This is a genomic window from Sphaerospermopsis sp. FACHB-1094 (genome assembly GCF_014696195.1).
Lineage (GTDB): Bacteria > Cyanobacteriota > Cyanobacteriia > Cyanobacteriales > Nostocaceae > Sphaerospermopsis > Sphaerospermopsis kisseleviana.
In genome coordinates this window covers 57,672-115,342 of the sequence record NZ_JACJPT010000001.1, presented here as the reverse complement: position 1 = coordinate 115,342, position 57,671 = coordinate 57,672, and the positions used below count along the sequence as shown (strand labels likewise).

Here is a 57,671-nt window from a genome sequence, read left to right as displayed (position 1 = left end):
TGTGGCTTTACCTCCTATTTCACCCCAGTCAGAAAATGAACCAAAAACTCTGTCTTTTGCCCAATCAAGACTTTGGTTTATCGCTCAACTGGAAGGAAAAGGAACTTCTTCCACCTATAATATGCCGATCGCACTCCAACTAGACGGTAAATTAAATGTAGAGGCTCTCCGGCAAAGTTTAACTTATTTGCTAGAACGGCATACAAGTTTACGCTCTTATTTCCCAGCCTTAGAGGGAGAACCCCAAGTAGTAGTTCAAAATATTGAAGATATAGAAGTATTAGAAATTGCGGACTTACAAACACTCGATCCTCAGACACAAGCGGAAACTGTACAACGGTTAGCAGATAGCCATGCACAAGCACCCTTGAACTTAAACACTGGACCCCTGTTCAAAGCCAAACTACTGCAACTAAGCCGGCAAAAAAATGTCCTACTGATTAATATGCACCACATTATCAGTGATGGCTGGTCAATGGGTGTCTTTAAACGGGAATGGGAACAAGCTTATGCTGCTTATGCTGTGGGTTCTACTCCCAACCTATCACCATTACCGATTCAATATAGTGATTATGCAGCTTGGCAGCGCAATTGGTTACAGGGGGAAATTTTAGCCAGTCAAGAAAATTATTGGCAACAACAACTAGGTGATGCACCTCGTGTACTGGAGTTACCAACTGATTATCCTCGCCCAGCACAACAAAGTTATCAGGGTGAACATGAGGAATATTGTTTAAGCAGGGAACTAACACAGCAACTCAAAGTCCTGAGTCAAAAACACGGGGTGAGTTTGTTTATGACCCTGTTAACGGCTTTTAGTATTTTACTATCGCGTTACAGCCGCCAAGAAGATTTATGTATTGGTAGTGCGATCGCTAACCGCACCCATAGCTATACAGAAGGGTTAATCGGCTTTTTTGTCAACACCTTAGTATTGCGAAGCAAAATCAAGCCAGAGCAAAGTTTTAGTGAATTACTCCAACAAACTCGCCAAACTTGCTTATATGCTTATGCTCATCAAGACATTCCCTTTGAGTATCTGGTAGAAAAACTACAACCAGAACGCAGCCTCAGCCGTAATCCCCTATGCCAAGTGATGATAGCTTTACAAAACACCGAAGGCGTAGGGAAAAATGTTAGTTTACCTGGGTTAGATATTAAAACATTCGAGCAAAGTTTCCCTTTTGCTAAATTTGACCTGGGACTTGATCTGCGGGAACATAACCAACAACTCAACTGTGTCTGGGAATATGCCACCGATTTATTTGCGACGGACACAATTAAGCAGATGGCGAGACACTTTGAAGTTTTGCTAACAGCAATTATAGCAAATCCCCAGCAGCCTATCAGTAAGCTACCACTCATTACCACAGCAGAAATTCAACAATTGCAAGCGTGGAATCAAACAGATAGCGATTACCCGCAAGACCAAACACTGGTAACTTTGTTTGAACAACAAGCCGCAAAAAACCCTGATCAAACTGCAATAGTTTTTGCAGATAGCAGCCTTACCTATCATCAGTTAAATCAAAAAGCCAATCAAGTGGCTCATTACCTAATTCAAAATCACCAAATTCAGCCAGACACCTTAATTGGTATTAGTGTTGAACGCTCTTTGGACATGATTATTGGTGTACTCGGTATACTCAAAGCAGGTGGCGCATACCTACCGATTGATCCCAATTATCCCCAAGAACGAATTAAGTTCATGTTAGAAGATTCTGGGACATCGGTATTATTCACCCAAAGTTTCCTCAAACACCAATTACCAACTAATCAACTAGAAAACCCACCTCAAGTAATTTGTTTAGATCAGGAAACGTTTGCTCAGGAGTCAAAAGAAAATCCCCTGTCTCAAAGTACACCCAATGATTTAGCTTATGTCATTTACACCTCTGGTTCTACAGGACAGCCCAAAGGGGTAATGATTGAGCATCGCGCAATTGTCAATTTAAGTTTGGTTTGGGCGCAAACTTTTCAAATTCAACCCCAAAATCGCTTGTTGCAATTTGGTTCTTTTAGTTTTGATTTGTCTATTGGTGAAATTGCCACTAATTTAGTCAGTGGTGCTTGCTTGTATTTGAGTGATAAAGAAACTCTGTTACCTGGCCAAAGCTTAGTTGACTTTTTAAGTGAAAACAAAATTACTCACAGTTTTCTTTCTCCTTCAGCCTTATCTGTCTTACCAAAGGTGAGCTTCCCTGATTTACAATGTGTGACTGTTGGTGGAGAGGCTTGTACTGCTGAATTAGTTAGTCAATGGGGAACAGAACAACGTTTATATAATTGCTACGGACCGACAGAAACCACTGTGACTGCGGCATTAGCTCCTTGTCAACCTAATGGCAAAAAACCACCTATCGGTCAACCAATATCTAATCTCCGCATCTATATATTAGATCCACACAACCAACCATTACCCCCAGGAATACCAGGGGAATTGTGCATTGCTGGTGTGGGTTTAGCCAGAGGTTATCTCAACCGCCCGGAATTAACTGCCGAAAAATTTATTGAAGTTGAATTATTCGGTAAAACTGAGAGGATTTATAAAACTGGTGATCTAGCCCGTTGGCTAACTGACGGCAATTTAGAATACTTAGGCCGCATTGACCATCAGGTAAAAATACGTGGTTTTCGGATTGAATTAAGTGAAATTGAAGCGACATTAGTTCAACATCCCAAAATTCAGGAAGCAGTTGTCACTGTTCGAGAAGAAACTGATCTCGATAAACGCTTGGTAGCTTATGTTGTACCAACAGCAACAGAAGACAACACAAACCCAGATGAATTGGTGGAATTGTGGGAAGACATTTTTAATACTAACTATGCTCACCAAACAACGCCCACTGACGACCCCACCCTAAATATAGTTGGTTGGAATGATAGCTACACAGGCCAACCCATTCCCCCAGGCGCGATGCAAGAATGGCGAGATACAACCGTTGAGCAAATTCTTGAACTTCAACCCGAAAGAGTTTGGGAAATCGGGTGCGGTTCAGGGATGTTATTGTTTAAAGTCGCACCCCATTGTCAGCATTATTTTGGTACAGATTTTGCGCCAGAGGCATTGCAGTACATATCACAATATCTAGAACAGCAGTCACTCCAAGAAAAAGTTACCTTAAAAACTGGTGCTGCTCATCAGTTTGATGGTATTGAAACCAATGCTTTTGACTTAGTAATCATCAATTCTGTAATTCAATATTTCCCCTCTTTAAATTACCTGTTGTCAGTTATTGAAGGGGCAATTAAAACTGTCAAGAATCAAGGCAAAATCTTGATTGGAGATGTGCGAAATCTCCACTTATTAGAGGCTTTCCACACCGCAGCCGATTTTTATCGCGCCCCTGATGATTTATCAATTCAGGACTTGCGCCAACAAATTCAAAACAGCATTCGCACCGAAGAAGAATTATTAATTGACCCTGATTTCTTTATCGCCCTCAAGCAAAGATTTCCTCGGATTAGTCATGTCCAAATTGAATTAAAATGGGGTTACAGTCATACGGAAATGAGCCGTTTTCGTTATGACGTTGTTTTGTACTTAGATCGGGCAGATATTACCCTGAAGCAACCGGAATGGTTAAATTGGCAAGAGCAACAGTTGAATCTGGAAACAATCGAGAGAATTTTAACCACCCAGCAACCAGACTTACTAGGGATTAAAAATATTCCTAATGCTCGTCTAATTCCAGAAATGGCGTTGTTAGAAAAAATTCCTCAATTAGATGGTACTGTCACCGACTTAAAAGCAGTAATTTCCCAAGCCCAATCAGGTATAGAACCAGAAACTTTCCGAAATTTAACGCGAGATTTGCCCTATAAGGCGTTTATTCAATATAGCTCCACAGGATTTGCTGATTATGATGTTGTGTTTCAACGCCACATTCCTGGAGAGGTGACAACACCAAAATTTGCGACAAAAGGCAATTGGCGACTGAAACCTTGGCAAAATTACGCCAACCAACCTTTACAATATCGCAACAGTCAATTAGATCCAGCTTTATTAGCAGAATGGCGGGATTTTCTGGGCAAAACTCTGCCTGATTATATGATTCCTAGCCATTTTGTGGTGTTGGAAAAACTGCCACTGACACCAAATGGCAAAATAAACCGTAAAGCCTTACCTGCACCAGATCAAATTGTCACCACAAAAAATATTGAATTACCTGTTACAGAAACAGAAAAATCCCTGGCGCAGATATGGGCAAGGTTACTCAAATATGAAGCCATAGCCCGACAAGATAATTTCTTTAACTTGGGAGGACATTCATTACTCGCTACCCAACTGTGTTATCGCATTCGTGACACTTTCAATATAGAACTGCCACTGCGTCAAGTATTTGAGACTCCCACCCTCATAGACTTGGCAAATTATATAGATAGTTGCCTTTGGGTTAATTCGACAACCACAGATATACAACCTTTAAACTCAGACGAAGAGGAAATTGAACTATGACCATAACACACAATCAGCAAATAGTTTCTTTAATGCTTCGTTTGCAGAACATGGGCTGCCGAATTTGGGCTGAAGATGATAAGTTACGGATTCGGACTAGCAAAAATGCCCTGACTGCGGAACTGAAGCAGGAAATTCAAAACCACAAAGCAGAGATTCTCACCTTCTTGAAAGCTGCTAAAACACAAGCTGTGATCACCGCAGAAATTCCTGCTTTAAGTGCTGACTCTCCCAAGCTTCCGTCCTTTGCTCAACAACGTCTCTGGCTATTAGCACAACTCCAAGGGTCATCAGCTACTTACAATATGCCGATCGCTTTACAACTGAACGGCAACCTGAATATTGATGCCCTACATTCTAGTTTGGCTTATCTGCTGAATCGGCACGAGAGTCTGAGGATGTATTTTCCTACAGTTGCCGGACAACCACAAGTTGCCATCCGCAGTTTAGACGAGATCACAGTTTTAACAGTACAAGATTGCCGGGAATTAGGGACTGGGAACAAGGGAGAGCTTGATTTAGATACCCAATGCCCAAATATCCAAGATTTAATTGACGCTCATGCACAAGAACACTTTGACTTAAATACTGGCCCTTTGTTTAAAGCTAAACTGCTGCAATTGGAGGTTTATCCTGAGCGAAGCCGAAGGGAGCAAAAATCTGTCTTGTCCATCAATATGCACCACATTATCAGTGATGGCTGGTCAATGGGAGTATTTTTGCGGGAGTTATGGCAGGCTTATATTGCTTATTCTCAAGGTCAAACCCCAACTTTTGCTCCTTTACCGATTCAATACAGTGACTATGCAACTTGGCAACGCCACTGGTTACAAGGAGAAGTATTAGAAAAGCAAATTGATTACTGGAAACATCAACTAGGTGATGCTTCCCCATTACTGGAATTACCTACTGATTATCCCCGTCCAGCGCAACAAAGTTACAGAGGCGATCGCTATATTTATTCTCTTACACCGGAATTAACTGCTGCTGTTAATGCTTTTAGCCAACAGCAAGGCGTAAGTTTATATATGACCTTGTTGGCTACTTTGAGCATTTTACTATCTCGTTACAGTCGGCAAGAAGACTTATGTATTGGTTCTCCCATTGCTAACCGCACCCATAGCCAGACTCAAGGGTTAATTGGCTTTTTTGTCAATACTTTGGTTATGCGTCAGCAAATCAAACTAGATCTAAGTTTTATTGAGTTTTTACAACAAACTCGCCAAACCTGTTTAGATGCTTATGCTCATCAAGACGTTCCCTTTGATGTGCTGGTAGAAAAGTTACGACCAGAACGCAGTATGAGCTATAACCCTTTATTCCAGGTCATGTTTACCCTGGAAAATAATGAAAGTCCAGATTTGGATTTATCAGGGTTAGACATTGAATGGTTGGGAGTTAAGGGTGCGATCGCTAAGTTTGACTTAACCCTGATGGTGATCGAAGATGATCATCAGTTAAATTGCTCTTGGGAATACGCCACCGATCTATTTGCAAGGGTTACTATCCAACGGATGGCGGAACAGTTTGCAGTTCTGCTTCAAGGAATTATTGATCATCCCCACCAATCAATCAATACTTTACCTTTGATGACAGGAGAAGAACTGCTAAAACTACAACGCTGGAATCAAACTCAAACCGATTATCCTGAAGATAAAACTTTAGCTCAACTATTTGAACAACAAGCAGCAAAAACCCCCGATCAGGTTGCAGTAGTTTTTGACGACTACAGCCTAAACTATCAACAATTGAATCAAAAAGCTAATCAATTAGCTCATTATTTACGGCAAAATTACCAAATTCAGCCGGACACTTTAATTGGTATCTGCGTTGAACGGTCTACAGAGATGGTGATTGGTTTACTTGCCATCCTCAAAGCTGGTGGTGCTTATGTGCCAATTGACCCTAATTATCCCCTAGAGCGGATAGGGTTGATGTTAGCAGATTCTGGGACATTGGTGTTACTGACTCAAAGTTTCCTCTTAGACCGATTACCTTTATCTCAACTGCAAAACCCACCTCAAGTAATTTGTTTAGATGAGGAAATTTTTGCTGGGGAGTCCACAGCAAATCCGCGTCCTCACAGTCAGCCGAATGATTTGGCTTATGTAATTTATACCTCTGGGTCTACAGGAACACCAAAAGGAGTAACAGTTCCTCAAAAAGCTGTTAATCGCTTGGTGTTGAACACTGACTATGTGCAGATCCAACCTACAGACAGAGTTGCTCAAGCTGCGAACATTGCTTTTGATGCTGCTACCTTTGAAATTTGGGGAGCGATCCTGAATGGAGCAACGCTGGTGGGAGTTAATCAAGATGTACTGCTTTCACCTCAGAAATTTGCTACGTACATCCGAGACACAGAAATTAGCATCCTATTCTTGACCACAGCTTTATTTAATCAGTTAGTTAGTGCTGTCCCTCAGATATTTAATTCTCTGCGATGTTTGTTGTTTGGTGGGGAGGCCGTTGATCCCAAAACAGTCGAGCAGGTACTTACTCAAGGTTCTCCCCAAAGATTCCTTCATGTATATGGGCCGACAGAAAACACCACATTTTCCTCTTGGTACTTGATAGAGGATGTACCAGCAAAAGCGATTACCATTCCCATCGGTAGGGCGATCGCTAACACCCAACTCTACATCTTAGACAAATATCTGCAACCTGTACCCATTGGTTTACCAGGAGAATTACACATCAGTGGTGCAGGGTTGGCGCGGGGTTATCTCAACCGTCCCGATTTGACTGCCGAAAAATTTATGGAAATTGAATTATTCGGCAAAACTGAGCGCATTTACAAAACTGGGGACTTAGTAAGATTGAAACCTGATGGCAATATCGAGTTTATTGGTCGTATTGATAACCAAATCAAACTCCGTGGTTTCCGCATAGAATTGGGTGAAATTGAATCAGTCTTGTTGCAATACCCTACTGTCAAAGAAGCAATTGTTACTGTACATAAAACTGAAAATAATCAGAGTTTAATTGCATATCTAACAGGAATTACCCCTGATTTATCGCCCCAATTGAAAAATTACCTGAAAACTCGTCTACCTGATTACATGATTCCTGCTCAGATCATGGTTCTAGACGAGTTACCCTTAACCCCCAATGGCAAAATTAACCGGCAAGCTTTACCTACTCCTAATATTGGGGTTCAAGGTTCATACACACCACCACGCAACAAAGTCGAAGCACAATTAGCGCACATTTGGTCTGCTATTCTGGAACGTCAAGAAATTGGCATTCATGATAACTTTTTCGATTTGGGCGGCCATTCTTTATTAGCAGTCAAATTACTCAATCTTGTACAACAAGAGTTTGGACAACAACTGGCTTTGAGCAGTTTATTTCAGAATCCTACTATTGCTCAACTAGCACAAACATTAGGTAATAGGGAGATGGAACAATCAAATTCTGATTTAGTACCGATTCAGCCTCTAGGAGATGCAACCCCCCTATTTTGTGTATCTGGCTCTAACGGACACAGCTTCTATTTTCGAGATTTGGCAATCAATTTAGGTATTGAACATCCTGTCTATGGACTCGATGCGCCAGGAAGAGATGGACTGAGCATACTTCCTCACTCAGTAGCCGACCACGCAAGTCAACTGATTTCCCAATTACGTCAACAGCAACCTCAAGGACCTTATATATTGCTGGGGTACTCTTCCGGTTGTAGTGTCGCTTTTGAAATAGCCTCCCAACTGGAGCAGCAAGGTGAAAAGGTGGGTTTGCTAGCTATCTTGGATGCGGGATTGGTTTCTAATCCGGAACATTTCAAAAATAGAGCAGATATTGATTGGATTTGGCAAATAATCCAACGCATCGAAGCTTTAAAAGGAGTTTCTCTCGGTTTAGAATACGCTAATTTAGCGGCTCAAAGCGATGACGAATCCCGTTGGGATTTGGCGGCAAGTTATCTATACCGTCATAATGCCCTACCGGAACACTCCAGCCTTGCTTTACTCAAAACTAATATGCAAGTGATGAGAGTGCAGACGCTCAATTACGTAAATTATCAGCCTGTTCATCGAATTTCTGCCCCGATTGTTTTATTCCGTGCTGAAGACGTGCCGGAAATAGTAGTGCGAGAACTCCAAGCACTGACCAATTACGATTTACCGGACTGGGGATGGCAAGCTTACACACCAAACCCTGTGAAGGTAATATCTGTACCTGGAAATCACGGACGGATGCTTTATGAACCCCATGTCAAAACCTTAGCTTCACACTTACGGCTGATGATGATTTAATCAATAAATCACTCATAATCATCAACCTGACTTTTTTAATTTTGCATTTTAAATTGGGATAAAAAAATGAAAACTCTGCCAATCAAAATTTCTGATGAAACCTTGCGGGATGGAGAACAACAAGTTGGTATTTTTTTCTCTCTACCAACCAAACACAAACTTGCCCATCTCATTGCACAGACAGGAGTCAGTGGATTTGCCATCATGCCGAGTGTTTGTGAGCAAGAATCAGAGCTTGCCAAAACATTAATATCAGATGGATTAACTCATCTGATTACTGCTTCTACGATGATGGGAAAAGAGTACATTGATCAGGCAAAAAAATATGGAGTTAAGCGGATCATTCTCTTCCATGCTGTTTCTGATCGCTTGCTGTTTTTACGCAATCCCCATGTGCGTTTGATGAGCGAATACCAAGACAAAACCATTGATGACGATATCCCATCTCACATCATCAATAAAATTCGTCAAGATGCTCTTGATGTGATTGTGGAAAATCTGCGCTATGCCACACAAGTTGCAGGACTAAGAGTAGAATTTGCGGCTGAGGATGCTTCTAGAGCAGATTTTGACTTTTTAGTACAGTGTATCTGTTCATGCGGTCCTTATATTGAACATTTCCTACTGTGTGATACGGTGGGGGTTCTGAGTCCAGAAAAGAGCTATATCTGGATCAATGATTTATTGCAATCCACTACAGGGGTAGAATTAGGGGTACACTACCACAATGACATAGGGTTAGCTTTAGAAAATACTCTCCAGTCCGTGATAGCGGGAGCGACTACAATATCAGGAACATTTTGTGGTATAGGAGAGCGAGCCGGCAATGTTGCTCTAGAGCAAGTATTAAATGGGTTGCGTGTCCGTTTTGGTATTGAAGTGGAGGGTATAAACTATGATGCTGTTGAGGTAGTCACCAATTATATTGAGCAAATGGGGATTCGTCCTGCACACCCCTATTCTCAAACTGCACAAAGTCACCAATCAGGTATTCATGTCAACTCTCTGTTTCGTGATCCCCTGAGCTATGCTATATTTCCCCACAACGATGTAAATATTGTCTTTGGTAAGTGGAGCGGAGTCAGTAATTTTCAATATCTCTTTGAAAAACAACTGCAAAACCCTCAAACCAGACAAAAGTATGAGAAAATGCGTGCCGTCATCAAATCTATGGCGACAGAACAAGAACGCTATTTTACAGCCAGCGAAGTCTTAAAACTCTGGAAGGATGGTATCTTTGAATAGTCTATTTTGTAAATTGACCATTAACACTTACCATTAGACACATCCGAAAAAGAATGTAGAGACGTTTCATGGAACGTCTCTAGAAGGGTTTAAAATCACCCATATTTAATTTATCGGACAGGTCTAATCATTAAAGACTCAGGATAATTTCGACTTCATCCTGATCATTAACATAGGAATGTAATGTTATTTTATTTGTGTTAGTCATAAGCCTGGCTTTTACTAACAAATAAATTATACGTTTATTAGCCCTTTTGTTCTCTGTTATCTGCTCCATAAGACTCAAATAATTTTTTACAGATGCAAGCTACAACTTTTATTAATAAATCCGCCAACGATAATTCTGCTTCAGGTACTAATCAATTTTGGAAAAATTTCCAAGCGGTTGTCGGTCCATATTGGTATCCTACAGATGCAAATGGTAGAGCATTTTCAGAGGTGATTCGCACTTATGGAATGTTGGCTCTTCTAGTATTATTAATTGTTGTTATGGTAGGTGCAACAGTTTTTAACAGCTTTGTTAACCGCTATTTAATAGATGTTATTACACAAGAAAAGGATTTAGAAAAATTTAGTGATTTATTATTGCTTTATGGTTTTGCGCTGGTTTTGGTAACAATTTTAGTAGGAATTTCTAAATTTGTTAGAAAAAAAATAGCTCTTGAATGGTATGAATGGCTGAATAGTCAAATTTTATCAAAATATTTCAATAATCGGGCATATTATAAAATCAATTTTCAGTCCGATGTTACCAATCCAGATCAACAAATATCACAAGAAATTGAGCCTTTAACTAAAGATTTTCTCAGCTTTTCAGCTACATTGCTAGAAAAAGTCCTAGAAATGACAGCTTTTTTAATACTGCTCTGGACGCTCTCTAAATTTGTAGCAGTTGCTTTAGTTTGTTATACAGTAGTTGGTAATTTAATTGCTATTTACTTGGCACAAGAATTAAACAAAATTAAGCAAGAAGAAGTTGAATCAAATGCAGACTATACTTACAGTTTAACTCATGTGCGTAATCATGCAGAATCAATAGCTTTTTTCCAGGGAGAATCACAGGAATTAAACATTGTTAATCGGAGATTTAATAGGATTGTTCAAAGTGTTAAACGCAAGATTGATTGGGAAAGAAGTCAGGATATTTTTAATCGAGGATATCAGGCGGTTATTCAAATATTTCCATTTATAGTATTTGGACCAATGCAAATTAGAGGAGAAATTGATTTTGGAGAAATTTCCCAAGCTGCTTTAGCTTGTAATTTGTTCGCCACAGCAATGGCTGAATTAATCAAAGAATTTGCCACTTCAGGAAAATTTTCTAGTTACATTGACCGTTTATTTGAACTTTCGGAAGCGTTAAAATCTGTCACTAAAGAACCGGAAAATGTCAGTATAATTAAGACGAAAGAGGAAAAGCGACTAGCTTTTGAGAATGTTACTTTACAAACTCCCAATTATGAACAGGTAATTGTTGAAGAGTTGTCGCTGAGTGTTCAACCTGGTGAGGGTTTATTAATTGTCGGTCCAAGTGGTAGGGGTAAAAGTTCTTTGTTGAGGGCGATCGCTGGTTTGTGGAACTCAGGGACTGGTCGTGTGATTAGACCACCCCTAGAAGATGTATTATTTTTACCTCAACGTCCTTATATTATTTTAGGAACTTTGCGAGAACAGTTACTCTATCCCCATACAACACGGGGAATGAGCGATCGCGCACTGGAAGCAATTTTAAAACAAGTTAATTTGCAAAACTTATTAAGTCGAATAGATAATTTTGATACAGAACTTCCTTGGGAAAATATCCTTTCTTTGGGAGAACAACAACGTTTAGCATTTGCACGTTTATTAGTTACTCGTCCTAGCTTTACTATTTTAGATGAAGCTACAAGTGCTTTAGATTTGAATAATGAAGGTAATTTATATCAACAATTACAAGAAACAAACACAACCTATATCAGTGTAGGACATCGAGAAAGTCTATTTAGTTATCATCAATGGGTTTTAGAACTTTCACAAGATTCTAGTTGGCGACTGCTATCTGTTGAGGATTATAGACAGCAAAAAGCACAAGAACTTACTACTGATAATTATGCTGAAAATTCTGGTATCACCATAGAAATTGTACCCAATAGTAAACCCGCAACTCAACCAGAAACATTAACAGTTTCTCCTGAAAATAGAGAAATTACCATAGATTTTGTATCTGATGATGAACCTGAAAATCAACCAGAAACATTAACAGTTTCTCCTGAAAATAGAGAAATTACCATAGATTTTGTATCTGATGATGAACCTGAAAATCAATCAGAAATATTAACAGATGCTTATGAAAATACAGAAATTCTCATAGATTTTGTATCTGATGATGAACCGATAAATCAATCAGAAATATTAACAGATGCTTATGAAAATACAGAAATTCTCATAGATTCTGTATCTGATGATGAACCGATAAATCAATCAGAAATATTAACAGATGCTTATGAAAATACAGAAATTCTCATAGATTCTGTATCTGATGATGAACCGATAAATCAATCAGAAATATTAACAGATGCTTATGAAAATACAGAAATTCTCATAGATTCTGTATCTGATGATGAACCGATAAATCAATCAGAAAGATCAACAGCAGATACAGGTGAAATTGTAGGGCTTTCTCATCGAGAAATGCAGGAACTAACTGACTATTCACTGGGTACTGTCAGAAGCAAGGCCAGCAAAGGTCAAACCATTACTACGAAGGATGGTTCTACCTACCGCTATAATAAAGACTCAAAAGTTTTGAAATGGGTAAGAGTTGAACGGCTTGAAAATTAAGTAAATCAACATTAAAAAACTTAATATCCAGATCCCCTACTTCTTGAAGAAGTTGGGGATAGACCAGATTTAGATTTTACGTTGCTTTACTAATAACGACATTTACTTAAATATCTTAAATATCTTAAATGTCCTTGCTTTAACACTCATTTACTGATATATCTTTCTTTGATAGCTAACATAAAGTTCCTCTGAGGAAAACAGGAATATATTATGACAACAGCAACATTAACGAATATTGAAGCCTTGCCATTTTTCGCTCGCTTCTTGGCCGCAGAAGAAGAACCACCAGAAACACCAACACCACAACCAGAAGAACAGCCATTACCTCCTCCAATATTTACTTTCAAGTGGCCTTCTGATTGCGAAGATTGCTAAATATAGTGAATCTGAAATTGCAGAAATAGCAGCATCAAAAAATTGAAAACTTCTGTTTGTTTCTGAATAAATAGCCAGATATCAAAAATATTTAAGCGATCGCTGCTGGTTGAATATCCCCGAATTCTACCCGTTGGACAGCTACCATACAGGTGTCTACAAGAAATCGGGGATTTATAGCAGGTGACAGGTGACAGGTGACAGGTGACAGTAGAGATGGGGAGATGGGAAGATGGGGAGAAATATTTACCTTCTACCTCTTACAGCAGTTTCGAGGTAAATGAGGTACAAGGTTAACAGGCAGGATGTCTGTTCCACAAGGGTTTTATGATTTGAGTTTGTACCTCACTGGTATGAAATATGCTGTAAATCCTGACTCCTAAGCCCTAATGGAAAGAATTTTTTAGCAAACCATAGTTAATCAAACTTCAATTCAAAAAGTTTTTATGCACCTGTCTCGTGACATTGTTTTATTAATTACTCACAGTGGTGATTTTTTCACAATAGATAGAGTGGCTGAAGCATTGTTAAAAAAAGGGGTGCAACCATTTCGTTTAGATACTGATAGGTTTCCGCTTGAAGTACAATTAACAGCACATTTTGATAACAACAAAATCTATCACACTATAGAATATGGCGGCTATTCTATCAGTACAGAACAAGTACAAGCGGTGTGGTTGCGGCGAATATGGAAACCAAAACTAAGTGCAGACTTAGCTCCTAAGTTTCGAGAAGCTTGTATAAGAGAATCACAAGCCACCTTAAATGGTTTCTGGGATAGTTTGCGGAAAGCGCATTGGGTAGATAATTTAGAATGTATAAATGCTGCCAATGATAAGTTGCACCAACTGCGGGTTGCTACTGAGGTAGGTTTTGTCATTCCTCAGACTCTCGTTACTAACAAAGCTGAAGCTGCAAGAGAGTTTTTCCATCAAGTCAAAGGTAAGATGGTGAGTAAGTTATTAACTCCTTTATCCCAGACTATGGAATCTACTTCTTTCTTTCTTTATACCAGCGTGGTTAAAGAGTCAGACTTAGAAAATGCGGAGTCACTGCGTTACTGTCCGATGGTGTTTCAAGAGCAAATTCCTAAACAGTGGGAATTGCGGGTGGTGTATGTCAATGGTAAAGTATTTGTTGGTGCGTTAGATGCCAGTGTTTATGACACATCTAAAGTAGATTGGCGTAAACCTGGTGTTGATGTTGGTGTATGGCAACACTATGATCTTCCTGAACAAGTGCTGCGTCATTTGCAAATCTTTATGGATAAATTGGGGCTGTTGTTTGGAGCGTTAGATTTGATTGTTACACCATCAGGAGAATATATATTTTTAGAGATTAATCCTATAGGTGAATGGGGAATGCTAGAAAAAGATTTGGATTTGCCTATTGCTAAGGCGATCGCTGATACTCTAGTTTTATAATTACTAACAACTCAATAGTTCTCTAGTTGAGGCTGGTAATTGGTAATTGGTAATAGGTGATGAAATCCCTGTTTTCATCGTGTTCATCCTTTAATCCTGGACATCCTGATTCAGACAGTTAGCCTAACTAGCAACTCATACCAAGTTTAATTAAAAACATATATTTTATTTATGACAATTTTAATAGTCACATATAGCAACGACAATGAAAGTATTCCTTTAGTGATCAAAGCAATTGAAGATCAAGGAGAAACAGCATTTCGGTTTGATACTGACAGATATCCTACAGAAATCAAATTAGATATTTATCAAGGTGATATAGAACGGGTAATGATCACTGATGGGGAAAAGCAACTGGATGTGAGTGAAGTTGCTGCGGTTTGGTATCGCAGGATGCGCTATGGGGCAAAAATTCCCAACACGATGGATCAGCAATATAGAGAAGCATCAATTAACGAATCTCGCGCTACTGTTCGAGCTATGATTGCTAGTCTTCCTGGCTTTCATTTTGATTTGATGTTCAATGTAGAAAGAACTCATCATAAACAACTACAGCTACAAATAGCACGAAAAATAGGACTGCTTACCCCACGCACTCTGACGACTAACAACCCAGAAGCAGTTAAACAATTTGCCGCTGAATGTCATCAACAAGGTATAGTAACAAAAATGCTTTCTTCCTTTGCAATTTTTGGCGAACAGGGAGAACAGTTTTTTGTGTTTACAAGTCCAGTTAAAGATGAGGATTTAGAAAATCTGGAAGGACTGCGTTTTTGTCCGATGACGTTTCAAGAAAACGTACCCAAGGCGCTAGAGTTGCGGATAACTATTGTGGGACAGCGCGTATTTACAGCAGCAGTAAATTCTCAAAGTTGTGCAGGAGCTACCTATGATTGGCGTAAACAAGGGAGAGCATTAAAAGACGCTTGGCAAGCTTATGATTTACCGCCAGATATTGAGAAAAAACTACTGCAATTGATGGCTGAATTTGGTTTAAACTATGGAGCAATTGATATGATTGTCACACCTGATGGAGATTATGTTTTTCTGGAAATTAATCCAGTTGGGGAATTTTTCTGGTTAGAAATATTTGCACCACATTTTTTAATTTCTCAGGCGATCGCAGAAATTCTTCTAACTGGTAAAAATCAAAGTAATAGATAAGTAATAGATATAAATATCGAAATTATGCAAACTCGTAGCGTTACTGATCAAACACCATTTAATCCTTTTGCCACTGCTATACAACTTTGGCGGGATTTGAAATTAGTCGCTGGTCCTTATTGGTATCCAACAGAGTTAGGAACAAGAGCATTTTCTGAAGTGATTTATTCATGGGGAATGTTTATTCTGTTGCTGATATTAATCACTTCCGTTGTGGGTATCAATAGTCTTAGTAGCTTCTGGAATCGTTACGTTTTTGATATCGTCATTGAAGAGAAAAACCTAGAAAAGTATCTAGGTACATTATGGATATCTGTTCTATTTATCGTTGTCACTGTACTTTTAGTAGCATTTTCTAAATATATTAGAAAGAAAATAGCTATGGATTGGTACAAGTGGTTGAATAATCATATTTTAACTAAATATTTGAGCAATCAAGCCTATTATAAAATCAATTTTAAGTCTAAAATTACTAATCCAGATCAACGCATAGCCCAAGAAATTGAACCTATTACCATCAATGCGTTGAGATTTTCCACTACTTTTATAGAAAAATTCATGGATATGATTGCTGCTGTAATCATTCTTTGGACTATTTCTTCACAAGTGGCAATTTATCTCATCGTTTATACAATTGTCGGTAATATATTGGCGATTTTTTTAAGTCAAGAATTAGCGAAAATTAATCGAGAAGAACTAGCATTTAAAGCCGATTTTAATTATTGTCTAACTCATGTGAGAAATCATGCGGAATCAATTGCTTTTTTCCAAGGAGAAACCGAAGAATTAAATATTATTAAACGTAGATTTGAGAATGTGCTGAAAAATTCAGAACGGAGGCTAAATTGGGAAAGAGGGCAAGATATTTTTAACAGTGCTTATCAGTCAGCAATTAGTTTATTTTCTATGTTTACGCTGACACCTTTATTTATTCAAGATCAGATTAATTATGGAGAAATTAGCCAAGCTACATTTTGTAGCTTTATGTTTTCCAATGCTTTAGGTGTATTAATAGCTGAATTTGGTAACTCAGGCAGATTTTCTAGTTATGTCCAAAGGTTAGCGGAATTTTCAGATGCGTTAGCATCGGTAAGCAAAAAACCTGAGAATTTGGGTACTTTTGGTACTATTAAAGTCCTAGAAGAACCCCGTTTAGGGTTTGAGGATTTTACTTTAAAAACACCCAATTATGAACAAGTGATAGTTGAAGATTTATCATTATCTGTTCCCCCAGGAGAAGGGTTATTAATAGTTGGTGCTAGTGGTAGGGGTAAAAGTTCTTTGTTGAGAGCGATCGCAGGTTTATGGAATGCAGGAAGTGGTAGGTTAGTTAGACCTGCATTAAAGGAAATGTTATTTCTTCCCCAACGTCCTTATATAATTTTAGGAACTCTACGTCAACAACTACTTTATCCGCATCCAGATCGGGAAATGAGCGATCGCCAACTAGAAGAAATTCTGCATCAAGTGAATTTACAAAACCTGCTCACCCGCGTCAAGAGTTTTGATACAGAAGTGGCTTGGGAGAATATTTTATCATTAGGAGAACAGCAACGTTTAGCTTTTGCTAGATTATTAATTTCTTTGCCTAGCTTTACTATTTTAGATGAAGCGACCAGTGCTTTAGATTTAAAAAACGAAGAAAATTTATATTCTCAATTACAAGCTACAAACACAACTTTTATTAGTGTGGGACATCGAGAAAGTTTATTTGCTTATCATCAATGGGTACTAGAACTTACAGAAAATAATCATTGGCAACTCTTACCAATTGCAGATTATAAGCGCCAAAAATCAATTTCTCTAACTACTTCATCAAGATAAGCTGTTGTGCATTTAATTTGTATAAGTAAGTGGAACAGGCATCTTGCCCGCTAAATGTCTAATTTATCTCTTTGGAAACTGCTGTAAATTTGGAAAATAACTGAAAATAAAACTTATGCTCACCCAAAAGCCAAAACAATTTATTAATTATAAAAGCATCAAAATTTATGAAAGAACCTATCAATTACCAGTTCTAAAAAATCCTGCTGTAAAAACACTACAAAAGAAAATTCGTGACCGTCAAAAATTAATTAAAGAAGGTGTTCGTTATCATTATATTGCTGGAATAATTAAACGTAAAACAGCAATTACTCAAGGGGAAATTTTAGCAGAAATTCAATTATTTATCATAGATTATAATCAGATTATTGATTTTCTGGAAAATTATCAGGAAAGTTATCAGGGTTTTTTGTTAACGTTGATGGATAATTTAAAGAAATTATTTCAAGCAAAATATTTAGAAATCAGAAATCTCGAAGATGCCCGAAGTAAATTAGAACTAAAAAATCAACAAAATCCGCGGATCTTAAATGAACTCAGATGGGAGAAAAAAGAAAATTTTAAAGCTGTTATCATCTTGAGTAATGCTTATTTATTAACTTTAGAGAAAATTAAATTAATTAGTGAAGGTATTAGTAAACTGGCAGAAGACACTAAGAATCAAAGAAAAATTGTACAACAAATAGTTAAAGATTTAGCAGTATATCAAGAAATCTACGAGTATCAACAAAAAGCTTATAAAATTCGTCAAGAAATAGCTAAACTTGCCCATAATGCCATTAATTTTGAAGATTCTATTCAAGATTATTTTAGTCCTTTTCAATCTTTAATAGATGAAGTGATGAAAGTAGATGAATATTTTTATGCAACTGTGGGAGATATTAAAAATCTAGGGGAAAATATTTTAAATTATCAGTCCAATTTATTTACAACCGAAGACAATGAAGCCTTTTCTCAAACTTTTCTTGATTTTATGGTAAAAAGTTATGAGAAAAATTCTCGATTAAAAGATGTTTTAATTCAATCTCAATTATTAAATTGGCAAAGCCCAAATTTTGATACCAGTGAAAATGGCTTATTCTTGGGTCAAGGTATTGATTTAATCTCAAATTATATATCTCAACAAATATCTCAACAAATCCAAACTCTAGACAAAGCAGAAGTAAATCTTGTCTCTACATCATCTCTAGTTACGACTCAAAAGACAGAATTAATGGAAGTAGCTAATAATCAGATTAGTTCCCAACCAGAATTTTTGATAAATCAAAATATTGACTATACAAAATTGCGGGATCTGCTGGCAGAAAATAAATGGCAAGAAGCAGATATTGAAACTGCTAAATTAATGCTTAAAGTTATGCAAAAAAATTACTGGAATGAAGTTTATCAAGAAGATATTGAGAACTTTCCTTGTCAAGACCTGCATATTATTGACCGACTTTGGGAACAATACAGTTATGGTTATTTTGGGTTTAAAATTCAACAAACAATCTGGAGTGAAATGGGTGGTCAAATAGACTATGAAACAGAAAAGAAATTAGGCGATCGCCTGGGTTGGCGCAAAGATGGAAAATGGTTAGATTATGAAGATTTAACTTTTCAATTATCTCCAATGACACCGATGGGACACCTACCAGCTAAATGGTTACACTATGAACCAAACAACCTCAAATTATCCTCATCATCATCTACAGAAAACCAGTCAATGGCAGCTTGGCGGGTAAAATCTTGGTTAATTTGGCAGATGCACTTATTCTTTTCTCGTGTCAAAATTTGTTAAAGAAAAACAAGGTTAGATTATTCCTAAATCAATAATTCCTCATGAACTAGACTGGTAACTGTTAATATTATTTACCAATATATTATCAATCTTGTGGGGTGGGCATCCTGCCCGCCCTTGTGTACTTCACTCACATAAAATAAACTATAATTTATATAGGATATAGGATAAATAGGATTGTTGCAGGATTTTTTATGACTACATCTTCAACATTAAAACAATTAAAAGCAGAATTGATCACACCAGAAAACTTTCAACCCTATGGACAAGTAATATTTGCCAGCAAAGATGGGAAATCTTTTGATTCAGAAGACGCACAATTAAATTTACAAAACGGTATTCCTCGTTTTTATATTATGCGTTTGCACAATAAAGGAACAAAGTTTCATAAAATTACCCGTCATACCCAATGTACTCAATGTTTAGGTTCTTTAGAAGGAAAAAATTGGTTTATGGCAGTTTGTCCACCTAAAAACGACATTAACAAACCTGTATTAGAAAAACTTGCTGCTTTTCGTATTCCTGGAAATTGTTTTATTAAATTAGAAGTTGGAACTTGGCACGCAGGACCATATTTTGATCATGATTTTGTAGACTTTTATAATTTAGAGTTAAGTGATACAAATGTGGTAGATCATTTCACTCATGATTTTCTCAAAAGTCATCAGTTAGAATTTGAAATGGTTTCAACAATGGACAATTAACAATGGATAATTGACAATTTTCTCAGTAGAAAAATTTTTCTCTTGTCTTCTTAAATTGTCAATTATCAATTATCAATTACCGTCTAAGTTCCCAACATTTGTAAATTATGCAAAGTTGAATAAAGTCCACCTTGTGCTATTAATTGTTCGTGACTTCCTTGTTCAATTAATTCTCCCCGCTTCAATACAAAAATTCGGTCTACATTCCTAATAGTTGACAAACGGTGAGCAATAATAATTGCCGTGCGTTTGATTAAAAGTTGATTTAATGCTTGTTGAATTAACGCTTCTGTTCCCACATCTAAATTAGCTGTAGCTTCATCTAATACCAAAATTTGCGGGTTACGAATAGCAGCCCGCGCAAAGGCTAAAAGCTGTTTTTCTCCACTAGAAATATTTGTTCCTCTTTCTCTTAATTGGGTATCATATCCTTGAGGTAATTGCTGAATAAAATCAGCAACATTCGTTTTTTGTGCTGCTTGTTCAATTTCTTCCAAGGTGTAACTATCCCCTAAAGTAATATTACTTTTCACATCACCAGCAAACAAAAAAGCCTCTTGCAAAATTACCGCCATATAACGCCGCAGTTCTGCTTGTGGTATTTCCCGAATATCAATACCATCAATCAAAATACGTCCTTTTGTTGGTTCATAAAGCCGACATAACAGCCTGATAATTGAACTTTTACCCGCCCCAGTAGGTCCGACTAAAGCTATTTTTTCCCCTGGATGAATGATAAAGTCTAGATTTTTAATGACATAATCATCATCTTTGTAAGCAAACCAGACGTTTTCAAATCTAATTTCTCCTAATTCTGGTGCAGTGTTAAAATTCTGTGCTTCTAAATCTCTAATTATCTCATCTATATAACCAAATTGATTATCTAAAATTGATAACCGAGGGTTACTTTTATCTTTGATTTCTACTGGTTCATCTAAAATACCAATAACTCTTTCAATAGCAGTAAAACCAGCTTGAATAGTTGTAAATTTCTCAGCAAAGTTTTGCAGAGGAAAAAATAATTTTTGCCCATATAAAACAAATGCAGATAAAATACCAAAGCTGAGATTATCCCTTAAAATTAGTAAACTGCCTACCCACAATACACCAGCAATAGCAATTAAACTAACCCATTCTAAAGTAGAGGAAACAGCAGAATCATACCAAATGCTAGTATCAACTTCTGCAACATATTTTTTATTAGTCTCTCTAAATAATTCTGCGTTAAATTTTTCTCGGCGAAATAACTGTACTACATTTACACCAACAATATTTTCTTGTAGTTGTGAATTGAGTTTTGATAGTTCTTCTCTAGTTTTATAGTTGGCTTGACGATATTGTTTTTGAAAGTAAATAATTAAGCAGGAAATTGGTAGCAATATAAGTAGTAATAGAATCGCTAGTTGCCATTGGATAGAAAACATAAAACCAATAATTAGCAACATAGAAAATAAATCAGCAAAAATTCCGACAGCACCAGTAGCAAAGACATCTCCTAAACTTTCAACATCGCTGGTTAGTCTAGTAATTAGTTTACCTACGGGTGTGCGATCAAAATATTTAACTGCTAATGATGTCACATGATGAAATAAGTCTTTACGAATTTCTGCTGTTATTTTCTGTCCTAATTTCTGTACTAAATAACCCTGATATCCTGTCAGCAATAACTTGATAATAATTGTTATCAAGAATAATCCTTGAATGATAGTTAAACCTTCATATAAAGAACGATTTTTGATAAATTCATAAACACTGGGTTCTTGACGAATTAAAGATATTGCTTGTCCAATTAATAACGGTTGAACAGAGTTAGCAATACCAAGAGGTATGAGCAAAAACATTGATACTACTAATAAACCCACGCTACGGCGAGCATAGGGTAATAAACGCAAAAATAACCGCCAGTCATTTTGATTTTGGCGGGATTTTTCTGGAGATTTCTTTTTATTTGGATAGATGCTCATGTTATCAATTATCAGCTATCAATTATCAGTTATCAGTTATCAGTGATAACTGACAACTGACATTATCTCATGGTAACAAACTCTTCCGCTGAACTCGGATGAATACCGACTGTAGCATCAAAGTTAGCTTTGGTTGCACCCATTTTAATGGCGATCGCCACTCCTTGAATAATTTCCGCCGCATTTGTTCCTACCATCTGCGCCCCTAATACCTTATCAGTATTTTGATCAACCACTAATTTCATCATGGTTTTTTCTTCTTTACCCGCTAAAGTATAATACATGGGACGGAAACGAGAGCGATAAATTTTCACTGCATCACCATATTTTTCTCGCGCTTCTGCTTCAGTTAAACCCACTGTAGCCGCTTCTGGTGTGGTAAAAATCGCTGTGGGAACGTTTTCATAACTCATGGTGCGAGACTTACCACCAAATACCGTATCAGCAAAAGCTCTACCTTCATTAATTGCTACGGGTGTTAAGTTAATATTATCCGTACAATCCCCCACTGCATAGATAGTTTCTTCGTCTGTACGGCTATATTTATCAACTACAATTGCTCCATTTTTGAGTTGAATTTTGGTATTTTCTAAACCCAAGTTTTGAGTATTTGGTTTCCTTCCTAACGCCGCTAAACTCACCGCATCCACAACCACAGTATCCTCAGACTCGCCATCTTTGCGAACTTTGACTTTGATTCCTTCTGCGTCTTTTTCAAAGCCAATTATTTGAGTGTGATTGAGAATTTTTACCCCGTGGTTTGTCATTCCTTGTTGAATTTCACTTCGCAAATCATCATCAAACCCACGCAAAATCATATCCGCACGAGTGATCTGGGTAACTTCTGTTCCCAGTCCATTCATGATACAAGCAAATTCTGAACCAATATAACCACCACCTAAAATCACCATCCTTTTTGGTTGTGTTTTCAGGTGAAAGATCTCATCAGATGTAATAGCATTTTCAATTCCAGGAATATCCGGTTTTGTTGGCTTTCCACCCACAGCAATTAATATTTTATCTGCTGTAACTGTTCTTTCACCTACTACAATTGTATGGTTATCAATTAATTTTCCATATCCTTGTAAAATCTCAACTTGGGAATTATCCAACATTTTTTGATAAATTCCATTCAGACGATCTACCTCATTATTAACTGCGGTAATCATCTTTTCCCAATCTAGAGAACTTTTAACAGCACTCCAACCATAGCCTACAGCATCAGTAAATAATTCGGGAAAATGAGAAGCATAAACCATGAGTTTTTTAGGCACACAACCACGGTTTACACAAGTTCCACCCAGTCTATCAAACTCGGCAATTCCTACTTTCGCACCATATTCCGCCGCCCTTCTTGCAGTCGCAATACCACCAGAACCAGCACCAATTACAAATAAGTCAAATTCGTAGGTCATAACAATTTTAGATTTTAGATTTGGGATTTTATTGATTAATCATTAGTGATTAGTTATTAGTCATTAGTTATTTTTCCCAATCACCAATTACCAATCACCAATTACCAATCAACTATTTCACACTTTTGAGGTAATTTAACATGGTGTCTGCATCTGACACTTCAAAAGGATCGGTGGGACAATTATCATCAAAACCAGGTTCAATAAACATTTTTTCAATTTTGCAGTTATTAACTACCATTGAGTAGCGCCAAGACCGCATTCCAAAGCCCAAGTTAGCTTTATCTACTAACATTCCCATTTTCCGGGTAAATTCGCCATTGCCATCGGGTAACAAGAAGACATTGTTCGCACCTTGTTGTTTACCCCATTGGAACATCACAAAGGCATCATTTACAGATATACAAATTATTTCATCAACTCCCAAAGCTTTAAATTCGTTATAGAGTGCTTCGTAGCGAGGTAGGTGGGAGGTGGAACAAGTGGGAGTAAACGCACCAGGTAATGAAAATACTACTACACGCTTACCAGCAAACAGTTCTTCAGTGGTGCGATCTTGCCAACGGAAGGGGTTGGGTCCACCAATGGACTCATCACGAACACGGGTTTTAAAGACAACGTTAGGAACGGTTTCGATTACAGCCATGTTGACCTCTTGATGTTTTGATGTGTGAAATTGTGTTTGCTTTTTGTCTCTATCTCAGAATAATTCTGATTTAATAAAAATTCAATAGTTATAAATACTTAATTTTTATAAAAAGTAACATATACTATTAATTCATTAATGTGCTAAACTATAATTAGGGTTAAATCTCTATAAATACGGCAATAGTTATGCAGGAAAAAGCAAACGCAATTATTCAAACCTTAAAATCCAAGGGTTTGCGGGTGACACCTCAGCGCTTTGCGGTCTATGCAAATTTGTTATCTCGCACAGATCACCCAACTGTTGAGCAAATACTGACTGATTTAAATAAAGATTTTCCTGTTTCATCCCAGGCCACTATATATAGTTCTCTACAAGCACTCAGAGAAGTGGGACTGGTGAGGGAAGTATTATTGCAAGAGGGGGTATCTCGTTATGATGCTAATGTTCAACCCCATCATCACTTTTGCTGTCAGTCTTGCGGTGCTATTGAAGATATAGCTTGGGATACATTTCAATGTATTGAGTTAAAAAATCTCCGTCCTGGTTTGCAGGGAAAAACCTACGAGGTTACAGTTCAGGGAGTATGTGATGCTTGCGAGGAAAGTAGCGATCGCTGTTAGTAAAATAGGGTTTGCTGAATAAATGGGAAAACATTACAGTTAAAGAATTTGAGCTATTTTGACTTTCAAACAATGCAAGAGTTTTGAGGGTAAAAATTAAAAAATCTTGCACAACAGCTTAAAAATTAAAACTTACCCACTGTCTAAAACTGTCACCTGTCAACTATCCTCACGACATGATATGACAATCACCTCTCCCTGAAAGGAAGAGGATTGAAAAAGCAGAATTTTGGGTTTTTACACCTTTCAAGGGGAGGTTTTAAACCTTGAATAAAACAATTGTCAATTGTCAATTATCAATTATCAATTATTAACTCTTAGCTGTTCCACCACTTTGTGTAAATTACCCATATTCAAACGATAGCTCAAAGGATGAACAATTAACCTCGCCGTACTTTCATACAAAGTCGCAATTTCCACTAAACCATTTTCCCGCAAAGTTCGTCCTGTAGAAACTATATCGACAATAGCTTCAGACATACCCGTAATCGGTCCTAATTCCACCGAACCATACAAAGGAACTATTTCAATCGGTAAATCTAAACTTTGAAAATACTCCCGCGCACAATTAACATATTTAGAAGCAACTCGACCATGAGCAGGTAAGTCTAAAGGAGATTTGTAAGAACTAGAAGCTTTTACCGCCACAGACATCCGACAATAACCAAATTGCAAATCAACTAATTGTCCAACCTGCGGTTTTTTCTCTCGTAGCACATCATAACCCACAATACCCAATTGCGCCTGACCATATTCCACATAAACAGGTACATCTTGCGCTCGTACTAACAGACCTTTAGCTTGTCCACTAGCATCAGGAATTTGTAGTTGGCGGTTTCCAGCATCTAAAAAACCACTAAAGTCCAATCCCGCAGATTGCAGCAAGCGGATGCTATTTTTAAGTAATTCCCCTTTTGGTAGTGCGACAGTCAGCATTATTTTTTTTGATATCTTTGTCTTTGCGGTTTATTATCTCACCACAAGCAACATGAGAATTTTATTAGTTGATGATGAAATCGAACTCACAGATCCCTTGAGTCGTGTCTTAACTCGTGAAGGTTATACTGTGGATGCTGCTTATGAAGGAATAAGCGGCAGACAACTGGCACAAACTAAAACCTATGACTTATTAATTTTAGATTGGATGTTGCCAGGAAAAACAGGCTTAGAAATTTGTCAAGAATTACGCACTCAAGGTAAAACTACCCCTGTACTATTTCTCACCGCTAAAGATACCTTAGATGATCGGGTGCAAGGTTTAGATGCAGGTGCAGATGATTATTTAGTTAAACCTTTTGAACTGCGGGAGTTACTAGCAAGAGTCCGTGCTTTGTTACGTCGTTCTAGTTTTGATGCTTACAGTACCACAGTCGGACGCTTAGTAGTAGCTGATTTAGAACTGGATGTAGAAAATCAGATAGCCTATCGTCAAGGGAGAATAATTGAGCTATCGCAAAAAGAAAGCCATCTACTCAAATATTTTATGGAAAATGCAGGACAGTTACTTACACACAGCCAAATTATGCAACATTTGTGGACAGATGACGAACAACCAGAAAGTAATGTCATTGCTGCCTTAATTCGCCTGTTACGTCGTAAGATTGAGATAGGTGGAGAATCTGCACTAATTCACACCGTTTACGGTAAAGGGTATCGTTTCGGATCTACGGTGATCGAATAATACAAAACTTAACCATAATTTTTCTTGTAAGAATTACTAATTTGGTATATTTTTCTATATAAAAATAAATAGTTTGGATAAATTAATGTACAAACTTATCTTTATAACCAAGAATTAATTGCTAATAAACGAGTGCTAATAGTTGACGATAATATCATCAATCGCCAAGCCTTGATGTTACAATGTCAGTCTCTGGGTATGATAACTGCTAATGCTATGCAAGGAGATCGGGAAAAATGCCTGGCAGCGGGGATGAATGACTACACTACAAAACCAATTAGAATTGATGATTTAACAAACGCTTTACGTAATTGTCAAAAACAAGGTGTGAGTAATATTGAAATTGTTGAAAATATGCCTAATAATATACTTGATGCTTCGGCTTTAAAAGAACTGAAAGACATTATTTGCAATAATGACGCAGAACAATTTATAGAAATAATACAATGTTATTTGGAGGATACGCCTCAGCGTTTGCAGTCGATTCAGGATGCTATTACTCAAGGAGACGCAAAAACACTACAATTAGAAGCTCATGCTCTCAAATCTAGTAGTGCTATTGTCGGTGCTAAGACTTTATCTGAATTTTGTAAAGATTTAGAAGATTCTGGTCGTAATAAAAACTTAGCAGAAGCCCCATCAAAATTATCCAAAGCAATGACAGAATATCAAAGAGTTGAAGCAGCTTTACAGCTAGAATGTAAGTAATAGGCAAGAGGCAAAAGGCAGGATCGAAGACGTTTTGAAGGTACTTGACTTTTCTGTATGTACTTTGTTTCTAGTCATTATACTTCATTTAATTGATTGAATTTATTGAATTATTCTTATGCTTTCACTGTCCCCCACTCTTCAAGCTCGACTTTCCCAACCTTTAAAAATCGGCTCATTTGAAGTCAAAAGCCGGGTGTTACAATCACCATTATCCGGGGTGACAGATTTGGTATTTCGGCGTTTAGTGCGGCGTTATGCACCAGATTCAATGATGTATACGGAAATGGTAAACGCCACGGGGTTGCATTATGTCAAACAACTACCAAAAATTATGGAGGTAGACCCCAACGAACGCCCTATTAGTATTCAGTTATTTGATTGTCGTCCTGATTTTTTAGCCGAAGCAGCAGTTAAAGCAGTAGCAGAAGGTGCGGATACTGTTGATATTAATATGGGTTGTCCAGTTAATAAAATCACTAAAAATGGTGGTGGTTCTTCCTTATTAAGACAACCGGAAGTAGCTGAAGCTATTGTGCGGGAAGTTGTGAAAGCTGTTGATGTTCCCGTAACCGTGAAAACCCGCATTGGTTGGAATGATAAAGAAATTACCATTCTTGACTTTGCTAAAAGAATGGAAGATGCGGGTGCAAAAATGATTACCGTGCATGGTAGAACCCGCGCTCAAGGTTACAATGGTAACGCTCGTTGGGAATGGATAGCCAAGGTAAAAGAAATCTTATCTATTCCTGTAATTGGAAATGGGGATATTTTCTCAGTTGAAGCGGCGGTAAGATGTTTAGAAGAAACCGGTGCAGATGGGGTGATGTGTTCCCGTGGAACTTTGGGTTATCCGTTTTTAGTCGGTGAAGTTGACCATTTCTTAAAGACTGGGGAATTATTACCAGCGCCCACACCCATAGAACGTTTACAATGTGCCAGAGAACATCTTTATGCTTTATGGGAGTATAAAGGCGATCGCGGAGTTCGTCAAGCCCGTAAACATCTCACCTGGTATGCTAAAGGTTTCACGGGTGCAGCAGACCTGCGCGGACAATTAAGTTTAGTAGAAACCGTGCAACAAGGTTTAGATTTAATTGATAAAGCAATAGAAAAAATATCCTCCGGTTATGAACCAGAAGATTGGGGACTGGGGACTGGTGACTGGTGACTGGGAAAAAATTTTAGATTTTAGATTTTAGATTTTAGATTGGAGTTATTTGTATTCTTCCCAATCACCAATCACCAATCACCAATCACCAATCACCAATCACCAATCACCGCTTACTTACTCTCAGTAAAATCAGCATCAATCACATCATCACCACCACCGGAAGGAGGAGTAGAACCACCACCAGCACCGGGACCTTCAGCACCAGGAGCAGCACCACCACCAGCTTGTTGATAGATATTGCTACCTACTGCAAACAACGCTTGTTGCAATTCTGGTGTGAGTTTCTTGATTTGCTCATCATCTTCCTTAGCTACTGCTTCCCGCAAATCTTTCACCAAAGCTTGAACCTTGGTTTTATCAGCTTCTGGAACCTTATCACCTAATTCTTCCAATTGCTTCTCAGCTTGGTAAGCTAAAGAGTCAGCTTGGTTCTTGCGTTCAATTTTCTCACGACGTTCTTTGTCCGCAGATGCGTTGCGTTCAGCTTCCTGTACCATGCGTTCCACATCATTTTTATCCAAGGTGGAAGCACCAGTAATGCTGATAGATTGTTCCTTACCAGTTCCCTTATCTTTTGCAGTAACGTTGAGGATACCGTTAGCATCAATGTCAAAGGTAACTTCAATTTGAGGTACACCACGGGGAGCAGGAGGAATACCATCTAAGCGGAAAGTTCCCAAACTCTTGTTATCGTTAGCAAACTCCCGTTCACCTTGCAGAACATGAATTTCTACGTTGGTTTGACCATCAACCGCAGTGGAGAATACCTCAGATTTTTTGGTAGGAATAGTTGTGTTACGAGGAATAATCTTGGTCATCACTCCACCCAAGGTTTCCACACCCAAGGATAGAGGAGTTACGTCTAACAACAAGATACCTGTAACGTCACCAGCAAGCACACCCGCTTGAATAGCAGCACCCACAGCTACCACTTCATCAGGGTTAACGCTTTGGTTAGGGTCTTTACCCAACACCCGTTTTACTACTTCCTGAACTGCGGGAATACGAGTAGAACCACCAACTAAAACAACTTCATCAATATTGCTCTTGTTTAACTTAGCATCTCTGAGAGCATTTTCTACAGGAATGCGACAACGGTCAATTAAATCGGAACAAAGTTCTTCAAAAGTTGCACGAGTTAAAGTAGTATCCAGGTGTTTTGGACCATCCTGGGTAGCGGTAATGAAGGGAAGGTTAATTTCCGCTTGGGTAACGCTGGATAGTTCAATTTTGGCTTTTTCCGCAGCTTCAGTCAGACGTTGTAAAGCTTGTTTATCTTTGCGGAGGTCAATACCTTCTGCTTTTTTGAATTGTTCTGCTAAGAAGTCAACTATTTTTTTATCGAAGTCGTCACCACCCAAGTGGGTATCACCAGAGGTTGCTAATACTTCAAATACACCATCACCAACTTCTAATACAGATACGTCGAATGTACCACCACCTAAGTCAAATACCAGGATGGTTTCGTTGCTCTTTTTATCAAAACCGTAAGCTAGAGAAGCGGCGGTAGGTTCGTTGATAATCCGTAATACTTCAATACCAGCGATTTTACCAGCGTCTTTGGTTGCTTGACGTTGGGAGTCGTTGAAATAAGCAGGAACGGTGATAACTGCTTGGGTAACGGTTTCACCCAGATATTTACTAGCGTCTTCTACCAGTTTGCGGAGAACTTTAGCGGAAATTTCTTCTGGTGCAAATTGCTTACCAGCACCGGGAGAATCTAGTTTAACGTTACCACTGCTGCTGAGAACTTTATAAGAAACTTCTGTAGCTTCGTTGGTAACTTCGTCAAAACGGCGACCGATGAAACGTTTTACAGAATAAAAAGTATTTTCGGGGTTCATCACCGCTTGACGTTTAGCGATTTGACCTACTAAATTATCACCATTTTTCGCAAACGCCACAACAGATGGTGTGGTTCTAAAACCTTCAGCGTTAGCAATTACAGTGGGTTTACCACCTTCCATCACTGCTACGCAAGAGTTAGTTGTACCTAAGTCAATTCCTACTACTTTTGCCATTTTGGGTGCTGCTTCCGTATAACTACAAATGAATGGGATTATAAAGGACTAAATGTTTGAACCTTATATTTGAACCTTATGTTTGAACCTTTTGAACCAACTGATTGAAAATAAGCAGTCAGTCCAGCATGGTTGCGCTAGTCTGGGGTGAAAACCACAAATTACGCTGATATATATACTGAACTTATGTAGCCAGTCCATGAAGGGTGGTTTCCCGAACCTCCCGAACCTTGGATGGGACGGTTTATTTTAAAGGTTGTTTTTAGTTGGTTCATGGATTGAACTGCTGTTACTCTGAATAATGTATGAGAATTAATACGTTCAGGAATTGGGGTGAACCGTAATTTCTAAGTCGTATTTGCCGTCAAAGTGGGATAATGGTGATTGGTGACTGGTGATTGGTGATTGGTGATTGGGGAGAGAATAAATAATGATGGTAAATCAGCAACAAGTAGGTCAACATAATTAAAAGTAAAATAGAAGTGTATAAAGTGGACATATCCCTGATTTCTTAAAGAAGTTGGGGATATGGATATTACGTTTTTTCAGGTTGAGTTACTTAGCAAAAGTAAAATTTTCCCAGTGGCAATTTCCCAAATCTCAATTATCCATAGTGAAAACTGACAGCATATTTTACCGACTTTTTCAAGAGTTTCCGAGTATATTTTTTGAATTAATTGGTCAGAAAACACAAACCGCAGCGGCCTATAAATTCTCATCTGTGGAAATTAAACAAACCGCTTTTCGCATAGATGGGGTTTTTCTACCAAAACAAGATGTACAAAACCCGATTTATTTCGTGGAAGTGCAGTTTCAAGACGATGCGCGAATTTATTACCGTTTATTCTCGGAAGTTTTTTTATACCTACGTCAATATCAACCTCAAAATCCTTGGAGGGGGGTTGTTATTTATCCCAGTCGCAATTTAGATACAGCAGATACTCAACATTACAGTGAATTTTTCACCAGTCAGCGTGTCAGCCGAATTTATCTAGATGAACTGGGTGAAAGTGCATCTTTACCCATTGGTATTGCTACGATAAAATTAATCATCGAAGATGAAAACAAAACAATTACCACAGCTAAAGAGTTAATCAACAGAACCAAGCAGGAAATCAATCATGACAAACAACGACAGTTATTAGAATTGGTAGAAACTATCTTGGTTTACAAGTTTCCTAGAATGAGTAGAAAGGAGATGGAAGCTATGTTTAGTCTAAGTGATTTGAAACAAACAAAGGTTTATCAAGAAGGACGTGAAGAAGGACGTGAAGAAGGACGTGAAGAAGGACGTGAAGAAGGAAGCTTGGAAGCAAAATTAGAAGCTGTTCCTAGATTATTAGCTTTAAATTTAACTGTGGAACAAATTGCCCAGGCTTTGAATTTAACAGTTGAAACTGTGCAGAAAATTGCTGAAGGGATGCAAAATTAGTAAGTAATCAGTCATCAGTAATCAGCTATTATTTGGGATTGATGAGGAATTTTAGCTGATTGCTGACTGCTGATAGCTGAATGCTAGGATAAATCGGCAATTAATTTAATAACTCTTTCCTTTACCTCATCTCTGATACGCCGAAATGTGTCAATATTCTCACCTTGAGGATCATCTAATTGCCAATCTGCAAACACTTTTCTTAATAACCATTCCTGGGGTAAATTTACCCCACAACCACATAAAGAAATCACAGTATCAAAATCTTCTGGGTTAAAGTTTGTGAAAGGTTTAGAAGTTTGACTACTAATATCAATGCCCACTTCTAACATAACTTGTACAGTAATTGGATCTACTTCACTGGCTGCTAAACCAGAACTATAGACTTCTATTTTACCCCGTCCTAAAACCTTAGCAAAACCTTCCGCCATTTGGGAACGACGGGAATTTTTATTACACACAAACATTACTTTTTTCATGGTTTTTTAATTGATAAACAACCAACACAGAAGACACAGACTGGAAAAATCAAACCTGATATGTTTGATAACATCTAATACCAATTCTGTATGAAGATGCACAAAATTATATAACGAACCGCAAAGAACGCAAAGGACACAAAGTGAAGAGAGTTTTAGAGAGTTTTTGGAGTGGCTAAGTTTATTTTTTCTTTCATTGGTATGCTCCTGTTTTCTCCTAAATCTTGATCAACTAATTATTAGCACTAAAAACATTAATACAACGCGGATCTGGTAATGTCGCTTTTTCTGGTTCTCTGGGAAACCGTGCTGCTGTACGTTTACAAAATTCTACCAACATCAACATTACAGGAACTTCAATTAAAACCCCTACCACCGTTGCTAGTGCTGCACCAGAATTTAAACCAAATAACATTACAGCAGTAGCTATCGCAACTTCAAAATGATTACTAGCACCAATTAAAGCTGCTGGGGCTGCATCTTCATAGGATATATTTAATTTTAATGCGGCTACATAACTAATCAAAAAAATGAAATTAGTTTGGATAAACAAAGGAACAGCTATTAATAAAATATGCAAAGGATTTTTAACAATTAATTCTCCTTTGAAAGCAAATAGCAAAACTAAAGTAATTAACAAAGCTGAAATTGCCACAGGAGAAAGATATTTTAAAAATTGTCTTTCAAACCATTGTCTACCTTTATATTTAAAAATCCAATAACGGCTATACATTCCTGCTGCTAAAGGCAAACCAACATAAATTAACACCGATAAAACAATAGTTTGCCAAGGTACTGTTAAATCATTTGCTGCTAGTAACCATCGCCCCAACGGTGCATACAAAAATAGCATAGTTAAAGAATTAACTGCTACCATTACTAATGTATGACCTTGATTTCCATAGGCAAGATATCCCCACATTAAAACCATTGCGGTACAAGGCGCAATTCCTAATAAAATCGTACCAGCTATGTAGGAATTAGCTAAACTAATTTCACTACCTCTAATTATTTCTGTACCTGTAATTAATGGTTTAAATAACCAACCTAAAAAGAACTGAGAAAATACTACCATTGTGAATGGTTTAATTAACCAATTCATGACTAAAGTGAGAATTACAGGTTTTGGCGCACGCAGGGCATTTACAGCTTGGGTAAAGTCTATTTTCACCATGATCGGGTACATCATGAAAAATAAACAAATAGCAATAGGAATGGAAACTTGATAAATACTAATAGCGTCAAGTGTGACAGCAATACCTGGAAATAAACGACCTAAACCAATTCCTACTAAGATACAAATAAACACCCAAACAGTGAGGTATTTTTCAAAAAAGCTGAGATTGCTTTTAGCCTTGATTGGAGTTATATTGTCTCCGTGATGTAGATTCATATAGTCCTCCAAAACTCTAATAAATTCACAGCAACATTACACACTCAAGGAAATTAACATCTGTCACCTGTCAACTGTCACCTGTCAACTGTCACTTAATTTCTATTCTCCATCTCCACCTTTCCAAGCAATATTTTTACTAGGTTGGGGGTTAGGTAACTTGAGAGAAACTAAAGCTGCTGCTAAGACAAAAACCATTGATGTCCACAGACAACCAACTAAACCAAATAATTGATAAACTAAACCGGATAATACTGTACCTGCAAGACGACCACCGGAGTTAGCCATATAATAGAAACCAACGTTTAAGGCTACTTTATCATCATCAGTAAATGCCAAAACCAGGTAAGAATGAACTGCGGAATTAAAGGCAAATACCACACCAAATAAAAGTAGTCCACTAATAATAACTATATTAGCAGGTAAATTGATTTGGAGAGCAAGAGCGATCGCACAAGGAACAGCAGTTAAAGTAAATGTCCAAAACTGGATAGTTTGAGATTCCGGTGGACGACCAGAACCGAATTTTTGTAATAAATTAGGTGCTAAAAATTGCACAATTCCATAGCCAATTACCCAACAAGCTAAAAACCCACCCACTTGATAAAAAGACCAACCTAAAACCTCACGTAAAAATACAGGTAAACCCACTACAAACCACACATCCCGCGAACCAAATAGAAAGAACCTAGCCGCAGATAAAATATTAATTTCCTGACTTTTAGAAAACAGTTGACTAAATTTAACCTTCTTCTTAATTTTGCCCATACCCTGGGGTAATAATAAACCAGTGAACATAATTAAAAATAGTCCACCTGCCATAATTAACAAAGCATTGACAAAACCAAATACAGATAACAAAGCACTACCAACAAAAAAACCAACGCCTTTTAAAGCATTTTTAGAACCCGTTAAAACAGCCACCCATTTAAACAAAGAAGACTGGGCATCTTGAGGAACAACCAAACGAATAGCACTTTTAGAACTCATCTTAGTTAAATCTTTAGCAATGCCTGAAAATGCCTGGGCTACCATTACATAAAAAACTGCAAACCACTGCACCCACTCAGGATTTAAAAAAGACAACATTACCAAAGAAAAAACCTGTAAACCGATACCACTATAAAGAGTAACTTTCAATCCAAATTGCGAACCTATCCAACCGCCCAAAAAATTAGTAACAATTCCAAAAACCTCATAAAACAGAAATAAAAACGCAATTTGTAAAGGTGTATAACCGATTTTATTGAAATACAATAAAACCAACATCCGCAAAGCACCATCAGTAACAGTAAACCCCCAATAAGCCAGGGTAACTAAAGCATAATTTCTTAAATTTGCACCCGAACCAGTAGTAGAAGCCATGATTAAAATCTCTAATTTTCTTTGTCTCTCTGCGACTCTGCGTCTCTGCGTGAGAAAAAATATTTAGGGTAGGAAACCCACCCTTTAAAAACCATTATTTCTGCAAACTTAAAGCTACTTTTTTAGCTAATTCCGCCATCCGGTTAGCATAACCCCATTCATTATCATACCAAGCTAAAATTTTCACCTGAGTTTCATCAACAACCATCGTAGAAAGGGCATCAATAATGGAAGAACGAGGATCATCTTTATAGTCAATTGACACTAAAGGACGTTCTTCATAACCCAAAATTCCCTTTAATGGTTCTTGTTCGGAAGCTGCTTTCAATAAACCATTAATTTCTGCTATTGTTGTGGGTCTCACAACTTCAAAAACACAATCTGTTAAGGAAGCATTCAACAAAGGAACACGCACAGCTAAACCATTCAATTTACCATTTAATTCTGGATAAATTAAACCAATAGCTGTAGCTGAACCAGTAGATGTAGGAATTAATGAAAGACTTGTTGCCCTAGCCCGACGCAAATCTTTATGAGGTGCATCAACAATAGTTTGAGTATTAGTATTATCATGAATTGTGGTAATAATTCCATGCTTAATTCCTAAGCCTTCATGAATTACTTTGACGACAGGTGCTAAACAGTTGGTAGTACAAGAAGCGGCGGTTAAAAGATGATGTTTTTCAGCTTCATAAAGGTGATCATTTACCCCCATAACAATATTTAACGCCCCTGCTTTTACAGGTGCTGCAACAATTACTTTTTGCACACCTCTTTTGAAATAAGGGTTAAGAGTTTCTGGACTTCTAAACTTTCCTGAACATTCTAAAACAATATCAACTCCAAATTCTTCCCAAGGAACTTCACCAGGTTGGGAATATTCACTAAAAGTTAAGGGTTTATTATCAATAAATACTCTGTTTTCTACAGCTTCAACTTCTTTTTCCCACTTTCCATGTACAGAATCAAATTTGAGTAAATGCGCTGCTGTTACTGCACCACCTTTAAGTTCATTTATATGTACAAATTCTATTTCTGGCCAACTCCAAGCAGCGCGAACTGCTAAACGTCCCATGCGGCCAAAGCCATTAATTCCTACACGAATTGTCATTTTAAAATTCCTTTTGTTTACGCAATAATTCCCCAATACTTAAATCAAATTGTGATTTTCCAGCAAATACTGTTCCGGCTTTACCGTTATGTAAATGCACATAATCAATTTTGTAGGCTTCCTCTGATAAAGGTACAGAACCTACAGAATTAACTATTGTTGGTGCTTTTTGTAAATAGAAATCTACAAATTTATAAATATCTCCCTGGTTTTGATTAGACCAAATATTTACATATATAAATAAAGGTCTAGACAGTGGTTGATATTTAGATTTTTCTACTGTTTCTTGTGATGGTAAAATTGCCCCTTTACCGTTATTAACAGCTACCACTTTTAATTTATCTTGGTTTTTTTCATAGTATGCGTAGCCAAAATAACCCAAGGCGTTGGGATCTTTGTTGATGCCTTCTACTAAAACATCGTCGTCTTCGCTGGCTGTGTAGTCGTTACGGCTGGCTTTTTCTTTACCAATTATTGCTTCTGTAAAGTAGTCAAATGTACCAGATTTTTTACCAGCACCGTATAAATTCAGAGGACGATCTGGCCAAGAACTACGTATTTGATTCCATTTGGTAATTTTTCCTTCGGCCGCAGCTTCCCACATTTTTTTTAATTCTGCTACGGTAATATCTTTTGCCCAGTCATTTTGCGGATGTACGGCAATGGTTAAGGCATCGAAAGCAATGGGTAATTCTATGTATTTGATACCATTCTTATTACACATTGCCATCTCCGCTTGAGAAATTGGTCGAGAGGCATTATTTATATCTGTTTTACCATCACAGAATTTTTCAAACCCTCCCCCAGTACCGGAAATGTTTACTTGTACTTGGGCGTTGTTTTTGGCGTTGGCTGTAAATTCTTTGCCGATCGCCTGGGTAATGGGATATACTGTACTTGAACCGTCAATTTTAATGATTGATACAGTCCCGGAAGTAGCGGCTGTTGCAGTTTGTGGTGACTGCTGAATATTGCTGGAAGTGTCAGGTGTACTGGTACAACTGCTGGCTAATGCTAACATTCCCACCGCTAGTACTAATCTTTGTGCCGTTGTTTTCACTGACTTTACCTGTCTGCTTGATAATATATCTTTGTATTCATCATTTCAAAAAAATTTGATATGTCAAGTACGAGGATAGCATAATACACAAAAATTAATCAAAAAAAATTGATGGATTGGGTACTGAAAACTGGGAAGAGGTTTTGCTAGTGTTGCTTACTCACAACAAGAACGACGGGGAGAAAGTACAGAATTACGGTGAATATCGGCTAAATACTCTTCTAAAACCTGAAATTGAGGTAAGTTGAGACTATAATAAATCCAGCGTCCTTCTTGACGGGCATTAACGAGATTTGCTTCTTTAAGGTTTTTAAGATGAAAAGAAAGCTTTGATTGACTGATTTCTAAAGTATCACATAAGTCACAGACACATAGTTCACTGTGACGGAGTAATTCTATGACTTTAATTCTAATGGGGTCAGATAGGGCATGAAAGCCGGCGATAATGAAGCTAGGAGTTGTAGTTGTGGGGGTGATCATTAATTTCTCGAATATTAAAGAGGATTCCTATATAAAGATAGGACACAGTATAACCAATCAAGTTATATTATAAAATTTATACAGTCTTTTGCCACAGTTTATGATCTGCTGCTTAAATCCAGAGTGTAACCAACCTATCAACCCTGATGATAACAAATTCTGTCAAACTTGCAGAACTCCCTTAATACCATTATTAATCAATCGCTTTCGGGTTTTGCGGGTGCTATCTACTGAAGGTGGTTTTGGTAGAAATTATTTAGCGGAAGATACTCAGAAACTGAATGAAACTTGTGTTATCAAGCAATTTGCACCCAAACAATCAGGAAGTTACGCATTAAAAAAAGCGGTTGAATTATTCAACGCAGAAGCTAAACTCTTACAAGATTTAGGTGAACATCCCCAAATACCTGCGCTGTTTGCTTATTTTGAAGATAACGGTTTTCTGTATTTAGTGCAGCAGTTTATTAAAGGTGAAAATTTATTCAATGAATTAACCCAAAAAGGAACATATAACGAAACTCAAATTCAAGAATTATTACTAGATTTATTACCGGTTTTAAAATTTATTCATGAGCGTGATGTAATTCATCGAGATATTAAACCTCAGAATATCATGCGCCGAGAAAGTGATGGTAAATTGGTGTTAATTGATTTTGGAGCATCTAAAGAATTAACATCTACAGTTCACACGCAAATTGGAACAACCATAGGTTCTTACGGTTATAGTCCTTATGAACAAATTAAGGAAGGTAAAGCTTATCCAGCTAGTGATTTATTTGCTTTAGGTGTAACTTGTTTTCATCTATTAACAGGAAATTCACCTTTTGAACTTTGGGCAAAAAATGGTTTTGCATGGGTGGAGGATTGGCGGAAATATTCATCTAATTCTGTCAGTAAGGAACTGGGGATAGTTTTAGATAAGTTGTTGAAATTTGATGTTAATGAACGTTATCAATCTGCGGATGAAGTTCTTAAAGATTTAGAAGTTCCAGAGACACTTGCAACCCGTCGTAATTTTCTCAAAAATACAGGTTTAGCTATTGGTAGTATCACTACTTTAGGATTTATAGCATCAAAGTTAATTGTAAATCCAGCTAAAACTTTTAATTTTGAAGTTGTCACCACCGACGCATCGGGAAATATCATTAACAAAAGCAACTCTTCCGCAAGATATTTTACAGAAGACTTGGGAAATAATGTCACTTTGGAAATGGTGGAAATACCAGGAGGAAAATTTATGATGGGTTCACCGGAAACTGAAGCAAAACGAGATTCCGATGAAAGTCCACAACATCAAGTGACTGTTTCTGGTTTTTTCATGGGGAAATATGAAGTAACACAAAAACAATATCAAGCGATTATGGGAAGTAACCCTTCTGACTTCAAAGGTGAAAACCGTCCTGTTGAAAGAGTCAGTTGGGATGATGCGGTTGGTTTTTGTGAAAAGTTAAGCAAAAAAACAGGAAAAAAATACACTTTACCCAGTGAAGCACAATGGGAGTATGCTTGTCGAGCCGGCACGACTACACCTTTTTATTTTGGTGAAAGTATTACCCCAGATTTGGTAAATTATGATGGTAATTATCCTTATGGTTCTGCTACTAAAGGTCTATATCGTAAACAAACTACAGATGTAGGTACTTTTCCCCCTAATGCTTTTGGTTTGTATGATATGCACGGTAATCTATGGGAATGGTGTTTGGATGATTATGAAGATAACTATAATAATGCACCTATAGATGGTAGTTATTTGATTAATAACGTTAAAAAAAATAAACTGCTTCGTGGAGGTTCTTGGTTATTCAATGCTAGAAACTGTCGTTCTGGTGAACGTTGGAGATACTTCCGTGATACTAAGTTTAGTGAAGTGGGTTTTCGTGTGGTTTTGATTTCTAAGACTTAGTAAACAGTCAATACTGTTCGGTTAAGGATTTTTGTAGGTTGGGTTGAACAAAGTGAAACCCAGCAAACACCTGTAAATGTTGGGTTTCGTTCCTCAACCCAACCTACCCAATCTCATGGTTTTGAGCTTAACCGACAAGTATTGAGTAAACAGTTGCATTTCTGTCTTATTTTCTATTACTGTATTTGTCATAATCAGGATGTCCAGGATTTGAGGATTTACAGAATTTCTGTAATGTCTATTTTCCTCAATTATTTGATAAATTGGTTATTGATATTCTGAAAATTTGATGTTTAATGATATTCATTTATTAAGATTCACTGAATGACATTATATTCATTGATAATCAATCATCATAAATCCTGATTCTGACAATTAAAATCTGAACAATAACAAATAACTCCCCATCCTGTAAATCCTTAAATCCTGGATATCCTGATTCAGAAAATTCAAATTATCTGCGTTCATCTGCGTTCATCTGCGTTTTCCATCCTGTAAATCCTCAAATCTTAGATATCCTGATGATGACAAAAATCATCTACATTTACCAATTATCAAATCCTACTCTTATGTTAAAATTAATTCAATGTATATTCTGGAGTTACTATGGAAAGCACTCAAGCAGTGATTAACCCCACTACTCCCACAAATCAAGATATTCATACACCTAAATTTACATTACCAGATCATACACAACTACCTGATTCAGATGGTACTTTCGTGAAAAACTTCCAGGAACATCCCCAAAGTATTGTTTTAACGAGTTCCATTGAACCAATTTTACAAAAAATACATCCTGATGGTAACTATTGTATTGGACAGGATAGCGGTATTTATTGGCGGTTAACAGATCCACCAGAAAAAGGTGCAGAAGCTCCAGATTGGTTTTATGTACCTAATGTACCACCAAAACTGAATGGAGACTATCGGCGCTCCTATGTGTTATGGAAAGAATTTGTAGCACCATTAATAGCTATTGAATTTGTTTCTGGGAACGGGGAAGAAGAAAGGGATAAAACTCCTCCCAGTAAAACAGCAAAAGCTGGGAAATTTTGGGTTTATGAACAAGCAATTCGCATTCCTTTCTATGGAATTTTTGAAGCGAGAAAAGCGTTACTAGAAGTTTATCGTTTAGTAGATGGAAGTTATCAAAAGATCCAACTTAATGAAAGAGGACATTTTTCGATTCCTCCTATGGGTGTGGAATTAGGTTTAATAGAAGATGACGGTGTACCTTGGGTACGTTGGTGGGATGATGGGGGGAATTTGTTGTTAACTGGTGATGAAAGAGCTATTGTTGAAAAACAAGCTCGTTTAGAAGCTGAAGAAATTGCCCAACAAGCAAAATTAGCACAGCAACAAGCAGAAGAAATTGCCCAACAAGAACGACAAAAAAAGGAGAAGTTAGCAGCTTATTTAAGGTCTTTAGGTGTTAATCCTGATGATATTTAAAAGATAGGATAAGGGGTAGACACGGGGGCGCTACCCCTACGTTAATTATACAGAAACGACTGCTTCTTGTTGATAACAAATTCCTGCTTCTTTGAATCTTTGTAAAGCTTCACCCAAGCGATCGCAATCTGCAATTAAACTAATTCTCACATATCCTTCACCACCTGGACCAAAAGCATTTCCAGGAGTAACTACTACACCTGTTTTTTGCAGTACATCTAAAGCAAAATCTGTAGAACCCATACCGACAGGACATCTTACCCACAAATACATCGTAGCTTTACTTTTAGGAATATTCCAACCTAATTTTCCTAAACCATCTATCAAGAAATCTCGACGGGTGCGGTAACGAGTTTGCACTTCTTGTAAATAAGAATCTGGTAATTCTAAAGCGGTTTCTGCTGCTGTTTGTAATGCGGAAAAAATGCCATAATCTAAGTTAGTTTTTAAGGTTCTTAAACCTTGAATAATGTGACGATTTCCGACTACAAAACCAACCCGCCAACCTGCCATGTTATAAGTTTTTGATAAGGTGTGAAATTCCACACCAATATCTTTTGCACCAGGAATTTCTAATAAACTTGTAGGTTGATAACCATCAAAAGCTAATTCTGCATAACATAAATCATGCACTAACAGAATTTCATGCTTTTTAGCAAAAGCAACAATTTCTTCAAAAAATTCACGGGGTGCGGTAGCTGCGGTAGGATTACTGGGATAATTGAAATAAAGAATTTTGGCTTTTTGTGCTACTTCTTCGGGAATAGAACTTAAATCAATTAACCAGTCATTTTCTTCCTTTAAAGTGATATTGTGAATGACACCACCAGCGATAATTGGACCACGAAAATGGACGGGGTAAGATGGGGATGGTACTAAGACAATATCACCAGGATTGATATAGGCGATCGCCAAATGTCCTAAACCTTCCTTAGAACCCAACAAAGGTAAAGCTTCACTATCAGGATCTAAAACCACATTGTAACGGCGATTGTACCATTTAGTAATTGCCTTGCGGAAATTAGCAGTACCTTCAAAGGGTGGATAACCATGATTAGCAGGATTTTGTAAAGCTTGCATCGCTGCTTCTATCACCGGTTGAGGTGTTGCACCATCAGGGTTTCCCATTCCCAAATCAATCAAATCTAAACCTTGTTCTCTTGCTTTTGCTTTGAGTTCATCCAATCTAGCAAAAACATAAGGCGGTAATTTCTGTATTCTTTCTGCGGGAGTAATCCAACTTAAACTCATTCTAAAAACCTCGGAATAGGTGATTGGGGATTGGGGATTGGGGATTGGTGATTGGGGATTGGTGATTGGGGATTGGTGATGCAATGAGAGGATTGTGGATTTTCGATTATATTTCATTAACTATCCAGAATCTAAAATCTAAAATTTTTCCCCCAGTCACCAGTCACCAGTCACCAGTCACCAGTCAACAATCACCCATTTTTCACTTTTAATTGATTTGGTGCAGTAGTAGAAACCATTGCGGCCATTAACTGTTCTAAAGCAACGGGAAAAGGTAATCTGTGAATATCAGAATTTGGTGCTAAAGTAATTTCTGCGGCTGTTTGCAATTCAGTTAAGGTAATATTTCCTAATCCCAAATCTGCTAATGTTTTGGGTAATCCAATCTCTGCATAAAACTTTAATAACTGTTGTCTTGCTGCATCTGCAAGTTGATTACTTTGTAGCATTTCTTCTAATCGCAGTTGTACTAAAATCCCATAAGCTACTTTTTCGCCGTGAATGCTACCATGTCCGCAGATATGGGTTAAACCATTATGTACTGCATGGGCAGCTACTGTACGACATTGTGCGCCACCTAAACCACCGATGACACCGGCTAATAATACGGTAGCATCTACAACTTCTCTCCATACTTCACTACCAGGAGATTGTAAAGCTGCGGCGGATTTTTGCAGTAAAATATCTCTTAAAACTCTTGCTTGTTGGACTGCGGCAATGATTAAAGTGTCTTGTAAATGTCCACTACTTACCGATGCTTCATACCATTTGGCGATCGCATCTCCAATACCTGCAACTAATGTCCTTTGAGGTGCAGTTTGAATCAAATCATAATCCAAAATCAGTAAATCAGGACAACGGCATAAACCCACATCATACAAAAACGCCCCTGATTCAGAATATACATTAGATAAAGCCGTCCACGCTGCACAGGTAGCCGCCGAAGTAGGAATTGTGACAATTGGTAATTGTAATTGATGGGCGACTAACTTAGCTGTATCTAAAGCCTTACCACCACCTACACCAATAATGATATCTGCTTTATGTTCCTTTGCAGCTTTGCGTAAAGCCTTTAAAGTTGCTTCACAGCAGTCTGCACCATAAGAACTAGCAACCGTATCTAAATTTTCAGCTTGGAAAATCGGTTGTAAACTTTCCTGAAAAATACTGAGAGTGCGATTTCCGGCGACAATTAAAGGACGAGTTCCCAAACGGGTAATTTCCACCACTGCGGAAGGGAGTACACCCCCACCCCGAATGACTTTAGCCGGAGCGATGGTCAATGTCAATAATGTACTAGCGGTTTGAGTAGACAAGGCTGGAGTAAAAGATTGATTAGGTATCATAAATAATATGTCAAAACTTGATATTCTTCATACAATCAGACTAATGATTCAGGTTTCTGGTAGCGACATCCATAGAAAGCTATTACTAATAGGGAAAATTCCTAAGTTTTAATATCTTAATATAAAATTAATCTTGATTGTATTGTAAGTCACAAAAAAATCTCTGGTTTGGTGAAAGGCGGGTGCAGTCAGGATCACACCTAATCACCAATCACCAATCACCATTTTAAGCTTTAGCTTCTGGCAATTGTGCAAATTTATCTAAGTAAACTTCTACGGACATTTCAGGATCTGCACGAGTTACCAAAGTTCGTTCTACCTTACCCAAGTAAACTGGTATAGATATTCCTGGTTCTGGGTGGATAATGGTACGGGCGCGAATTGTCAGTTGGTTGTTTCCGCCAGCACCTAAGCGCCCATAGGAATAAAGATTACTGGCAGCTTGGCGTAAAGTTGCTTCTAATTCTTCTGGGGTAATTTCTGGTGTTGTGGCAATTACCGCCTGGTTAGAACCGTTATCATAAACTAGGGTGTATTTAACAGCACCGGGAATGACTGTCCGACTCAGAGGTACTAAAGACAGGGAAAATAAACCTGCGGTTAACACGATCATAAAGCCGGTTGTACCCACCAGCCGAAAGCGTATACCCCATTTGAGGATAAAAGCCAAAATTGTCAGGACTGCAAATGCTATGGTAGCAATTCCTGACCATTGGGTGTATTGGAGAAAATCAGCTGTTGTAGGCATAAGGTTTTAATTACGGATATACCCATTTTACTAAAAAAATGGGTCGAAAGCCTTGCCCTTCTAAGGTGGGGGGTATGTCAATAGACCTCTCCAAAATAGAATGTATTAATTTGTCATAAGTTGTAGGGGCGAAGCTTATGGTAAAACGGAAGAAAAAACAAATGCAGTTTGATTAATTAAGATTGGTTAAATGGGCGTTAGGTCTAGTTAGCAGGAGGTACAAAGTTTTCATGTAACAAGCTGACGGATAGCTGTTCCTTGTTGATAACTGATACAAAAAATTATTGCCAATTCAGGTAAGCTGAAAACAGCAGTTTTCATCCTTAAAACCATGACAGTCAAACATCCCGCAATTTTAGCCTTAGACTTTGATGGAGTGATTTGCGATGGACTAATTGAATATTTTGAAGTAGCTTGGCGTACTTATTGTCAAATTTGGTCTTCTAGTAAGAAGACATCATCAGAAAATTTAGCTCAAAGATTTTATCGTTTACGTCCTGTAATTGAAACTGGTTGGGAAATGCCTGTTTTAATTAAAGCTTTAATTAATGGTTTTACTGATGAGGAAATTTTACAAGATTGGTTAAAAATTACCCCAGCAATTTTAACAGCAGATCATCTAGAAGCTAAAGAAATCATGAAAAAACTAGATGGTTTACGGGATGAATGGATAGCAACAGATTTAGAGGGTTGGTTAAGTTTGCATAAGTTCTATCCAGGGGTGATAGAAAGATTAAAATTAACTCTTGCAAGTGGAGTACAATTATTTATTGTCACCACAAAAGAAGGGCGTTTTGTTAAGCAGTTGTTACAACAAGAAGGGGTTAATTTACCAGATACAGCGATTTTCGGTAAGGAAGTAAAACGCCCAAAATACGAGACTTTACGAGAATTAATTTCACAGGAAAAAATTAACTATGAAAATTTATGGTTTGTGGAAGATAGACTCAAAACCTTAGAGTTAGTTAAACAGCAATCTGATTTAAAGGATGTGCAACTATTTTTAGCAGATTGGGGTTATAATACTCAACCAGAACGGGAAGCAGGACAAAATGATTCTCGTATTCGGGTAATTTCACTTTCTGATTTTTCTCAAGATTTTTCTCATTGGTAAATAATTGGTAAATATTAATTATCAGGTGACAGGTGACAGTAAGAAGATAATAGTAGTTCAGAAGTCAGGAATAAAAATAAATCTTACCAATCATCAATCACCAATCACCAATCACCAATCACCAATCACCAATCACCAATCACCAATTATGCTTGATTTAACAAAATTAGCGGGACAAATGCAAGGTTTAAGTCAGCATCTTTCCGCAGAAGTTGCTGAAAGTAACCGCCGTTTAGAGTTAGCGAAGGAACACTTAAAACAAGCTTGTAAATGTCAACAAGAGTTAATGGAACGTCAAGAAAAATGGCGCGATCGCATTCTTTTTGCTAATGCTACACCCATCGAACCTTTAGAAACTTGTATTGATATTCCTGTTCCTCCTAAAGTTCATACTGTCATCGCTACCGATGGTTCACAAATTGCCCCTAACCATCATGAAATTGCTTATTGTTACTTATTAAATATTGGCAGAGTCGTTTTACATTACGGTCAAAATAAACACCCACTTCTCGATAGTTTACCGGAAGTATTTTATAAGCCAGAAGATTTATATATCGCTCGTCAATGGGGTTTAAGAACCGAAGAATGGATGAGTAACCGCCGTACAGCTTCGGAAATTACGGTATTATCTGAATTAGCTTGTAGTGTAAAAACCGAAGTTCCAGCTTTAGCAATGGTGGATGGTTCGTTAATATACTGGTTTTTAGATCAATTACCGATGGATGCACGCGATCGCATTTTACCCCCGATTTTAGCAGCTTGGCAACAATTACAAAAAGCCGAAATTCCCATCATTGGTTATCTTAGCGCCGCCCGTAATCTTGAATCTACAAACTTTTTACGGTTGTTAGCTTGTCCCTACCCCGTCCCTGACTGTATCAGTTATTGCCCAGATCAACTAGATCATGTACCATGTAGAAAATTTGAAAACCTGAGAGATACGACTTTATGGACAACCCAGCTAAAACCAGGACAAAGGGGACCCTTATGGCGCAGTAATAACAGGATTTTACAACTTTATGAAGAACAAACAATTTATTTTTGTTATGTTCACGTAGGTACGGAAATTTCCCGGATCGAGTTTCCTGCTTGGGTAGCAAATAGTTCTCAAATGTTAGATCAAGCATTAGGCTTAATGTTAGCACAAGTACAAAAAGGATACGGTTATCCTGTAGCAATTGCGGAAGCGCATAATCAAGCTGTAGTCAGAGGTGGCGATAAAAATCATTTCTTTGCGCTTTTAGAAAGGGAAATGATTAAAGCTGGTATAAAAAATGTTGGTATTTCTTACAAAGAAGCCAGAAAACGGGGAAGTATCGCGTAAAATAATTGATAATTGATAATTGATAATTGATAATGCGTAAGTCCTATTAATTTTGAAGATTGAGATCCCCGACTTCTCTTATTATTCTATTTTGAGAAGTCAGGGATCTGAATTTCATCTATCACCTATCGCCTATCACCTATCACCTATCACCTCTTTATCTACACATTAAATCGGAATAACATTACATCCCCTTCTTTAACAATATATTCCTTTCCTTCACTTCTCACTAAACCTTTTTCCTTTGCAGCATTCATTGAACCATGAGTGACTAAATCATCATAAGCAACGGTTTCTGCACGAATAAAACCCCGTTCAAAATCAGAGTGAATCACACCTGCTGCTTGAGGTGCAGACATTCCAGCATTAATAGTCCAAGCGCGGGTTTCTTTAGGACCAGAAGTGAAATATGTCCGCAAACCTAACAGAGTATAAGTAGCACGAATTAAAGATTTTAAACCGCCTTCTTTTACACCTAAAGATTCGAGAAAATCGGCTTTATCTTCCTCTGGTAATTCTACTAATTCTGCTTCCACTTGAGCAGAAACTATGACAACTTGAGCATTTTCTGTAGATGCAACTTCTCGGACTTTTTCTACAAATTCATTACCCGTTGCTAAGTCATCTTCAGAAACATTAGCAGCGTAAATAATGGGTTTATTTGTCAGTAGTCCTAACCCTTTAATAATGGCGGATTCTTCTTCATTTAAACTTACTTGACGGACTGATTTACCTTCATTTAAAGCTGCTGCTAATTTTTCCAAAACAGTAATTTCAAATTGTGCATCTTTACTGGTGCGTGCTTGTTTACGAGTGCGTTCAATGCGTCTTTCAATTTGCGCTAAATCTGATAAACCCAGTTCTAAATTAATAGTTTCAATATCTCGCACTGGGTCCACAGAACCGGCAACATGAATGATATCATCATTTTCAAAACAACGCACCACATGAACTATGGCATCAACTTCGCGGATGTGGGATAAAAATTGATTTCCCAAACCTTCACCTTGACTTGCACCTTTTACCAAACCAGCAATATCCACAAATTCCACACGCGCAGGTATAATTTGTTCAGAATTGGCAAGTTTGGCGAGAACATTTAACCGGTCATCTGGTACTGAGACAATGCCAACATTCGGTTCAATGGTACAAAAAGGAAAGTTAGCAGCTTCAGCTTTAGCGTTAGCGACTACAGCGTTAAATAAGGTTGATTTTCCGACGTTGGGAAGTCCGACTATTCCGGCTCTTAGCATTTTAGATTTTTAGATGTTGAACTGCAATTATAGGATAATTCAAACAGGTTTCGGGATGGTTTGGGGAATGGGTCCGGGTACTGTTTGCGGTATGGGTTGGGGTATGGTTTGGGGAATAAGTCCGGGAACGGGTTCTGGTACTAGTTCTGGGAACGCAGGAGGAATGTTTGGTTGCGTGGGTGGTTCGGGTTTTGGTAGGGGTTGGGGTTCGGGTATGGAAATGGCACAGGGATAAGTCATGGTCATTTTGGCATGATGCGACTTTCCCAAGCTAGATGATACCTTAATTTATTGGCATCTTCCTAAATGGTTATACTCAAATTTTAAGGATCACGATTTTCCCACAATTCTAACAACCCAACTGTTCCTACAAAAAATGTATAAACTGCATATTTGATGGGGTTGTGATTTTTAGCAGGTGCATAAATAGCGGCGATGATTCCTTCAATAAAATGCGCTGCTAGGGCAATGTGAGCAAGGATTAAAACGGGATTTAATACAGTTGGTAATTGGTGGCTAGTTGTGATTGTTTCGATGTTCCATATTTCTAATCCCATTCCCGCAGTAATTAAGGGGATGGAGATAAATTTGATGATGGTGAATAGTTTTTGTTTGCTAGATTTGATGTCTTTAAAGTTCATGTTGTTTGATTTTTTCAACTAAGAATATTCTACATTTTATCTCATTAAATTATTTATTAATTCATCAATTCTTAAAAGCTCCTGAGTAATTTGCTGTACCGTATTTAGTTCAGTTGCCGGATCAGGGGAAACGCATCTAAATTATCTTGACAAAATACCATATTAGTGAATCAAGATAGAAAAATATCTAATTCCATTCAAAATCTGATTAATTCCTTAGACATCTCCGAAAAAGAATTAAATTATGGTATAACAAGGTAAGATCGTGTATCTACCCTGAGATTATGAGCAACATAGTTGAGTATAAATAGTCAGGTCAAATTAATCAAAGGTAACAACTATGACTCAAGCAATTGATCAACATATAATTCAAGAAAATATCCTATTAGATAAATTTAGAAATCTAACCATTGAAGAACAACAAACTATTTTAGATTTTGTGGAATTTATGTACAGAAAAAAAAATAGATTACCAGAAAATCAAGAAGTTTCTGCTTATGATTTAGCTAAAGAATGGGCTGGATCTGTAGATAGTGGAATTGGTGATTTATCTACAAATAAGAAGTATCTTCAAGGATTTGGTAAATAATGAAATCGAAAATTATTATAGATACTTCTCCTTTGGTTGCTTTTATTGATAAAAGTGATAATTTTCATCTGTGGACGGTAGAAACATGGAAAAATTTATGTCCTCCTTTATTGACTTGTGAAGCGGTTATTGCGGAATCTTGTTCGGTAAGCTACCGCTAACGCACTTCCATTATCCCTAAAAACAGCGATCGCATTTCATTATACCTACATCAAAAAGGCGTTGACCGTAGAGTCTAATAAGCGTCGTAGAGCAACATGATTGACTTGCATATAAAATCCTTTAAGTTGTTGGTTTATATACAATAATATCAATAGTTATACTACTATTATTAGATATTATTAGATGAGTTGTGTAAATTTATATGTACTTTTATTACGAAAATGTATTAAAGGTGAGTCCATCCAGACCCACCCTAACCTAAATTATACCAAAGCTGCTTCTCCTTACTAACTACCCTACCCTCATCCTCAAAACCGGCAATTTGCTCACATTAACAACATACTTTTTACATCTTCTAAAGACATTGAAACGCTATCTTTATCTTCTTCCTTAGCATCTCTCAAATCTCGTAAATCTTCCAAATCTTCTAACAATTCCTTAATCTTCAAAAATTCCTCATAAGGTAAAACAGCAAATTGTTTTTCACCATTTTTTATTAAAAACTCAGGATGTAATTCAATCATTTTTTTAACTCCTATTACTCATAAGCTTTACTACGATGCTTAACCCTATACACGATTATAGTTTGTTCTTCTAATTCAAACAAAACTCGATAATCACCAACTCTTAAACGATATTCTGGAGTAAAATTTGTTAAGTGCTTCACATCTCCTTGTAAATCTTCTTGCATTGCTTCAATTTTATTGATAATGCGTTCTCTGTCATTTACAGAAATTTTCTGTAAATCTTTAATCGCTTTAGGTTTAAATTCTATTTGGTACTGCACATATTTTAACCTTTTTCAAAACATTAAGGTGAGTTCATCACAGACCCACCTTAACCTAAATTATACTAACAAAGTTTTCCTTTATTAAGCCACAGCAAACTCTGTAAACTTCCGAGTTTCAGGATCATGAAAAGCTAAAACAATATCTTCTTTTGGTACACCTTCCCTTAATAATTCATTTGCAATACCTTCCTCTGTCCAATCTTCCTCAATATAAATTTTATTGTTTTTAATTCTTACATGAACATGAGTTGATTTGAGTCTTTTATCTTCTTTCCAATCAACTGTTAACCAAAGATAATGATCATGGTTTTCATCAAATACTAAACAGGTTTCAGAATTATAATCAGGTGATTGATGAACTAATTGATCATATTCTGTAAGGATTTTCTTGATTAATTCTCGGTATTTTATGATTTTATCCATGATACAATTTCCTCCTTTTTATCATTAAAAACAATAAAATTCATTTGATGGCGTTGAATTACTGCTTGAATTGATTTCCTTTGAAAGAACGTAATTAAAGACTGAATTTTTTATTGCTAAATAAAGTTCATAATCTTTGTGAGAAAGTTCAAGAAAGTCACGATAGAGAAGATATTGACCTAAAGCATTTTGAAAGTCATTCATTGGTGAAGGATTGATAAAACTTTTGATTTCAACAACAATTCTCCGGTTTTGTTGTTCTGCTAATAAAGTTTTTTCTGCTAATAAATCAGCATAAAGGTTATCATCTTCATATTCAAGTGTATAAGAATCAGCTAAAATTGTCCAACCATCTTTGATTAAAGCATTTTTAACTACATCGTGGTAGATATCTTTCGCTGGCATTTTTACCCTGTATGTTAAGTAGTTATTTTGGCTAGTTAATATAATTATACTAATTTATTTAATAGGCGATCGCATTTCATTCTACTTATATTAAACAGCGATACCTTCGGTAAGCTACCGCTAACGCAGTTCCATGATCCCTGAAAAAAGCGATACCTTCCGTAAGCTACCGTGATCGCTCTCTCATCCTACCTACATCAAACAGCGATCTTGACCTCTCCCCCAACCCCTCTCCTGCAAGGAGAGGGGAGTAAATCTTCCTCCCCCTTCCCTCGTAGAGAAGGGGTTTGGGATGTTGGAGGAATGCGATCCTACTTAAAATTACAATAAATATATTGACACATAAATTACATCTGTGATATACCTGATTCTATCATATCTAATTTAATCAAATCTACTAGGGGGTATTTAATGTCAAATTTTGGATATTACTCTATTAAAAATGCTCTCAGCAAAGCTTTAGAATCTTTGCCAGATTGGAAAAGTTTAAACCCCTTTGAGAAAGGACAGCAAATTGATAAATCTTTTAAATCTCTCTTGAAAGATTTAATGGAACAATTTAAAATGAAGCCTGGTGTTGATTATGTTGATAATTTAGGCGATACTGAACCAATTACAGATTTTGTTGCTTTGTCACCAAAGGCAGATGATTTAATTCAAGGATTGTTAACTGGTAAAGTAGTAGCTATTTCAGAACATAGTAGAATTAGCAAATTAGGTAATCAATTTACTGTTAAAGCTCATTTTCGTGATCTGAGAAAGTCAGCTTAAATAATATTTATTCAATTTGTTGTCTGATATTTTAGACAATGCAAAACAAACTATATTCCAACAACTTAACAGGTAACATCAATGTTTGCAGAAAAGCCGAAATATTTTGAAGATGGAAATTTTATCTACGAGTGTAAATCTTCTCCTGATAATTTAAATAGTCCTATTAATCAAGGTAGTCTCAGAAAATGGATTAATGACTTAAAGAAGGTCTTAAAAAGAAGACAACCTACCGGCTTTCGTTATATATTTCCTGTGAATCGGTTAGATGAAAATAACAAAAGTCTTTTAGAACAACTGAAAACAGAATTTCCCAAGATAGATATACAATATTATGATTGTGATTCAGTTGATAGACTTGTAAAATCCCTGGAAAAAGTCAATAGTTTACCTGAATTAGTTGAATATATTAAACAAGCATAGGAATTAATATTTATGTCTCAATCTCTTCATTTTGCAAAACTTAAATCTTTTACTGAAGAGTTTACCAAAGATAGAAAACATGATGATATTTTACAAGAGTTAAAGAAAACTTTGGAGAAAGAAGAAACCGAAAATATTGATGAAACACTAGACAGTAAATTTACTGAAGATATAGAGACTGAATCTGTTATGATAAATGCCTCTATACCCGAAGTAAGTAAATTACTCACACGTGAATCAGAAATTTTATTACACCCTAAATCACAACATTACTTTGTTAATGAAACAATATGGGAGGTTATAAAAGAAGTTATTTTTAAAGAATCTAAACAAGTTGAACAAAAGGAAGATTTTTTTAGCATAGCAGAAGACTATGTAAAACTTAAAGAATATTTTGACAAAAAAATGTTAGTTTTTGAGGCTTCATAAATTTAGATAGTGGCACAGGCTTCTAGCCTGTGAACCTGCTAAAATCAAACCTGTGAACCTGCTAAAATCAACCCTGTGAAAATCCAAAAATCAACCCTGTGAAAATTTAAAAATCAAGCCTATAAAGTATTTTTAATTCTTTTTAGTGGATAACAGGCAGGATGCCTGTTCCACAATTCAAAATTAAATTATTTTAACTAAAATTCCTCCCATAAAAAACGATAATCTTCAGGAGTTTCTACTAAATTAGCTTTAACCGGATTTTCCCGAATATAATTCCAAGTATTCACAAACTCTTGATGATTTCTCATTATCCGATCATATCTTTCATCTTGCCACACAATGCCAATATGCTTCATAACTTTGGGAATTTGCTTAGAACTATAACTTTTAATGCTATGTACAATAATGCTTAAAGACCAATATTCATTTTCTGATTTAGATAAAGGCTGCATTAACCAATGAACATGATCTGGCATAATTGCTAAAGCAAAAGTACGATATCTAATTTGATTTTGATTTTGATTTTGACTAGCATCAAAAAATAAACAACAGTTTAAAACTGTTTGCCTTGCTTCATTATTTAATTCTAACTTATCCCAAGTTTTAAAAGTGACAAAATAAACAGATCCCGCTAATTCCCAATGGGGTAAACATCTTTTTTTGATGTCTAGTTCTGGATTATTTTCCACAGGTAAAAGTTTAGATTTTTCTATTTCCATAGTTTTCAGATGATGTTGTTCATGATATTTACAGTATATCTAAAGTCACATAATTATAGTTAATTAAGTTAAGTGGCACAGGCTTCCAGCCTGTGAAAATGTGAAAATCAGACCTGTGAAATGATTAAGTTTAATTCTTGTAAGTAGAGGTTCTTCGGTACTTTTTATGGAGAACCCAGTTCAAAATCATTGAAAGCCTTATTGTGTCGGCATTTCATTGAAAATATTGGGGCATAATCGTTTATGACCTTTACCCCGTAAGGGTTTTGTTGTTATCAATCTTCGATTACCATAAAATCTACGCAAGAACCTAAGTAGATAACAGGCAAGATGCCTGTTCCACAGTATTTTACTATATATTTCAGGTGAGTCCCTTCCTCAATTCATAGATTTATGATTGTTTTTCCTGTTCCTCAACTAACAAAAATTCATGTAATTCATTGATGGAAATAGGAGATTTATAAACATTATCTTCTGATTCATAAACATTTTCAAAAGATTCAATTGCTTCCTTTAATTTATTAACTGCATCTTCTTGAGTATCTCCCTGTCCAACAATACCATTTTCTAAACACAAACCTACCCAATAACCAGAACTTTGTCTGAGAACAACTGTGTAAAAGTTCATTTTTGTTTTCCTATAGATTAAATTTAGGATCAAGAGAAAGTATTAAGCAATAGCAAACTCTGTAAACTTCCGAGTTTCAGGATCATGAAAAGCCAAAACAATATCCTCTTTTGGTACACCTTCCCTTAATAACTCCGTTGCTATTCCTTCCTCAGTCCAATCTTCCTCAATATAAATCTTCTCATTTTTAATTCTCACATAAACCGAAATTGCTTTCACTCTTTTACGATTTTTCCAACCAATATTAAACCAAAGATATTGACTTCTTTGATCATCAAACATTAACACCTCATCTATATCAGGATCAGGTACTTGTGCCGAAATTCTTTCATATTCAGTGAGGATTTGTTTGATTATATTTTGATAATGGTTTAATTTGTCAACTATTAAAATATTTTTTATTTCTGTTAATGATACTTCTGTTAAACATACTGAAAGATTATCTTTCTCATTAGCATCTTGTATATTTTCCAAATATGCTAATAATTCCTCAATCTTCAAAAATTCCTCATAAGGTAAAACAGCAAATTGCTTTTGACCATTTTTTGTTAAAAACTCAGGATGCAGTTCTATCATTTTTTCACCTCTTTATATCCATAAGATTTTATAAACTAATCATCTGCTAAAGTTTCCAACTCATCAGAAATCAAATTTTGCCAATCTTCATCACAATGGGAATGTAAATGAATTGATGCTACTAATAATTCTGAAAATATTTTACCCTTTTGGCGATCGCTTAACTCAGAAAGTTGTAATTGATTAACTAAAGAAAGAACATTTTGGCATTCTTCCTGTAATTCCAGGAGTAACTGGTTCAATGTAGAATTTTCACTGCTGATTTTTTGATTTGCGAGTTTCATTAGTTTTTACCTAACCTTTTTAACGCTTGTTTGATACCTTGTTCAAAAGCTATAATTTCCTTTTCCCAATGGTTAATTAAACCTGTGTCTGGAAATTCTTTCTCTAATTCTAGCCTAATTTTTTCTTGGTGTTCAGCAATACGAGATTCCAAAGATGATATTGCTTTCTTAAAATGACTCTTCCCCATACAATATAACTTATAAAGTCCAGGTGAGTCTATCAAGACCCACCCTAACCTACATGATATCAAAAAAAGCCTGTTATTATTAAGCCACAGCAAACTCTGTAAACTTCCGAGTTTCAGGATCATGAAATGCTAAAACAATATCTTCTTTTGGTACACCTTCCCTTAATAACTCATTTGCAATACCTTCCTCTGTCCAATCTTCCTCAATGTAAATTTTATTGTTTTTAATTCTTACATGAACATGAGTTGATTTGAGTCTTTTATCTTCTTTCCAATCAACTGTTAACCAAAGATAATGATCATGGTTTTCATCAAATACTAAACAGGTTTCAGAATTATAATCAGGTGATTGATGAACTAATTGATCATATTCTGTAAGGATTTTCTTGATTAATTCTCGGTATTTTATGATTTTATCCATGATACAATTTCCTCCTTTTTATCATTAAAAACAATAAAATTCATTTGATGGCGTTGAATTAATGCTTGAATTGATTTCCTTTGAAAGAAAGTATTAAAGACTGAATTTTTTATTCCTAAATAAAGTTCATAATCTTTGTGAGAAAGTTCGAGAAAGTCACGATAGAGAAGATATTAACCTAAAGCATTTTGAAAATCATTCATTGGTGAAGGATTGATAAAACTTTTGATTTCAACAACAATTCTCCGGTTTTTTTGTTCTGCTAATAAAGTTTTTTCTGCTAATAAATCAGCATAAAGGTTATCATCTTCATATTCAAGTGTATAAGAATCAGCTAAAATTGTCCAACCATCTTTGATTAAAGCATTTTTAACTACATCGTGGTAGATGTCTTTCGCTGGCATTTTTACCCTGTATGTTAAGTAGTTATTTTGGCTAGTTAATATAATTATACTAATTTATTTAATAGGCGATCGCACTTCATTCTACTTATATTAAACAGCGATCGCTCTTCCATTATCCCTGAACACAGTGATACCTATGGTGAGCTTCGCTATCTCTCTCACAAACCATAACCAAACAGCGATCGCCTTAATTAATTCTGGTAATATTGTATTTCTGCGGTATTAGTTTCTGAAGACAATTTTAGTTTATGATCACCTTGTCTTGATTTGTCAGGAGGTTAAATAGGTTGTCGTCTGATGAGCTAGAATATATGGAGATTGTTGAATCTGATATTATTGATGATACAGTCGAGGTAGGTAGTGGTTGTGAGTGGAGAGGTACAGGAAGCGAACCGCAATGGGATAATCCCAAATCAACTAAGGCTTATGATCATATTATCCGTCATCATGGTGCAAAGTTAAAACCTAGTAATTTACAGGGTAGAGCATCTAGTAAAAATCAAGATCAAGGACAATGGTTAAATGATCAAGATTGGTTGAAATTGGAAAAGTTAATTCCCAAGTATTATGGAAATTATACTATTAAATTTAATCGTCCCATTGGTAGAGTATATCATACTGATGGCAGTGTTACAGAAAACGTAATTTATGCTCTAATTGGGAGAAATCCAGATGGTACAATTAAATATGCTTATCCGATAGTAAAGCCTAAATAAAATTAATAAAATTAATAAAATTAAGGAGTAATAATAATGAATAAAGTTGAGCAATTTAAAATCAGATTAGCAGAACGAAATTTAGAAAATTTTGCTGATCCTCCTGACGATCCTTTAGGAGAATTATCGCCTTTTGAATTAGGGTTAAGAATGTTCTGTTATGAATATGATCATAAAGTGATTGTAGAAATAGGGGAAACAAAATTTAATGTATTTTTTGACCCAGATATTTGTATGTTATTAGAGGAGAGATTAGCTGAACACATAGGAGATTTACACAGGGGTAAAACTATTCGTTTGGACTTTGTTGAAAGTTATTGGATCATGATTAAATTTGTACCTGTTGGTAATGAAATTAGTTGTTATTTAAGGGAGGTTGGTTATTCAACTGAGGAAAGATTAGTGATGTTGAATAAACAGCAAGTTGTGGATGAATTAAGGCGGTTTTTAACTGAATTGATGGATATGGCTGCTAATTTGGGTTATGTTAGTTTGGAGGATAAGGAGGAATTTATTAAACCTGCTTTTAGTGATTCCAAGGTTTTGGTATAGCGATCGCACTTCATTCTACCTACATCAAACAGCGATCGCTCTTTCATTATCCCTGAAAATAGCGATACCTACGGTAAGCTATCTCTTCGAGTCCCGTCAGGGATACGCTAACGCACCTGAACCATACCCAAAATGGCGATCGCATCCCATAATTTCCAAAAAGCAATGTATACTTTTATCCTGCGAGACTTTATATACCCTAACTATTTTCACTATTTTGCACATTAATCTGTAAATACTCTTTATTTGATATATAAGTTTCTACATTTTTTAATATTTCTCTTAAATAACAAATAACTCTTTTTTGAATCTTCAATAACTCATCAGCAGTAGCATCTCTACCAACTTCCTCAAATGACTTAAAACCATGTCCTAAATCATTTCTATTAGTTTTAATTGTCAGTAGATCAATCCCATCTCTAGTTTTGCTCTTATTAGTTTGGTATGAAAAACCATAAATTTTGGCAGTATTTCTTATTTCTTGTGCATCTACATTACCTGAAAATAGTCTTTTCTTATTTTCTTTCTTCACCAGAGCATCAAAGGTAAC

57 protein-coding genes and 1 pseudogene (2 of these 58 cut by a window edge) are annotated in these 57,671 nt (G+C 36.6%); 27 read left to right on the top strand and 31 right to left on the bottom strand.

The annotated features are described in order from the left end of the window. The 10 genes from H6F47_RS00575 to H6F47_RS00525 form a co-directional block, all read left to right on the top strand. On the top strand, positions 1-4,459 hold the 3' portion of the coding sequence (locus H6F47_RS00575; protein WP_190647267.1) for a non-ribosomal peptide synthetase. Its footprint begins 3,254 nt before the window's first position; 4,459 of the gene's 7,713 nt are visible here — the last part of the coding sequence; its start codon lies off the left edge, out of view; it ends in the stop codon at positions 4,457-4,459. Continuing rightward, positions 4,456-8,715, top strand: coding sequence for a non-ribosomal peptide synthetase (locus H6F47_RS00570; RefSeq protein WP_190647265.1), 4,260 nt, complete (start codon positions 4,456-4,458; stop codon positions 8,713-8,715). The genes H6F47_RS00575 and H6F47_RS00570 overlap by 4 nt, the downstream gene beginning before the upstream one ends. 66 nt (positions 8,716-8,781) lie before the next feature. Beyond that, a complete protein-coding gene (locus H6F47_RS00565; RefSeq protein ID WP_190647263.1) occupies positions 8,782-9,960 on the top strand; it encodes a 2-isopropylmalate synthase in 1,179 nt (392 codons plus the stop codon). A 300-nt stretch (positions 9,961-10,260) separates the two neighbouring features. Beyond that, positions 10,261-12,780, top strand: a complete 2,520-nt coding sequence (locus H6F47_RS00560; RefSeq protein ID WP_242027290.1) for an ATP-binding cassette domain-containing protein — start codon at positions 10,261-10,263, stop codon at positions 12,778-12,780. A 213-nt stretch (positions 12,781-12,993) separates the two neighbouring features. Next, positions 12,994-13,158 carry a microviridin/marinostatin family tricyclic proteinase inhibitor gene (locus H6F47_RS00550; RefSeq protein ID WP_096571775.1) on the top strand — a complete coding sequence of 55 codons (165 nt, stop codon included), beginning with the start codon at positions 12,994-12,996 and terminating at the stop codon, positions 13,156-13,158. Between the two features lie 446 nt (positions 13,159-13,604). Continuing rightward, positions 13,605-14,582, top strand: coding sequence for an MvdC family ATP-grasp ribosomal peptide maturase (locus H6F47_RS00545; protein ID WP_137666028.1), 978 nt, complete (start codon positions 13,605-13,607; stop codon positions 14,580-14,582). 171 nt (positions 14,583-14,753) lie between these two features. Continuing rightward, positions 14,754-15,746 carry an MvdD family ATP-grasp ribosomal peptide maturase gene (locus tag H6F47_RS00540; protein WP_190346679.1) on the top strand — a complete coding sequence of 331 codons (993 nt, stop codon included), beginning with the start codon at positions 14,754-14,756 and terminating at the stop codon, positions 15,744-15,746. Between the two features lie 24 nt (positions 15,747-15,770). Continuing rightward, on the top strand, positions 15,771-17,570 hold the full coding sequence (locus H6F47_RS00535) for an ATP-binding cassette domain-containing protein (protein ID WP_137666026.1): 1,800 nt from the start codon (positions 15,771-15,773) through the stop codon (positions 17,568-17,570). A gap of 115 nt (positions 17,571-17,685) precedes the next feature. Next, complete coding sequence (locus H6F47_RS00530) at positions 17,686-19,350, top strand: GUN4 domain-containing protein (protein ID WP_137666025.1); 1,665 nt, start codon at positions 17,686-17,688, stop codon at positions 19,348-19,350. A gap of 194 nt (positions 19,351-19,544) precedes the next feature. Beyond that, the gene (locus H6F47_RS00525; RefSeq protein ID WP_190647260.1) at positions 19,545-20,054 is read left to right on the top strand and encodes an ureidoglycolate lyase; all 510 of its coding nucleotides are present in this window, start codon (positions 19,545-19,547) and stop codon (positions 20,052-20,054) included. A gap of 83 nt (positions 20,055-20,137) precedes the next feature. Here the strand turns inward: H6F47_RS00525 and H6F47_RS00520 are convergent, their stop codons facing one another. From H6F47_RS00520 to H6F47_RS00510, 3 genes are all read right to left on the bottom strand, one after another. Further along, positions 20,138-22,018: an ABC transporter ATP-binding protein gene (locus H6F47_RS00520; protein ID WP_137666023.1), complete on the bottom strand. Its 1,881-nt coding sequence runs from the start codon at positions 22,016-22,018 to the stop codon at positions 20,138-20,140. A 62-nt stretch (positions 22,019-22,080) separates the two neighbouring features. Further along, positions 22,081-23,433, bottom strand: coding sequence for a glutathione-disulfide reductase (gene gor / locus H6F47_RS00515; protein WP_190647256.1), 1,353 nt, complete (start codon positions 23,431-23,433; stop codon positions 22,081-22,083). 112 nt (positions 23,434-23,545) lie between these two features. Next, entirely contained in the window at positions 23,546-24,079 is a 534-nt protein-coding gene (locus H6F47_RS00510) for a peroxiredoxin (RefSeq protein WP_096571767.1), read from the bottom strand. Positions 24,080-24,267: 188 nt separating this feature from the next. On the opposite strand from H6F47_RS00510, the gene H6F47_RS00505 reads away from it, so the two are divergent. Then, positions 24,268-24,702 (top strand): Fur family transcriptional regulator, encoded by a 435-nt coding sequence (locus tag H6F47_RS00505; protein WP_137666021.1) that lies wholly within the window; start codon positions 24,268-24,270, stop codon positions 24,700-24,702. A gap of 303 nt (positions 24,703-25,005) precedes the next feature. On the opposite strand, the gene hisG is transcribed toward H6F47_RS00505, so the two are convergent. Beyond that, entirely contained in the window at positions 25,006-25,638 is a 633-nt protein-coding gene (gene hisG, locus H6F47_RS00500) for an ATP phosphoribosyltransferase (protein WP_096571765.1), read from the bottom strand. 52 nt (positions 25,639-25,690) lie between these two features. On the opposite strand from hisG, the gene rppA reads away from it, so the two are divergent. From rppA to dusB, 3 genes are all read left to right on the top strand, one after another. Then, positions 25,691-26,383, top strand: coding sequence for a two-component system response regulator RppA (gene rppA / locus H6F47_RS00495; RefSeq protein ID WP_096572838.1), 693 nt, complete (start codon positions 25,691-25,693; stop codon positions 26,381-26,383). A 132-nt stretch (positions 26,384-26,515) separates the two neighbouring features. Continuing rightward, positions 26,516-27,091 carry a response regulator gene (locus tag H6F47_RS28765; RefSeq protein ID WP_137666020.1) on the top strand — a complete coding sequence of 192 codons (576 nt, stop codon included), beginning with the start codon at positions 26,516-26,518 and terminating at the stop codon, positions 27,089-27,091. 118 nt (positions 27,092-27,209) lie between these two features. After that, on the top strand, positions 27,210-28,262 hold the full coding sequence (dusB, locus tag H6F47_RS00485; protein ID WP_137666019.1) for a tRNA dihydrouridine synthase DusB: 1,053 nt from the start codon (positions 27,210-27,212) through the stop codon (positions 28,260-28,262). Between the two features lie 113 nt (positions 28,263-28,375). Here dusB and dnaK read toward each other — a convergent pair whose 3' ends face one another. Then, the gene (dnaK, locus tag H6F47_RS00480; RefSeq protein WP_096571762.1) at positions 28,376-30,286 is read right to left on the bottom strand and encodes a molecular chaperone DnaK; all 1,911 of its coding nucleotides are present in this window, start codon (positions 30,284-30,286) and stop codon (positions 28,376-28,378) included. Between the two features lie 364 nt (positions 30,287-30,650). After that, on the bottom strand, positions 30,651-30,785 hold the full coding sequence (locus H6F47_RS28330) for a hypothetical protein (protein ID WP_265586209.1): 135 nt from the start codon (positions 30,783-30,785) through the stop codon (positions 30,651-30,653). A gap of 114 nt (positions 30,786-30,899) precedes the next feature. Between H6F47_RS28330 and H6F47_RS00475 the strand changes: the two genes are divergently transcribed. After that, positions 30,900-31,718, top strand: coding sequence for an Rpn family recombination-promoting nuclease/putative transposase (locus H6F47_RS00475; RefSeq protein WP_190346681.1), 819 nt, complete (start codon positions 30,900-30,902; stop codon positions 31,716-31,718). Positions 31,719-31,801: 83 nt separating this feature from the next. On the opposite strand, the gene arsC is transcribed toward H6F47_RS00475, so the two are convergent. The 6 genes from arsC to H6F47_RS00445 all read right to left on the bottom strand — a co-directional run bounded on the left by arsC (position 31,802) and on the right by H6F47_RS00445 (position 37,606). After that, complete coding sequence (gene arsC, locus H6F47_RS00470) at positions 31,802-32,197, bottom strand: arsenate reductase, glutathione/glutaredoxin type (RefSeq protein ID WP_190647254.1); 396 nt, start codon at positions 32,195-32,197, stop codon at positions 31,802-31,804. Positions 32,198-32,429: 232 nt separating this feature from the next. Then, positions 32,430-33,590, bottom strand: a complete 1,161-nt coding sequence (gene arsB / locus H6F47_RS00465) for an ACR3 family arsenite efflux transporter (protein ID WP_190647252.1) — start codon at positions 33,588-33,590, stop codon at positions 32,430-32,432. A gap of 102 nt (positions 33,591-33,692) precedes the next feature. Further along, positions 33,693-34,955 (bottom strand): organoarsenical effux MFS transporter ArsJ, encoded by a 1,263-nt coding sequence (gene arsJ, locus H6F47_RS00460; RefSeq protein ID WP_137666017.1) that lies wholly within the window; start codon positions 34,953-34,955, stop codon positions 33,693-33,695. Positions 34,956-35,049: 94 nt separating this feature from the next. Continuing rightward, positions 35,050-36,066 (bottom strand): ArsJ-associated glyceraldehyde-3-phosphate dehydrogenase, encoded by a 1,017-nt coding sequence (locus tag H6F47_RS00455; RefSeq protein WP_187040533.1) that lies wholly within the window; start codon positions 36,064-36,066, stop codon positions 35,050-35,052. Position 36,067: 1 nt separating this feature from the next. Further along, positions 36,068-37,126, bottom strand: coding sequence for a phosphate ABC transporter substrate-binding protein PstS family protein (locus H6F47_RS00450; RefSeq protein WP_190647250.1), 1,059 nt, complete (start codon positions 37,124-37,126; stop codon positions 36,068-36,070). Between the two features lie 156 nt (positions 37,127-37,282). Next, positions 37,283-37,606 (bottom strand): metalloregulator ArsR/SmtB family transcription factor, encoded by a 324-nt coding sequence (locus H6F47_RS00445; RefSeq protein WP_190647248.1) that lies wholly within the window; start codon positions 37,604-37,606, stop codon positions 37,283-37,285. A 100-nt stretch (positions 37,607-37,706) separates the two neighbouring features. Here H6F47_RS00445 and H6F47_RS00440 point away from each other — a divergent pair, with 100 nt between their 5' ends. Both H6F47_RS00440 and H6F47_RS00435 read left to right on the top strand, forming a co-directional pair. Further along, positions 37,707-39,509 (top strand): SUMF1/EgtB/PvdO family nonheme iron enzyme, encoded by a 1,803-nt coding sequence (locus tag H6F47_RS00440; protein ID WP_190647295.1) that lies wholly within the window; start codon positions 37,707-37,709, stop codon positions 39,507-39,509. A gap of 606 nt (positions 39,510-40,115) precedes the next feature. Beyond that, positions 40,116-40,961: a Uma2 family endonuclease gene (locus H6F47_RS00435; protein WP_190647246.1), complete on the top strand. Its 846-nt coding sequence runs from the start codon at positions 40,116-40,118 to the stop codon at positions 40,959-40,961. A gap of 45 nt (positions 40,962-41,006) precedes the next feature. On the opposite strand, the gene H6F47_RS00430 is transcribed toward H6F47_RS00435, so the two are convergent. Further along, positions 41,007-42,212, bottom strand: coding sequence for an aspartate aminotransferase (locus tag H6F47_RS00430; protein ID WP_190647244.1), 1,206 nt, complete (start codon positions 42,210-42,212; stop codon positions 41,007-41,009). A 65-nt stretch (positions 42,213-42,277) separates the two neighbouring features. Between H6F47_RS00430 and H6F47_RS00425 the strand changes: the two genes are divergently transcribed. Beyond that, positions 42,278-42,424 carry a hypothetical protein gene (locus tag H6F47_RS00425; RefSeq protein ID WP_190647242.1) on the top strand — a complete coding sequence of 49 codons (147 nt, stop codon included), beginning with the start codon at positions 42,278-42,280 and terminating at the stop codon, positions 42,422-42,424. Here the strand turns inward: H6F47_RS00425 and H6F47_RS00420 are convergent. Together H6F47_RS00420 and H6F47_RS00415 are read right to left on the bottom strand one after the other, a co-directional pair. Beyond that, on the bottom strand, positions 42,404-43,555 hold the full coding sequence (locus H6F47_RS00420) for an iron-containing alcohol dehydrogenase family protein (protein WP_190346726.1): 1,152 nt from the start codon (positions 43,553-43,555) through the stop codon (positions 42,404-42,406). The two genes, H6F47_RS00425 and H6F47_RS00420, sit on opposite strands and share 21 nt — an antisense overlap. Positions 43,556-43,784: 229 nt before the next feature. After that, on the bottom strand, positions 43,785-44,306 hold the full coding sequence (locus tag H6F47_RS00415) for a Ycf51 family protein (RefSeq protein ID WP_096571754.1): 522 nt from the start codon (positions 44,304-44,306) through the stop codon (positions 43,785-43,787). A gap of 331 nt (positions 44,307-44,637) precedes the next feature. On the opposite strand from H6F47_RS00415, the gene H6F47_RS00410 reads away from it, so the two are divergent. Next, entirely contained in the window at positions 44,638-45,420 is a 783-nt protein-coding gene (locus H6F47_RS00410; protein WP_190647240.1) for an HAD hydrolase-like protein, read from the top strand. 148 nt (positions 45,421-45,568) lie between these two features. Continuing rightward, positions 45,569-46,744: a DNA double-strand break repair nuclease NurA gene (locus H6F47_RS00405; protein WP_096571752.1), complete on the top strand. Its 1,176-nt coding sequence runs from the start codon at positions 45,569-45,571 to the stop codon at positions 46,742-46,744. Between the two features lie 161 nt (positions 46,745-46,905). Here the strand turns inward: H6F47_RS00405 and ychF are convergent, their stop codons facing one another. The 3 genes from ychF to H6F47_RS00390 all read right to left on the bottom strand — a co-directional run bounded on the left by ychF (position 46,906) and on the right by H6F47_RS00390 (position 48,638). Continuing rightward, positions 46,906-47,997, bottom strand: coding sequence for a redox-regulated ATPase YchF (gene ychF / locus H6F47_RS00400; protein WP_096571751.1), 1,092 nt, complete (start codon positions 47,995-47,997; stop codon positions 46,906-46,908). A 39-nt stretch (positions 47,998-48,036) separates the two neighbouring features. Further along, complete coding sequence (locus tag H6F47_RS27640) at positions 48,037-48,237, bottom strand: hypothetical protein (protein WP_242027289.1); 201 nt, start codon at positions 48,235-48,237, stop codon at positions 48,037-48,039. A gap of 83 nt (positions 48,238-48,320) precedes the next feature. Beyond that, a complete protein-coding gene (locus H6F47_RS00390; RefSeq protein WP_096571749.1) occupies positions 48,321-48,638 on the bottom strand; it encodes a hypothetical protein in 318 nt (105 codons plus the stop codon). A 340-nt stretch (positions 48,639-48,978) separates the two neighbouring features. Here H6F47_RS00390 and H6F47_RS00385 point away from each other — a divergent pair, with 340 nt between their 5' ends. Together H6F47_RS00385 and H6F47_RS00380 are read left to right on the top strand one after the other, a co-directional pair. After that, on the top strand, positions 48,979-49,227 hold the full coding sequence (locus tag H6F47_RS00385) for a hypothetical protein (RefSeq protein WP_190647236.1): 249 nt from the start codon (positions 48,979-48,981) through the stop codon (positions 49,225-49,227). Next, positions 49,227-49,388 (top strand): PIN domain nuclease, encoded by a 162-nt coding sequence (locus tag H6F47_RS00380; RefSeq protein ID WP_190647233.1) that lies wholly within the window; start codon positions 49,227-49,229, stop codon positions 49,386-49,388. The genes H6F47_RS00385 and H6F47_RS00380 overlap by 1 nt, the downstream gene beginning before the upstream one ends. 327 nt (positions 49,389-49,715) lie before the next feature. Here H6F47_RS00380 and H6F47_RS00375 read toward each other — a convergent pair whose 3' ends face one another. The 5 genes from H6F47_RS00375 to H6F47_RS00360 all read right to left on the bottom strand — a co-directional run bounded on the left by H6F47_RS00375 (position 49,716) and on the right by H6F47_RS00360 (position 51,007). Further along, complete coding sequence (locus tag H6F47_RS00375) at positions 49,716-49,913, bottom strand: prevent-host-death family protein (RefSeq protein WP_096571745.1); 198 nt, start codon at positions 49,911-49,913, stop codon at positions 49,716-49,718. Positions 49,914-49,927: 14 nt separating this feature from the next. Then, positions 49,928-50,176, bottom strand: a complete 249-nt coding sequence (locus H6F47_RS00370) for a type II toxin-antitoxin system RelE/ParE family toxin (RefSeq protein ID WP_096571744.1) — start codon at positions 50,174-50,176, stop codon at positions 49,928-49,930. A gap of 84 nt (positions 50,177-50,260) precedes the next feature. Further along, a complete protein-coding gene (locus tag H6F47_RS00365; RefSeq protein ID WP_096571743.1) occupies positions 50,261-50,602 on the bottom strand; it encodes a XisI protein in 342 nt (113 codons plus the stop codon). Then, the gene (locus H6F47_RS28760) at positions 50,587-50,661 is read right to left on the bottom strand and encodes a hypothetical protein (protein WP_347239052.1); all 75 of its coding nucleotides are present in this window, start codon (positions 50,659-50,661) and stop codon (positions 50,587-50,589) included. Before H6F47_RS28760 ends, H6F47_RS00365 begins: the two co-directional genes overlap by 16 nt. Continuing rightward, positions 50,627-51,007, bottom strand: coding sequence for a XisH family protein (locus H6F47_RS00360; RefSeq protein WP_347239048.1), 381 nt, complete (start codon positions 51,005-51,007; stop codon positions 50,627-50,629). Before H6F47_RS00360 ends, H6F47_RS28760 begins: the two co-directional genes overlap by 35 nt. A gap of 411 nt (positions 51,008-51,418) precedes the next feature. Between H6F47_RS00360 and H6F47_RS00355 the strand changes: the two genes are divergently transcribed. From H6F47_RS00355 to H6F47_RS00345, 3 genes are all read left to right on the top strand, one after another. After that, positions 51,419-51,778: a hypothetical protein gene (locus H6F47_RS00355; RefSeq protein WP_096571742.1), complete on the top strand. Its 360-nt coding sequence runs from the start codon at positions 51,419-51,421 to the stop codon at positions 51,776-51,778. Positions 51,779-51,859: 81 nt separating this feature from the next. Continuing rightward, complete coding sequence (locus tag H6F47_RS00350; protein WP_096571741.1) at positions 51,860-52,201, top strand: hypothetical protein; 342 nt, start codon at positions 51,860-51,862, stop codon at positions 52,199-52,201. Positions 52,202-52,213: 12 nt separating this feature from the next. Continuing rightward, positions 52,214-52,630 (top strand): hypothetical protein, encoded by a 417-nt coding sequence (locus H6F47_RS00345; RefSeq protein ID WP_096571740.1) that lies wholly within the window; start codon positions 52,214-52,216, stop codon positions 52,628-52,630. Positions 52,631-52,827: 197 nt separating this feature from the next. Here H6F47_RS00345 and H6F47_RS00340 read toward each other — a convergent pair whose 3' ends face one another. The 7 genes and pseudogenes from H6F47_RS00340 to H6F47_RS00310 form a co-directional block, all read right to left on the bottom strand. Continuing rightward, positions 52,828-53,352, bottom strand: a complete 525-nt coding sequence (locus tag H6F47_RS00340) for a transposase (protein WP_096571739.1) — start codon at positions 53,350-53,352, stop codon at positions 52,828-52,830. Positions 53,353-53,743: 391 nt separating this feature from the next. Then, a complete protein-coding gene (locus H6F47_RS00335) occupies positions 53,744-53,980 on the bottom strand; it encodes a type II toxin-antitoxin system HicB family antitoxin (protein ID WP_190647231.1) in 237 nt (78 codons plus the stop codon). Between the two features lie 42 nt (positions 53,981-54,022). Beyond that, a complete protein-coding gene (locus tag H6F47_RS00330) occupies positions 54,023-54,367 on the bottom strand; it encodes a XisI protein (protein ID WP_347237708.1) in 345 nt (114 codons plus the stop codon). Positions 54,368-54,591: 224 nt separating this feature from the next. Further along, positions 54,592-54,840 (bottom strand): hypothetical protein, encoded by a 249-nt coding sequence (locus H6F47_RS00325; protein ID WP_190346693.1) that lies wholly within the window; start codon positions 54,838-54,840, stop codon positions 54,592-54,594. Then, entirely contained in the window at positions 54,840-55,028 is a 189-nt protein-coding gene (locus tag H6F47_RS00320; protein ID WP_190346694.1) for a hypothetical protein, read from the bottom strand. Before H6F47_RS00320 ends, H6F47_RS00325 begins: the two co-directional genes overlap by 1 nt. 79 nt (positions 55,029-55,107) lie before the next feature. Next, positions 55,108-55,449, bottom strand: a complete 342-nt coding sequence (locus H6F47_RS00315) for a XisI protein (protein ID WP_096571743.1) — start codon at positions 55,447-55,449, stop codon at positions 55,108-55,110. Beyond that, positions 55,434-55,853, bottom strand: a pseudogene (locus H6F47_RS00310) (XisH family protein). Before H6F47_RS00310 ends, H6F47_RS00315 begins: the two are co-directional and overlap by 16 nt. 311 nt (positions 55,854-56,164) lie before the next feature. Here H6F47_RS00310 and H6F47_RS00305 point away from each other — a divergent pair. Both H6F47_RS00305 and H6F47_RS00300 read left to right on the top strand, forming a co-directional pair. Next, the gene (locus H6F47_RS00305) at positions 56,165-56,569 is read left to right on the top strand and encodes a hypothetical protein (protein ID WP_137669228.1); all 405 of its coding nucleotides are present in this window, start codon (positions 56,165-56,167) and stop codon (positions 56,567-56,569) included. 36 nt (positions 56,570-56,605) lie between these two features. Beyond that, positions 56,606-57,121: a hypothetical protein gene (locus tag H6F47_RS00300; RefSeq protein WP_137669227.1), complete on the top strand. Its 516-nt coding sequence runs from the start codon at positions 56,606-56,608 to the stop codon at positions 57,119-57,121. Between the two features lie 199 nt (positions 57,122-57,320). On the opposite strand, the gene H6F47_RS00295 is transcribed toward H6F47_RS00300, so the two are convergent. Continuing rightward, positions 57,321-57,671 carry the end of an MAE_28990/MAE_18760 family HEPN-like nuclease gene (locus tag H6F47_RS00295; RefSeq protein ID WP_190346695.1) on the bottom strand. 381 nt of this gene lie beyond the right edge of the window, so only the last 351 of its 732 coding nucleotides appear in the window; its start codon lies beyond the right edge, outside the window — the gene reads right to left on this strand; the stop codon is at positions 57,321-57,323.

Coding starts and splice junctions, on each gene's coding strand:
- H6F47_RS00320 (WP_190346694.1), bottom strand. CDS start 55,028: ATGGGGAAGAGTCATTTTAAGAAAGCAATATCATCTTTGGAATCTCGT.
- H6F47_RS00375 (WP_096571745.1), bottom strand. CDS start 49,913: ATGATTGAATTACATCCTGAGTTTTTAATAAAAAATGGTGAAAAACAA.
- H6F47_RS00435 (WP_190647246.1), top strand. CDS start 40,116: ATGGAAAGCACTCAAGCAGTGATTAACCCCACTACTCCCACAAATCAA.
- H6F47_RS00390 (WP_096571749.1), bottom strand. CDS start 48,638: ATGAACTTTAAAGACATCAAATCTAGCAAACAAAAACTATTCACCATC.
- H6F47_RS00365 (WP_096571743.1), bottom strand. CDS start 50,602: ATGGATAAAATCATAAAATACCGAGAATTAATCAAGAAAATCCTTACA.
- ychF (WP_096571751.1), bottom strand. CDS start 47,997: ATGCTAAGAGCCGGAATAGTCGGACTTCCCAACGTCGGAAAATCAACC.
- H6F47_RS00510 (WP_096571767.1), bottom strand. CDS start 24,079: ATGGCTGTAATCGAAACCGTTCCTAACGTTGTCTTTAAAACCCGTGTT.
- H6F47_RS00415 (WP_096571754.1), bottom strand. CDS start 44,306: ATGCCTACAACAGCTGATTTTCTCCAATACACCCAATGGTCAGGAATT.
- H6F47_RS00530 (WP_137666025.1), top strand. CDS start 17,686: ATGCTCACCCAAAAGCCAAAACAATTTATTAATTATAAAAGCATCAAA.
- H6F47_RS00385 (WP_190647236.1), top strand. CDS start 48,979: ATGACTCAAGCAATTGATCAACATATAATTCAAGAAAATATCCTATTA.
- H6F47_RS00430 (WP_190647244.1), bottom strand. CDS start 42,212: ATGAGTTTAAGTTGGATTACTCCCGCAGAAAGAATACAGAAATTACCG.
- H6F47_RS28330 (WP_265586209.1), bottom strand. CDS start 30,785: ATGTCCACTTTATACACTTCTATTTTACTTTTAATTATGTTGACCTAC.
- H6F47_RS00380 (WP_190647233.1), top strand. CDS start 49,227: ATGAAATCGAAAATTATTATAGATACTTCTCCTTTGGTTGCTTTTATT.
- H6F47_RS00520 (WP_137666023.1), bottom strand. CDS start 22,018: ATGAGCATCTATCCAAATAAAAAGAAATCTCCAGAAAAATCCCGCCAA.
- hisG (WP_096571765.1), bottom strand. CDS start 25,638: ATGCTGACTGTCGCACTACCAAAAGGGGAATTACTTAAAAATAGCATC.
- H6F47_RS00535 (WP_137666026.1), top strand. CDS start 15,771: ATGCAAACTCGTAGCGTTACTGATCAAACACCATTTAATCCTTTTGCC.
- H6F47_RS00325 (WP_190346693.1), bottom strand. CDS start 54,840: ATGAAACTCGCAAATCAAAAAATCAGCAGTGAAAATTCTACATTGAAC.
- H6F47_RS00570 (WP_190647265.1), top strand. CDS start 4,456: ATGACCATAACACACAATCAGCAAATAGTTTCTTTAATGCTTCGTTTG.
- dnaK (WP_096571762.1), bottom strand. CDS start 30,286: ATGGCAAAAGTAGTAGGAATTGACTTAGGTACAACTAACTCTTGCGTA.
- H6F47_RS00455 (WP_187040533.1), bottom strand. CDS start 36,066: ATGACAATTCGTGTAGGAATTAATGGCTTTGGCCGCATGGGACGTTTA.
- arsB (WP_190647252.1), bottom strand. CDS start 33,590: ATGAATCTACATCACGGAGACAATATAACTCCAATCAAGGCTAAAAGC.
- H6F47_RS00565 (WP_190647263.1), top strand. CDS start 8,782: ATGAAAACTCTGCCAATCAAAATTTCTGATGAAACCTTGCGGGATGGA.
- H6F47_RS00300 (WP_137669227.1), top strand. CDS start 56,606: ATGAATAAAGTTGAGCAATTTAAAATCAGATTAGCAGAACGAAATTTA.
- H6F47_RS00405 (WP_096571752.1), top strand. CDS start 45,569: ATGCTTGATTTAACAAAATTAGCGGGACAAATGCAAGGTTTAAGTCAG.
- H6F47_RS00360 (WP_347239048.1), bottom strand. CDS start 51,007: ATGCCAGCGAAAGATATCTACCACGATGTAGTTAAAAATGCTTTAATC.
- H6F47_RS00545 (WP_137666028.1), top strand. CDS start 13,605: ATGCACCTGTCTCGTGACATTGTTTTATTAATTACTCACAGTGGTGAT.
- rppA (WP_096572838.1), top strand. CDS start 25,691: ATGAGAATTTTATTAGTTGATGATGAAATCGAACTCACAGATCCCTTG.
- H6F47_RS00350 (WP_096571741.1), top strand. CDS start 51,860: ATGTTTGCAGAAAAGCCGAAATATTTTGAAGATGGAAATTTTATCTAC.
- H6F47_RS00505 (WP_137666021.1), top strand. CDS start 24,268: ATGCAGGAAAAAGCAAACGCAATTATTCAAACCTTAAAATCCAAGGGT.
- gor (WP_190647256.1), bottom strand. CDS start 23,433: ATGACCTACGAATTTGACTTATTTGTAATTGGTGCTGGTTCTGGTGGT.
- H6F47_RS00445 (WP_190647248.1), bottom strand. CDS start 37,606: ATGATCACCCCCACAACTACAACTCCTAGCTTCATTATCGCCGGCTTT.
- H6F47_RS00355 (WP_096571742.1), top strand. CDS start 51,419: ATGTCAAATTTTGGATATTACTCTATTAAAAATGCTCTCAGCAAAGCT.
- H6F47_RS00335 (WP_190647231.1), bottom strand. CDS start 53,980: ATGAACTTTTACACAGTTGTTCTCAGACAAAGTTCTGGTTATTGGGTA.
- H6F47_RS00440 (WP_190647295.1), top strand. CDS start 37,707: ATGATCTGCTGCTTAAATCCAGAGTGTAACCAACCTATCAACCCTGAT.
- H6F47_RS00345 (WP_096571740.1), top strand. CDS start 52,214: ATGTCTCAATCTCTTCATTTTGCAAAACTTAAATCTTTTACTGAAGAG.
- H6F47_RS00340 (WP_096571739.1), bottom strand. CDS start 53,352: ATGGAAATAGAAAAATCTAAACTTTTACCTGTGGAAAATAATCCAGAA.
- H6F47_RS00525 (WP_190647260.1), top strand. CDS start 19,545: ATGACTACATCTTCAACATTAAAACAATTAAAAGCAGAATTGATCACA.
- arsC (WP_190647254.1), bottom strand. CDS start 32,197: ATGAAAAAAGTAATGTTTGTGTGTAATAAAAATTCCCGTCGTTCCCAA.
- dusB (WP_137666019.1), top strand. CDS start 27,210: ATGCTTTCACTGTCCCCCACTCTTCAAGCTCGACTTTCCCAACCTTTA.
- H6F47_RS00410 (WP_190647240.1), top strand. CDS start 44,638: ATGACAGTCAAACATCCCGCAATTTTAGCCTTAGACTTTGATGGAGTG.
- H6F47_RS00540 (WP_190346679.1), top strand. CDS start 14,754: ATGACAATTTTAATAGTCACATATAGCAACGACAATGAAAGTATTCCT.
- H6F47_RS27640 (WP_242027289.1), bottom strand. CDS start 48,237: ATGACTTATCCCTGTGCCATTTCCATACCCGAACCCCAACCCCTACCA.
- H6F47_RS00315 (WP_096571743.1), bottom strand. CDS start 55,449: ATGGATAAAATCATAAAATACCGAGAATTAATCAAGAAAATCCTTACA.
- arsJ (WP_137666017.1), bottom strand. CDS start 34,955: ATGGCTTCTACTACTGGTTCGGGTGCAAATTTAAGAAATTATGCTTTA.
- H6F47_RS00550 (WP_096571775.1), top strand. CDS start 12,994: ATGACAACAGCAACATTAACGAATATTGAAGCCTTGCCATTTTTCGCT.
- H6F47_RS00305 (WP_137669228.1), top strand. CDS start 56,165: ATGGAGATTGTTGAATCTGATATTATTGATGATACAGTCGAGGTAGGT.
- H6F47_RS00560 (WP_242027290.1), top strand. CDS start 10,261: ATGCAAGCTACAACTTTTATTAATAAATCCGCCAACGATAATTCTGCT.